This is a genomic window from Allobranchiibius huperziae (assembly GCF_013410455.1).
Classification (GTDB): Bacteria; Actinomycetota; Actinomycetes; order Actinomycetales; family Dermatophilaceae; genus Allobranchiibius; species Allobranchiibius huperziae.
Map to the genome: position 1 here is coordinate 1 of NZ_JACCFW010000003.1, position 56,738 is coordinate 56,738.

A 56,738-nucleotide genomic window follows, 5' to 3' on the forward strand; every position below is an offset into this window, starting at 1 on the left:
TCTCTGGCCACACCTGCGACGACTCTGGTGGTTGCAGCGGCCTCGATCGACTGGGGCTACCGCATGCTCAACGACCTCGAGGCCCGTTGTTCCAATCCCAGTCTCGACTGCCCTCCTGGACCTTCCTGCAGTGAGGATTGGCCGTTAGATCCTCTCTTCCGGTCATCGTGCCACTACGTATCCCTATTGAATCGTAAGAGTAGTAGTGCTACTACTATTCTATGTCGATGGACTCTCCGATCAGCCCAGCCGAGACCATGACCGGCCTCCTCGCCGGTTTCATGACCTCTCAAGCCCTCTATGCAGTAGCAAAACTGGACGTACTCACCTTCCTCGACGGTGGCGGGCTGACACTTGAAGAACTCGCCGAGCGGACCGGCGCGCATCAGGACACGTTGGGTCGCATCATTCGCACGCTGGCCCCCCTGGGGGTGTTCACCACCAACGGCGAACTCATCACTGCCACCGCGACGGGTGCGACGCTCTCGCGACACCACCCGGAGTCGGTCTATGAAATCGCCTGCTTCTGGATGGAGACCAGTTACCTGCCCTTCAGTGAGCTCACCCACACCTTGCGTACCGGCGAAACGGCGGCGACACGGTATTTGGGCGAACCGTATGTCGACTGGGTCACCTCGGACCCGGAGCGCGCAGGCCTCCTGAGTCGAGCGATGGCCGCATTGACCGCTGGACTGCGCCAAGGACTCTTCTCCGACTACGAGCTTCCACCCGGCGCTGTGATCGCCGACATCGGTGGGGCGGACGGCAGCATGTTGGTCGAGCTGTTGCAGCTGTTCCCGGACAGGCGCGGCATCGTTCTCGACCTTCCGACCGTTGCCCCGCTAGCGCTTCAGACTATGAAGCAGGCCGATCTGGAAGGACGGGTCGAGGTCGTAGCGGGTGATTTCTTCACCGAAGCCCCCATTGCCGACATCTACGTGCTCTCCTCAGTGCTGCACGACTGGGACGACACCGACAGCATCCGCATCTTGCGAACCCTCTCCGCGGTGGCCGCATCCGGTTCCCGGCTGCTGATCATCGAGAACGTCGTACCTGCTGGTGATGTCGCCGATATGAGTAAGACATCGGACCTGCTGATGATGGGCATCGCCGGCGGCCGCGAACGCAGCGTCGAGGAGTTCGCCACGCTGCTGTCCGAGGCCGAATTTCAGATCCTGGGCGTTGTTCCCTCGACCGGGCCCTACTCCGTCATCGAGGCGCAGCGGCAATGATCCTCGACCCTGGATAAGGTGCACACCATGCCGGACGGGGCCAAGCTGCCACCATCAGCCCGCACACCGAGACGGCATGGGGCCACCAGCACCCGGGCTGCCATCCTCGACGCCGCCGAGGCCCTCTTCGCCGAACGTGGTTACCCAGCATCGACAATTGCCGAGATCGCCCGGCGTGCCGGAGTGGGAACCAACACGGTCTACGTGGGTTTCGCCAACAAGGCCGGCATCGTCACCGCCCTCATCGAGCAAGCCGCCGACGCAGCCAGCGCACGGGCATCTCTCGAGGACATCTCTCTCGCTACTGACGGAGACCAGGTGATCGAGGCACTCGCACGGGGCACCCGGATGACCCATGAACGCTTCCACGACGTGGTCACCATCGCCTTCGACACCGCGAACGCCGACCCGCTGATAGGCCACGCCATGCAAGCCGCGATCGATGGCTACCGCGACCGCCTCCATGCGGCCGTCACCCGCATCCGCGAACTCGGCGCACTCACTGACGCATTGACCGTTCCAGAGGCCGTGGACCTACTCTGGTTTTACCTCGGCCTACCGCCGTGGCGGACGGTCATCGACATGGGCTGGACCTGGGATCGCGCCGAGCTCTTCCTAGCTACTGGAGCCAAGCGCGCCCTCCTTCGCTAATCATCGCGGCCGGACTGACACGTCAGGCCGACGTTCTCCCAAAATCCAGTCCGACGAACCACTCACCAACGAACTGCACGATCGAGACCTGCACATACCCCCCAGGCCATCACCCCACTCCCCAACCACGGTTCAGAAGTCACGTCTGCGACAGTTTCTGGACCACCCCATTTATGGACCAGCGTTCCGGACCGGTTCCAGGCAGCGCGTCAAGGGTGTGGCCAAGATGGTCCAGAAAAGATCGTTTCTGGACCGGCGTGTGGACTGCTAGAGACTGACCCGGTGGACAAGATAATTTTGCGGCCGCAGTGGGGGTGGGCCGCGACAGTAGTGGTCGCTGTGGGGTCCTTGTGCCTGCTGGCAGGCGTCGGCTTCGTTGTCGCCGTGCCTGTCACGGGCATGGCAGTGGACCTGCTCGCAGTGGTGCTGGCTCTAGGCTTATTCGGCTTCGGCGGGACAGCAGTGCCGCTGATGTTGATTGGCCGTACTGGACGTCTTCACCTGGACGCCGAGGGGCTGCGCATCGAGTACCCGGCGTTGCTGCGCCGCCCGTGGCAGGTTCCCGGCGACCACATCCGCTATGCCAGGTACGCCCCGCCCGGAGTGAGCGGATTTTGGACGATGGGCATGGCGCCGTCCCACGACACGATCGAGATTCGTTTCCAAGAACCGTTTCCGACCGTGCCGATCCGCTTCAGGTTCCTGATCTACTCAGGGGTCATGATGAGCGGTCCCCCAGCATCGTTGCCAGTACCCGGCGTTGGGATCGAGTCGCTTGCAATCCGCGTCGACCTGCACTCAAGCGACCGCAACTATCTGGACCGCCTGACCTTCTAGTCATAACCGCAGACCCCACCGCTGAATGACCCTGACGCCTGAGGCTGCTAGTCCGGAACGGGACCGTCAGTGGAGCACTCCCCCACCCTGTCGCGACCTGTGCTCGAAAGTCGCCACGATCCGACATTTCGAGCAGCGTCGGCACTGAGCAGGGCTTTCGAGCACCAGTCTTCGCGGATCTCGCCGCGCGGCGTGAGGGCCGCTCCGCTGCTCGAAATGGATCGTCACTGAGCAAGCCTCAAACGCGGGCTTTGCCGATGTTGTGCCAGTAGGTTCACCGCTATGAACAACTCGGATGCCAGCGCAGCGTTGATCGGCCGAAGTGGCGACCGCCGCCGTTAGCCAAGCGCGCCGTTGGCCACGGAAGGCCACTGTCGCGGTGGTCGGCGTGGTCCTCGTGGTGTGCGCCGCGGTCGCGCTACTTCTGGTCGCTCTCGACCACCGCTACGGCCCCCTCCAGGGCGGCAGCTTCAGTGGCCCGGTGTCCAACGACCTCGCCTTCATCGACGAGGACTCCTCGTACCGCCTCACCTCCGCCCCGGGAACCACGGGACAAGTGATCGGCTCCCTCTACAACCCCGGGTCGCACGCCGTGACGATCCGTTCCGCCAGCGCCGGGGACATGGCGCCCGCGATCGGTGTCCAGTGGTCGGTGTTCCACACAGTGCCCGACGGGTCGGTCTTTGGAGTCGACACACCCTGGCACTCATTCCCGGCCACGATCCCCGCGCAAGGAACCATCCGCTTGCTCCTCACGCTGCACCGGCCCACCACCTGCCCACCGAACGCCAGCTTCCGCACTGACAGCACCTTCGACGGTTCGCTGCTGCTGCGGTGGAAGTCCTTACTGCGAACCCACACGACGTTCGCCGACAACGTCACCCTGCCCATCAAAATCTGCTGACCCGCTCAGCACACGCGAAACGCGTTGCCAGCCGCAATCACCTGGTGGCGGACTGGATGCACGTCGGACAGATGTGTTCGAAAACCCTGACAGGGACCCCAGACGGGCACTTCTGAGCCGATCCAGCGATGTCGTTCTGGGGTGTACCCCAGAACGACAGATCTCGCAGTTGTGCGAACAACTCCCGCCCCGGCGTGTTTAAACCATCGCCACCAGCTTCACGTGATCGACGTCACGTTGCCGACCCGATGCCGACAGAGTGTTTTAAAATTCTTAATAGCTCCTACGGTGATAGCATCTCTGCACGTCCACAAGTCGAGGAGTCGAGCGATGCCGTTTGAAGAGTTTCAGAAGGGGAGCGCTCCGGTCTCCACCGTTCCTGCTATCACGATCCAGAAGCGCGGACTCTTCAGCGTCAACGATGCCGCTTACAAGATGCTGGGGGAGCCGATGATGGTGACCTTCTTGTGGGACGCCGAAGCGCGCCGAATCGCGATCTCCCCGTCGGACGAGTCCAACCTCAACGCCTACCCAGCTCGCCGTCAAAATCAGTCCAAGGGGACGGGACCCGTCCTTATCGCAGGAACGATGTTCGCCAAGTTCATAGGGATCGACACGACCAACGCTAAGCGATGGACTCCATCACTAGAGGACGGCATGTTGATCCTTGACTTGAACGTTGAGGGTTCCCTGGTGATCGCCAACCGGAATCGTCCGAAACAGGATGAGAGTGGCGATGCGGACTGATCTCACCGCATGGGGTGACGAGAGCATGCGCTCTGCGCACGTCAGTGTTCCCATCTACTCGATGGCTGCGGCTGTAGTGAAGGACGGCGATTGTGCTGACCTGCGTGGTCAGATGAGCGCTCTGTGGCCTCGACCAGGAAAACTGCACTGGCGAGACCAGACAGATCAAGAGCGAGACGCCAGCATCAAGGTCGTTGCCTCGCTGGAGCTGGCGCACGTGGCCGTGGTCTCAGGCCCACTCGATGGCAGGCGTCAGGAGCGCGCCCGGGCCAAGACGCTCGAGACCTTGGCGTGGGAGCTGAACCGGCGCTCCGTCACCTCATTGACGCTGGAGAAGCGCACCCCGTCCCAAGCTCGACGCGACGAGCTACTGGTCGCGCAGATGCGCGGTAGCAAAGTGATCACGACCGACCTGCGGGTGAGTTTCGCGCGCGGATCCGAAGAGCCCCTGCTGTGGATCGCCGACCAGGTCCTCGGTGCGATGGGGGAAGCCGCAGTGGGAAACCTGCGCTGGAGTGAACGCCTTGAAGGGTTCATCCAGCGAATCGACGTGGAACTCGACTAGCCGGGCAACGCAAAGGCCAGGTCCCGTCAGATGGCGGGGGTCCTGGCCTCACTTCCGGGTCGCCCTCAGGCGTCGGCATAACAAAACTTACACCGAAATATCTCCTGAGGCGATACGAGACCCGGTCAAACCAACCCGAGACCCACGAAGGAGGCGCGCGATTGCGCGCCGTCCGAGGCGTAACACCGCCAAATCGTGTGGTGTGTTCTAGCTGGTGGGGCCACGGGACGCAGGACCAGACACGCCGGCAGCGCGACTGGATCCAGAGAGCGCGGCAGCGGTCGCAGAAACGTTTGCAGGCCCTGCCCGCACCGAGCCGGCTGCTGATCCTGTCTCAGCTGCGCCAGGGGCCGGCCACCGTCGGTGAGCTCACGACGGCCCTAGGCCTGGAGCAGTCATCGGTGTTCCACCAGCTGCGCCTACTGCGCATGATGGGCCTGGTCACATCCACCCGCAACGGGCGCAACATCAACTACGCCCTGTTCGACCAGCACGTCGCCGCCCTGCTCGACGAAGCGGTCTATCACGTGGAACACCTGCGGCTTGGGGCGTCAGACGCACGAAATGGGTTGCGAGAGCAGCAATCTAGCCTAGTCTAGTAAATAACCGATAATTTATATTATGACAAGTTGCACCAGCAACGAGCCATGCCTTGCCCTGGCGCGCGTAGCAGCATCGACCGACACTGGCATCTATGAACGACACGGCTGACCTTGCTGAGCAACTGGTCCATCGCGCCCTCGCCAAGGGCCAGTGCGCGATGCGCTGTGACGACAGCATCGACGTGGAAGCACTGCGCAAAGCGGTACGCAAGCTTGCTCGTGAACGCGGAGTGCGTATCCGCACGGGGATGTTGGACCAGGCCCTTGTCGTCATTCGTGCGGATGCAGCGCTGTGGGATCAATCTGCTGCAGTCATGCGCGAAAAGTTGATCGCTCCCAGCGAACCCAACGTCGTCAGCTGAGCATGCTGGGTGCGCAGTCCTGCTGGGGCAGATCACGAAACGCCGAACGCCGTGGTCGCACAGATTTAGATCAGCGTGTCGATCTGGACTTCGATGCTGCTGTCCTCGCAGCGTCGAGCATGGACGACGTACTGGCCTGGATGCGCTGTCGAGAGCTCAGTCATGACTCGTTGTTCGAGGCGGCGCAGGGTCTCCGGCTGAAACGACCCGGCGCGTTTGCCGAAGGCGTTCAAGGTGCGGCGGTTGGTCACGCTGAGGGTGACCGTTCGCTCGCCACGATCGATCAAGGATGCGGCGTCGGCCGCGATCTTGGTGGCGGCCTGGCGTCTCTTGGCTCGGCTCATCCGCAGCCGCAGCACGTTGATGTCCCGCGTCACGGACGCGCTCCCATTGCTTGAAGATCCTTCTGTCGTACCAGTAACGCGGACGAGCACCCACAACCCCTCATTGGGGTAAAAGGTGCGCCGGAAAATACCAGCACATCCTGGGCGTATACCGAAGGCAGGGAACCCTCCCCCACCACCCGGTTCGGGTCGATGCCGGGCGGGTGCAAGACCTGATGAAACATCCTGAAGCAGCACTCCGGCTTTCGCCCTGCACGGCCGCGTGTTGCGCGAACATCTCACACACGCAACAGTCAATCCCCGTCCGCTGCCGTCGGCACCAGATGTTCTTGTCACATCGAACCCATAAGGGGTATTTCATGATCGGAACCATCATCGGCGCGATCGTCGTCGGCCTCATCGTCGGCGCGTTGGCCCGACTGGTGATGCCCGGCAAGCAGAACATCGGGTTGATCGCGACCATCATCCTGGGCATCATCGGATCCGCCCTAGGGTCCTGGATTGCCTACAAGCTGGGCTACCACAACTCCAACGGTGGGTTCCGGATCATCCCGTTCATCGTCGGGATCATCGTGGCCATCGTGCTGATCGCGGCCTACCTGAGCATTACGGGCCGGCGCCGGACGCGCTAGTCACCGCTCTTGAGCGCGATGTGGCGGCCCCAGCACCTTGCTGGGGCCGTCACATCGCTATCACTGCCTTAGTGGGCCTGGTGGTAGGCGTCCTGCAGTGCCTTCGACACGCGGCCGCGGTCGCTGACCTGGTGCCCGTTGGCCCGGCCCCACTCACGCATTTTGTTCAGCAGCTCCGGATCCGTCTTAGATCCCGCAGCGCTACCGCCGGGGCTGCGCTTGGACGCGGCGCCACGAACTTTCCGGGCCGCGCCCACCCAGCTGACGAACGCTTCCCGCAGCTGCGTCGCGTGCTGCTCGTTCACGTCGATCTCGTACGTGACCCCGTCCACGGCGAACTGCACCGTCTCAGCCGCGTCGCTGCCATCAATGTCGTCCTCAAGAATGATCTGGACCCGCTGTGCCACGAGCAACCCCTCCATCACAAATATTGCCGCTACTAATGGGCTCGGAGTATTTCCCGATGATGTGATCCTGCCACTAGAAACTGAACGCTTCACGACCGCGGGCGGGAATTAGGTGCGTGCGCGCCACCTTGACACGTCCACTCCCCCACATCAGCAAGTAGCTAGTTACCCAGGGACCACGTATGTGAGAAGACCCAGGGCTCCATCAGCCGCCCCAGCCCAGGTGATGTAGCGGCGTCAGGGCGCTAGCCGGGTCGCGAAGGCACGTGCCGCGATCAAGTCCGTCTCATCAGGATGGTCGGTGCTGACACCGCCGACCATCTTGAATGGACCCCAGGTCGCGGCCCCTCGGCACGCGAACATCCCGATAACGCGGAACTCCTTGTCCTCCAGAAGGTCGCGGAACCGGCGGAGATACTGACGGAACGGCGGCTCTGGCAGGGCACTGGTAGCGAAGACGAACGCGTCTTTACCCGGCATCGGCGGCAGCCGCTCGATCTGGTGGACCAAGTCCTGATCGAACCCCAGCCAGTAGATGCCTGAGCCGAAACCGATGCGGTCCGCACGGGCGAGGACGTCCCTAGTCGCCATCGCCGGTGAAATGACGTCAGCGTTCAGGTATGCCGCGATCGCGGACGCAACACGTCGTGTGTTGCCCTGAGCTGACCGGGAGGAACTGACCAAAATCGTGGCCATCACATCACCGCCTATGCAGGAAATGGGACCTCCCTCAGCGTAGGTTACTCAGCAGTAGATAGGAAGACGGTTTGGGTAGTAATTTCGTACATACCAGCCGCAAGGCATCGGTGGTTCGGCGATCGTCGATGGTGTCGCCCAATAGCCCAGCTGGGACCGTGGACGCCATGCTTCGACAACCCCAACCACAGGCGCGGATAGTCCCTACCGGACCACTCCCCCGGGTGCGTGCAGTTGCTGCTCGCCCATAATTGTCACTGACCAGGGTTTTCAGCTGGGGCAAGACGCCGGTCCGACGCCGCCCAGAACGTCCCGCAGATGGTTCATCAATGAGGAGATCAGTCGCGAGACCTGCATCTGAGAAATGCCTAGCCGCTCACCAATCTCCCGTTGCGTGAGGTCTTGGTCAAACCGCAGTTGCACGATCAATCGGTCTCGCGGTGGCAGTGTGGCAATGGCCTGGCCCAGCTGTAGGGCGGTCAACCGCGCCTCAATGCTGGGCACGGTGCCCAGGTTCAGCCCGTCACCTGCGACGTTGTCACCTTGGTCGACTACTAAGGCATTCAATGAGGTCGCGGTGTAGCTCGAGGCAATATGACGGGCCTCCTGCACCTGGGCGGTGGTGAGGCCCATCGACTGAGCGATCTGCTCAGTGCTGGGAGATCGACCCAGCTTCTGGGTCAGTTCGTGAACGATGCCGTTGATCTCGTTGTACCGGTCATGCAGCCTCCGTGGCGGTCGTACCGCCCACGCGTGATCGCGTAGGTAGCGTTTCAGCTCCCCGTGGATGGTGATGCTGGCGAATGGGGTGAACCGGGTCCCGTGCTGCGGGTCGAACCGGTCAATCGCCAAGACCAATGCCACTAGCCCCACTTGCCGCAAGTCGTCCAGCTCTACGCCGCGGTTCGTGTACCGCCGAGCAATCGAGGTGGCCAACGCAATGTTCAGCTCAATCGCGTCTGCGCGCAGCAGCTCGGCCGACGCGCTGTCTAAGGAAAGACGAGCCCGCTCCAGCAATGTGGCGGTGCGCGCATCTCGATCAGCGGACGCAGTCTGTCCTGCGCCGCCAAGTTTCGAGTCATGAATCACGTCTGCAGTATTGCGGTCGGCTCTGACATGCCCTGTCCCGCGCTTCCGCCCTTGGAGATGTATGACGCCCGTAGTCGAGTCCATCGGGCATGTAGCCGACGCGGCACCCAATCGACGGCGAACAGCCCCGATCAGAGTGCAAAAAACATGCGTCTATTGAGTGCTAGATGGTCAACATGTGCCAGCAGTGCAAGTTATGCAGGCGGGACACCAAGACGCGTGGCCGGTCCTGGCAGCCGGCCCTTCACCTCTGGCAGGTTGCCCCCGGCACGTTCGCGTGCGGTGGCGATGGCCGCGCGGATGGCACGGGTGATGAACTCACTGCGGGAGCGCACCTGGTTGTGCTCCAGGTCCACCCGCTGGGCACGGTGCATGGCTGCGACGTCGTCGGTGGGGATGTTGAACGGGCGCGCGAGGGTCTTGCCCTCCCCACCTGGGACTGGCTCGAGCGCGGCGCGCTCTCGGCCGTCGGTCGTCAGGTGGGCGTAATCGCGTACAGCTTGACCGATCCACCGGGCGAAACTGTCCGGGCTGCCGGGGACGCGCTGCAGGTCCGCCACATACGCGCCGCGCGCCAAGGGCAGCAGCTCGTGGTGCGGCCAATAGGTGGCGATGCGCTGCGTGCCCGCCGGCGCTGCCGATGAATGGGTGTTACTCCCCCGCGGCGACCGAGGCACTGCGGTCTGCTCCGCGGCGGCCTGGGTGCTGGCCGGTGTCGTCACAGTTGTTGCCTCACGGACTGCGGGCGCCGCTGGCGCCGGTGTGAAGTAGCTGGACCCGGCGAGACTGCTTTTGCGGGCGGGTGGCCTGGCCATCTCAGATCTCCTTGGTGATCGCGCGGAACAGCTGCTGGTACAAGTCGGCCAGGGGGTACCCGCCGGGCCACTGATCCAGGCCGTACCCGCTGTCGGTGGCATCTTGGATCGCGGCGCGTTGCGGGATGACGGGGTCCAGCACCGGAAGACCACTGGCCTCCAGCTCCGCCAACCGGTCACGATGGCCCACCCGGCGGGAGTCATACCCGTTGACCACCACTCCCCCGACCTTCAGCTGCGGGTTGTAGTAGCCGCGGATCTCCTCGATCGTGCCCAGCAACGTCGACAGTCCCTCACTGGCCAAAAAGGCCGGCGCGGTGACGACGACAGCGGACTGGGCGGCGACCAACGCGTTGTGCATCAACGTGTTCAGGTCGGGCGCACAGTCGACCAACACCAGGTCGTATCCCGGTACGCCGGCGACGGCGTCCGCCAGGCGGCGTTCACGCCCAAGGGGTGTCGTGATCAGCTCATCGCGTACAGCGGCCAGGGTGCGGTTGGTGGCCGGCGCGACCTGGATCCCCTCCCACAGTCCCGGGGTCAGCACGTCGACCAGGGCCACATCCTGCACGCGCGGGCTGAGCACATCGGCGATAGTCAGCTCGTCAGCCTGCACGGACCCGTTCTTGGCGAGGATGGCAGTCAAGCTGCCTTGCGGATCGAGGTCAATCGCGAGGACTCGTCGTCCTTCACGCGCCGCAGCGCGTGCCAGGTGGTAGCAGGTCGTGGTCTTACCAACGCCACCTTTCTGGTTGCAGACGGCGATCGTGGGGGTGCTCACGGGTGGTCCCCTCCTTTCTGTAGCGACGCGGGATAGGCCCATTGGGCCGAGCGCATGGCCCGGCCCCAAGGGATGAGTGCTTGTTCACCAGGGCGGCTCCGCTTCGGGGTCCTGGGACGGCGCACCTGCCGAAGCGGGCCGTTCCTGGATCGCACTCTTGCGCAGCTGGACGTCTTGACCCGGCAGCACTGCCCAGGTGTCGGCGTTCACCTCGTACGAGATCCCCCTGCTGCCGTCCTTGCGGGCGAAGTCGCGCACCGCGTAGCGGCCCGCGAACTGGATGGCGATGTTGCCGTTAGCCTCGGCGGCCCCCACCAGCTGTTCGGCCTGGCGTCCGAACATCCGCACCGTGTACGGGATGCTGCTGGTTTCGCTCCACTCCCCCGCTGTCCCCTGCTCGTAGTCGTTGTGGATCACGCGTGCTTCAGTCCAGGCCTTTCCGGCTTTCGACTGGCGCAGCTCCGGGGTCTGGGTGAGGTTTCCGGTCTGGATCAGGTAGCTCATGACGTTCCTTTCGGTCGATGGGTGGTTAGCCCGTTGTTGTGCTGACATATCCATTATCGCGTACGAGTGCTATATATGCAAGCATTCAGGCAATATGTGCAAGTACTTTGCACGCCCGTACCAAGCTTGTGCCCCGGCCTGCTTGGTAGAGTCGGACTGCTTTCGGCGGGTGGTTCCGCCGTTGTGCTGACACAGACCGCCCCGCCATCACGTATGGCGGGGCGGTCTTCTCGTCTCAGAAGTGGGTTGCGTCGGCCGCCGGCGGGGTCTGGCTGTAGCAGTCGTGGCGGTAGATCGCCGCTCCCCCAGCTGATCCGCAGACTGGACTCATCGCCCCGCAGTCCTCGCACCATGCGCGCCACCCGTGAGCGACCTGGGCCACGATCACCAGACCTCCGGCGTCCATGCGCGCGGCCAGCTCGCGTACGCGCTGCAGCTCGGCATGGAACGCCGCCTCGCGCTTCGCGTTGTGCGCCCTGATGGAGCGGGCTTCGTCGGTCTGCATCTTCTCGCGGGGATCCTTCGGGGGGCGCAACATGGCGTCCAGGCGTTGCCGGCGTACCAGCCGCTGCTCCAGCTCGGCATGTACCTGTTCGATTGCTGTCATCGCTGCGCGACTATCGAGAGTCACTGCCTCGTCCTTTCGGTGATGGGGTGGTTAGTCCCGTGTTGTGCTGACATATTCATTAGCGCGGACCAGTGCTATATATGCAAGTGAGGTAAGATGTGCTTTTAGTTGAAGTCAAGGCCGCTTGCGTCGACTACTTCCGCGCCGCATAGGTACCGCGGGGGAGTGATCCGTCCACGTCGCGAACCCCATCCCCTCGTCTTCAGCTCGCGCGGAGCGCGCTTCGTGCCCACCCACACCAGCTGCGCAATGCCCTCGATAAATAGCCGTGCCTACGGGTGCCAACCTGCGCCGGCTGCCGGGCGTAGGGGAGTAGGTCCGGGGGACCGGGCGAAGCACGGGCCCCCGGCCGCGACCCGAAGACCGGCAGCCGGCGCCCGATCTGGCACGGCACAGGCCGCAGGCCGTGACCGCTCTGCGCGCGGGCGGGGGATCTCGCACCTGGTGAGGGTGCGAGATCCCCAGGCGGTCACACCGCCGCGGTGGCCAGCCGCCAGGCGCGGGTTTTGATCGCGGTGGCTTCGGGGGAGACCACCGACCGCAGGGCGCGGGCTGTGGCCTTGTCGCCGCCTTTGGCGCGCACGGGCTGGAAGTGGTCGACGTACTCCGCGACGGCCTGGTAGCCGGCCCAGCGGGTGCCCCGGATGTCGGCTTGGGTGTCGGCGTCGTGCCACAGGTGGCCCAGCTGGCGGGTCCGGGTCGCGGTGGCCTTCTGCGTGCGGGTGGGTGCGTCCTTGTCGGGGATGCCGTAGATGCCCTCGACCAGCTCCCAGAACTGCCCGTCGGTCATCGCCTGATCGACCAGCGCGTCGGCTTCGGCCTGGAAAGCCTCCGCGTAGGCGAACGTGAGCCCAAGCGCGTCGCGCGCGGCCTGAACCTGGGCCCGGGCGTTTGCGGTGTGGCGGATGCTGACGGTGCCGGTCGCGTTGCGCAGCGCGGCCGCTTGGGTGTTCGCGCAGACGATCCGGGTCGGGGTCAGCAGTAGCCGGAAGGCGCTGGACCCGTCGTGACTGTTCAGGGCGGCAATGTTCAGCTGGACCTCATCGGACCCGCCGACCTTGATCGTTTCGGGCATCTGCAGCGTGATGAACGTCTGACGGCCCCCGCGCAGGGATCCGGCGGTGTCGAAGATCGCCCCGGACTCATCCACCAAGGTGTTCAGGAATTGGGCGTGATCCTCGTTCTGCAGGACGGCGTATCCCGCGCCGACGACCCCCAAGGCCTCCGGCCGCCCGGTGAACGGGCTGGTGCGTACGGTGGCGAAGTGCCCCGGTACCTCGAGCGTGCCGACACCGTCAGCGTCGATCACGGCGGTCTGTAGCGGGGACTTGCGCACATCCCAGCCGCCGAGCTTGCCGAGTGTCATTGCCTCTTCGGCAGTGAACGCGCGATCGCGCACCACGGTGCCCAGTCGGTGCCACGCGTCCTGTCGTGCGAAGACTGCTGCAGCCTGGGTTCCGTAGGTGTCAAGTTCGTGAGCCATGGTGAAGCCTTTCGGTAGTGGGGTGGTTAGTCCCGTGTTGTGCTGACATGTCTAGTATGTCGTATATGGGCAAGTAGTGCAAGCTTTTTCCGGTGCAATCTCAGTTTTCTTGCGCAGCTACCTCAGTAGTCGCCGCGCCAATCGTGCGCCCTGCGGGTGCCGTGGCAGCTGCTTGCCCCTCGTCGCGCGGCTGCTCGGACCGCCTCGGTTCCGCGGGGAAGTAATCCCTCCCTGCTGCGACCCCCACCCCCTCGTCTTCAGCTCGCGCGGAGCGCGTTTCGTGCCCACCCACATCAGCTGCGCGATGCCCTCGATGAATGGCCGTGCCTACGGGTGCCAACCTGCGCCGGCTGCCGGGCGTAGGGGAGTAGGTCCGGGGGACCGGGCGAAGCACGGGCCCCCGGCCGCGACCCGAAGACCGGCAGCCGGCGCCCGATCTGGCACGGCACAGGCCGCAGGCCGTGACCGCTCTGCGCCCCTACGGGGCGTTGGTGGCCCTCACCGAACGGTGAGGGCCACCAACCGCCTGTCAGGCGCTCTTAGCCGTGGTGGTGCGCTTCTTGGCGGCCTTGGGCATCAGCAGCCGCTCTACGGGGCCGGGGGTGTACCCCCAGGCGGTCATCGCGCCCATCATCCGGGCGTCGGTGGCGCTGGGGGAGCGCCAGGTCAGCCGGCTGGTGCCCTGGTCCCAGGCGGCCAGGATCAGCGCGGCCGCGTGCCGGGTCGCGGCCGGGGCGCTCATCCGCTCGATCCGGGCGGTCTCCTTGGTGTCCTGGTAGGTCCGGGCCGGGGTTTCACCCCGGGCAACCGCGTGGGCGATGAACCGTTCGACATCGACCAGCTTCCCGGTGCCTTTGGCGAACGACGCGAGCCATTCAGCGCGGACCTTCACCGCCGCATCCCAGGCCTTGTTGTTCTCGATCACGGCGCGCCGTTCTGCCTTCTGCTCCTCGCTCATCGGGCCGCTGACCGGCTGGGTGCGCCCGTACGGGTCGGCCACGGTGTGCCCGTTGCCTTTGGGGTCGGTGCACACGTAGATCGGGCTGTACGCGCTGTCGCCGCTGCGCATGTAGGACTTGGCCAGGTAGACCGCGTGCCCCGGGCAGGTCTCGTGCTCTTCTTCCCGGATCGGGCGCGTGGCTTCCCGGGTGCCCAGCAGCCGGGATACCTCGGTGATGGGGGAGCCGTAGGGCGGGCGGTCGATGACCGTCAGGCCCTTGTCCCGCAGGGACGCGGCGGTCACTTCGCGGGTGTTGCGGTCCGCGCGTTCGTCGCGGGCCTGTTGGATGACGTGGGCGGTGCTCTCACCCTCGATGGCGGCTTGAACGATCGAGGACACGACTTGCTCGTCGTCCTCAAACTCGGCGATCGCTGCCGCGTCCAGCAGCGAGAGGCTGTCCTGGTGCTGCGCCAGGGCCGCCGTCGCGGCCGGGGAGGCGCTAGCCGCTGTGGCGGCCTGCACTTCCTCCTTGGATCGGTGGGTGCGCTTGGCGATTTGCGCAGCGGTGAGGCCCAGGCCGCTTAGCTGCTCGTAGGCGACGCGCCGGTCAGCGTTGCTCAGGGCAGTGCGGTGGTCGTTCTCGGCCATCTGCGCCACGATCCGCAGCGCCTCGTCGTCGGCCACGTCGATCACCCGGGCCGGGATCGTGGCGAGTCCAGCCTCGATCGCGCCGAGGGTGCGGCGTTGGCCGTACCGGACGCGGACCTCGTCGCCGTCACTTACGACGGTGACCGGCTCCAAGACGCCCAGGTCACGCAGCGAGGCGACGAATGCGGCATCGAGCTGCACGTCGGCGCGGACATTCGCGGCGACGACCAGCGTGCGCGGGTCCAGCTCCTCGACCGTTCCAACGGTGGCTGTTTCGGCAGTAGTGCCCATTTGATGCTCTCTTTCGGTGATGGGGTGGTTAGTCCCGTGTTGTACTGACATGTCTATTATCGCTTATATGTGCAAGTAGTGCAAGCAATTCAGGGCGTGAGATGTGTCCTTTTGCGGGTATTTCAGTAGTCGCCTCGCGGGTCGTACGCACTGCGGGTGCCGTGGCAGGTGCTGGCTTTCGTCTCGCGCTCGGATCTGGCTGGGTGGTGGCGCGGGTTACGGGCGTTCGTTCGAGCGGGCCGGGCCCCCTCGTCGTGGCTGCTGTTGGGGTGCGCAGCGGATCCGCCGGCTGCACGTGGTGCGCCTGGCGGTGGAGTGGGTGTGCTCTCGTCTGGCGCACCACCCGGGGGGGATGAGTGGCGCACCAGACGAGAACTGCAGCGTGCCGGGAGCGTTTAGGGGCACTCGACCGGCACTGAGCTGCACGCTAAGCGCATCAGTAGGGGAAGCGCTAGGGGTGTCGCCCCACCTTGAGACACGTGGGGCGACACCTCGCCGCGTCAGCGGCGAGGTCGGGGTTGGCCGTGAGCTCTGGCCCGGTGCTGAGCTCCCGGGGGAGGTGCGCATCGGGCCAGAGGGCGGCAGCACCGGGAGAAAAGGTGGGGCCTGCTCGACCGGTGCTGCCTGGTCTCACGGTAGACGCGGCGGGGCAGGGTGGGGTCCCTCGCCCGGCGCAGTTGAAGGGGAAAGCAATGCGCCGAGCGAGGGACTGTGCAGCGCCGACGGGTCCGGGGAAGCCGGTTGGCGCTGTCGGTGACGGTATGGGCTGGATTATCGGCATGTGTTCAGATTGCGGTATTACGACGGTCGTACGTCTGAGGCGCTTTTGGGTGGGCTGGGCCATAGGTTTCGCGTGGATGGGTGCCGCCCTGCCTTCCCGGGGGGAGGAGGGCGGCACCTTGACCGCGTTAGCGGTCGGTGCGCTGCTGGCGGTGGATCTGCGCCAGGAGCAGCAGCGTCAGCAGCTGCGTTGCGGGTCATGAGCACGGGTGTTCTCCCATCCGGTTGTCGGTGATGCTGGCTAGGGTGTGCTGAGCGGGGCCCGGACCGGCTCTTACCGACCCGGACCCCTGACTCAGCTAGCGGTCAGCAGACCGCCTACGACGTCGCCGAGCTGTCACTCGGCGGCGTCGCTCGCTTTCGCGGCGGCGGTTACTGGCTGCCGTGCCGAGCGTCGCCACTGCACCTGCAAGCAAGACCACTTGCGTGATCCAGCCGCAGGATCGTTTCGACGATCGACATACCGGCATCTCCTCCTCCCTCAACTGGACCCACCGACCGCGGCGGACCTGCCGCGGCCGGGCCCGCATGGGGCGACCCCTGGACGCCCGCGGTGAGGGTGGGCCGTCCAGGCCGAAGAGTCCCGGCGGGTGGCCGCGAAATAAGCGCAGCGAGGAACGAGCGCAACGCGTGGCCGCCCGGTGGGGCGTGCCTTGACGGGTCGGGCCCCCGGCGTGCTGGGCTGGGTGAGCCCTGTGCGTGCCAAACCCGACCACCTACGGACCCCGACCGGCCCGTAGGGCCGCAACGAGCACGGGCCGGCACAGCCGGCGCCGCCAAGGGGTCTGCGACCTGGTGCACGCGGTCACGGGGCAGGTGGGGGGTCCAAGGGGTCTGCGACCTGGTGCACGCGGTCACGGGGCAGGTGGGGGGTCCAGGCGGCCGCAGGCCCCGCGTAGCGGCGCGTCAGCGGCCTGGAGGCCCACCAGTGCCGTGACACACCCCACAGCTGGCAGCGTGAACGCAGCCATGCACTGCAGGGGACCGGGCCGGCGCGGGGTTGGCCGGCCGATCACAGTGCCGCAGCGCAGCGAAGGCCCCGCACCCTCGCCCCTGGTGGGGCATGATGCGTCGAATGCGCCAGAAGGAATTCCGGGCCGCGGCGCTGCCCGGCGTCATCCTCGGGGGGTTTTGCGGCTTAGTCGCGGTGTGGGCGGTCTTCCCAGGAATGAACGCACTCGGCTTTCACGCGTTTTGGCAGCACATCCTTGGCGCCGTCGTCGCAGGTTTGATCATCGGGCTCGGCGTAGGGCTCATCCGGCGACGCGTAGCGGCGCGGAACGTCACGCGTCAGTAGCTGCTTAGACGGCGCAGGTTTTCATCTGGCGAGGTGCACAAGCAGCTGGTGAGGAGGGAGGGGGTCGGTGGTGTGAGGAGACGGGCACGCCCCAGCGGTCACCGAGATCTGGAGAAGGGTTCACAGGCGGCTGGTCGACGCCCGTAGCACGTGCCAGGTGATGGGCACAGGTCACCTGGTCGCGTTGTGTCGAACGCGTGTTCGAATACGCTGGGCGGGGTGGGGCAGTCCAGGTCCGAGCGCACGTGGCCGCGGCCACGGACGACCCGGCACGTATGGGTCAGATCCAAAGACCTGCACCCGCACCAGCCACCGGATCAGGGCCTGGTCGTTGCCTGGAGGCGCCGCTCGTGGGTGTGGGAGGCGCTGGTGGTGATCGTGCGGCTACGACCGGGGGAGGAGCCAGTCGTCGTGCAACGGTGGGTGCCGGCCAAGGATCTGCGGCCGGTGCCAGCCGATCCGAACCGGGCGTTTGGTCTGCACTGACACAGGGTCAGCTGCTTGCAACGTCCTCACGCCCGCGGGTGTGGGGCGGGGCGGATGAAGTAGGCGCCCAATCGGGTCATGCCGTCGTGGTTGATCGCCCAGGTCGCGGGTTTCGGACCGCGATGCTCGTGCAGGGCGACGAGGCCAATGTCGCGCAGCTGGGTCAGCCGGTCCCGGGTCACCGTGGGCTCGAGCTGGGCCAGCTCCTGGACCTGATGGCGGGTGCAAGGGCCGCGCTGGGCCAGCACGCCGAGCACGGTGATGGCGCCGGCCCGGCCAAGCACCCGCATCTTGTGCTGCACCACGGCCGAGTCCGGGCCGGAGAGCCAATCCTGCACCGCACCCGGCGGCCACGTGGCGCTCTCGGCGTCCGAAGACGGTGGCGTGTTGGTGCTCACGAGGTGCAGTCTGGCTGCGACAAGGCGGCTTAGAACGGTGATTCGTCGACATCCCACCCGCCGACGTCGACCAGCTCGTGCAACTGTGCGCGGCGGTGGGCCGGGTCAGGACAGGGCCTGGCCCCGTCGAGCTGGCCCTGTGCGTCGCGGATCTCGATCCACCCCTCGCACTCATCCCGGTCGCACCGGCCCGTTGGCGCCGGGGCAGGCGTGGTGAACGCCGCGCCGGGGTGGTCGGCTTGTTCGTCGAGCTCGCGCAGCATCGCTGCGAACAGCACTGCGGGGCGGGTGCGCACGGCCCGGTCGGCAAGCGGGGAGCGTCGGCCTTGCCGCAGCGCGGCGTCGGCCAGGGCGTGCACCAAATCGTCCGCGGTCCAGGCGGGCGTGCACATGGTGAACCGTGTCAGAGCCGGGGAGAGGCGTCTGGGGCCCTCGGAGGCCAGCCAGGGCAGGGTCTGGGCCATTTGCACGGCCAGTCGACGGACCGCTGAGCGGTCGGACCCTCTTGGTCGAGGCTGTCGCGGCGAAGCCGCGGCCGCTTTCTGGCCGCTCGCGGCCTGTTTCGGTTTGACGGAAGGGTTCTCACAGTCCGGTTGGGCTGGAAGTGGGGTACCTCTGGTAGGGGTATCTATCCACAGTTCACGCGGGATCGCAGTGGGGCAGGTGAAGGCCACTTCTGTGGATAACCCTCGCTGGCGAGAGCCGCGGCGGCGTGCGGCGGTGCACTCGGTGACGTTGAGCATGCGCCCGGTCTGGATGACGACCTCCAGGCCAATCTCTCGTGCCACTCGTTGGCACACCTTGACCGCGTTCACGCCCACCTGGAGCACGCTGGCGACAGTGTCGGGGCGCACGATGCACCGCCTACCGGTACCGACCAGGGCATACCCAGACCGGACGGTCAGGTAGCGACGCATCAGGTTCGGCGAGACGCGTCGATGCAGTTTGTCGGCGTGCACGGCTAAGGCGACGGGCACCACGGTGGTCAGCCAGTGCTCGCGGCTGACCCACACCGGCACCCGGGCGTACGCCCCGTCGGGGGCGTACTGGTGATGGCCCCGTGTGGCGTTGGTGGGGCCGCGGTCGTCTTGGTGCCACCGGGGCAGCACCGAGGGGCGCTGGCGGCAGGCCAGCTCGACGTACGGCGCGTCGATCGGAGCGCAGGCACGGTGGGTGAAGACACGCCCTAAATCTGGGTGCGCAGGATTGTGGCGTGTCAGGGCAGCATGAGTTATCTTGGGCAGCACGAAGCCACCTATCTGGGCGATACGGATTCGTAGCCGGCTGGTAACCGGCGCAGAACTTAAGAGCTAGACGACAGGCCGCCGCTGGTAACGGCGGCCTTTGTCGTATCGGGGCGCTGCCCCGATCGGCTATCCGGTCATGGGAAGCCGATCTTGTTGAAGGTCGTGATGGGGAGCCTGATCAGGCATACCCAAGTGATCGGCTAGGACCGTCACCATGTAGTCGCTGATGCTCATCCCAGCGTCGGCCGCGGCATCCCGTACCGCCTTGTCGAGGGGCTGTGGGGCTCTGCAGCCGAGTAGCGCGCGTGCGCCCTTGCTCGGTCGTCCCATGGGGCGAGTGTGGCCTAGAGGAATAACGGTTACAACCATCTGAGAAGGTGTGTCGCGCGTGGGGCAAGAGTTGCGCGTGAGACTCGACTGCGGCGCTGTTGTGGTTTATCAACCTGCTTTGGTGGCTCAGACGTGAGCCTGCGCTGCAGGTCCATCGTGTGCATCTCGGGCGTGCGTCGAACAGCACGTGTGCGCGGCTACTGTTCTGTGGCCTCGGTGTTGCGCCTGGGGCTAAGTCAGCCGGTAGGAGAATCCGGCAGCCCAACGCTGCTGCGCGCGTAGGTGTCTTGGGGATGATGCGCCGAAGGTGCGTACGAGTTAGTCGAGCGTGACCGGTAGCGCTGAAGTGTGTGTATAGACGGACTGCCCACAGGGCGCCTGGACACGATTATGGTGTGGGCGAGGGGAAGCGGGCCGGGGCCGTTTGGCTATCCAAAATCTGGGGTCTGTGCTGCGGCTTGCCTAAGACCATCAACAGGGAGAAGTGATCTACATATGAAGCGTCGCACACTGGCTGCTGTCACAGCAGTCGTTACGGCTGCTGCTGTTGCACCCGCGGCAGGTGCTTATGCCGCGGGTACCGGTAGCAGCAAGACCACCCTCGCCAATTCCGGTGTGGCCGGGCTGATTGGCGGCAGTAGCCGGGTGTCCTATTCGGCCCCACTCGAAGCCGATCAGAGCCTGAGCCTGGCTCTTCAGCTGCCACAGCGCAATACGGGTTTGGCGAACGCCTTGCTCGCGAAGGGCACCGTCGTGTCTACAGCGACGTACGCCAAGATGTTTGGCGCCTCCCCGGCTCAGCTCAAAGCCGCCACCGCCTGGGCAAGATCCCAGGGCCTGACGGTGACCTCGGTCAGCGCCGCATCTGGTCAGGTGCAGGTCACTGGATCAACCACCCGGGTGAACAAGGCTTTCGGTGTCACGATGCGGGCCGCGACCTTGGGTTCGACCCGCGGGTACGCCGCTCAGGGCACGCCTGCCGTACCGAGTGCGCTGGGCATCACGGGGGTGTCGGGCCTGACCTCGCTGCACAAGATGGTGCCGATGAACACGGCAAACCTGGCCACCAAGCGCACTTCGCTGACAACCCGCGCTGTGGCGCCTCACGCCAATGGCGCCACGGACGGTTCGACCGCGTGTGCCCCGTACTGGGGTGACCATCTTTACCCCGCGGCGAAGAAGTACTCCGTGGAGTCCAACTACCTGTGCGGGTACCTGCCCCAGGACCTGGCGGTGATGTACAAGAACTCCGCCGCGTCGAAAGCAGCCCCCACTCTCGGGATCCTGTTGTGGCATGACGACCCGCAGGTTCAGAGCCTGACCAACACGTACATGGCGGCCGCGAAGTACGCGCCACTGACCAAGTACAGCAAGACGGTGGCGGCCGCGAACGCCAACGACGCGAAGTGTGACAACTCGCCCGGTGAGCAGGACCTGGATGTGCAGTCCTCTCACTCGATCGCACCGGATGCTGCCATTCACTACTACGGCGCCGCGAGTTGCTTCGACGCGGACCTGACGAAGCAGTTGCAGCTGGCCGTTGACCAGCACGTTGTTTCCACCATCAGCATGTCGTTCGGCAGCCCTAGCGACGCGGGCATGTCGGCAGCGGAGAAGGCTGCATGGGATCGCCCCTTGCGGCAGGCTGCGCTGACCGGGATCAGCGCGTTCGCCTCCACCGGTGATGCGGGAGACAACTCCTTCACCGAGGGTCACCCGACGGTGAGCTACCCGGCCGCGAACGCTTACCTCACCGCTGTTGGCGGCACAACGGTCGGGATGCGCAAGGACGGATCGTTTGCCACCGTGACCGGCTGGGAGTCTCGTTTCTTCACCCAGGCCAACACCAACGTCGCCTCCTTCGTCGACGTCACCAGCAGTACAGCCGCCCAGCAGGGCAACTACAGCGGTGGCGGCGGCGGGTTGAGCTCCACGTGGGCCCAGCCCACCTGGCAGCACGGTGTCATCAAGAGCTCGTCCACGCGGCGTGCGGTGCCGGACATCTCGGCCATCGCAGACCCGTACACCGGATTCACGATCCGCACGACCGAGCAAGGCCAAACCGGGTACATCGCGTTCGGCGGGACCAGCCTGGCCAGCCCGGTCACTGCAGCCCTGGTCGGCATCGCTAAGGCCACCAACAAGGCGGTCATCGGCAACGTGGCACAGAAGCTGTACTCCATCGGTTCGGCCATCTCAGATGTAAACGCACCGTCGAAGTCGGGCGAGTTCCTCAAGACATCCGCGGGGCAGAACATTGTCGTAGGCAACGACGCCAAGCCCCAGAGCCTGGTCTCTGCCAAGGGATGGGACAGCGCGACCGGTTTGGGCACACCCAACGGTGCAGCCTTCCTGTCGGCAATCAAGTAACCGCTCGCGGATCGGTGGCCGGGAATCAACAGGTTCCCGGCCACCGGCCACACGGTTCGTACTCCCGCCAGGTCATGGCTACGGGACGAACACCCACATCAGGTAGCACCCATTCACTCACATGAGAACCGCCCGCGTTGTCCGCGCGGCCACGGATGCTACTGATCCTTATCCGTAATACTGAGAGGAAAAATTCGATGAAGCGCAACACCGCGCTCTTTGGCGCATCAGCCGCCGTCGGCATCACGGCCGCGGCGGGTCTCATCATCACCAGCGCGAACAGCTCCGCTGCCGTGTCTTCACCGGCGTTGGGAATCGCGTACAGCACAACCACCGGGTCCAGTGGCTTCCGAACGGGGCACGTAGCGGATCCGGACGGAACCTTTTCCGCCAACGCAGCGGTGTCGGGCCACACCGCCACCATCACTGGGTATGCGATGCCGCTGTTGAACGTCAGCGGCATCAGCGTCACTACCTCCTGCGTGGGCACCAATGCTCGCACCGTTGTCACCGGGGGTGGAGCGGCTGGCACGTACACCGCGCGAACGACCGTGTCGGCAGCGAAGTTCACCGGTAACGCCAATGCGGTGGGAACGGTGACGTTCTTGCCGAGGTTTGGTGTGAACACGGTGGGTGCCTATTACGACTTGACCGCGGCGGGTCTGGGTAAGTACATCGAGCTTGGTGCTGTGAACTGCGCGGCTGCGTCGACGACCACGTCGACGAGCACCCGTACATCGACTAGCACCACGTCCCCGACGTCTACTCGTACGTCGACCAGCACCTCAACCGGCACCTCTACGTCCACCTCAACGCCGACCAGTACCTCCACCTCGACGGGCACGCAGCCGCCAACCCCGACGGCTACCACCACCACGCTGCCCGTTACTGGCTGACGTAAGCCTTACAGTCCTCGTGGTGAGAAAAACCCCCGCACGCATCTGCGTGCGGGGGTTTTCTCATTCGCTTACACCCAGGTGGGTCGCACAGCCTGGATCAGGCTTGCTCATTACGCCAGGACTAGCTCAGACGCCGCCACTGACGTAGAGCGTCTGTCCGGTTACGTAGGTCATGCCGGCGTAGTCGATGATCGCGGAAGCGATCTCGTCCTCGTGCGCGATGCGGTGCATGGGGATGCCGTCTTTCATTCGCTCGATGACCGCTGGTGGCGCCGCGTTGAGCATGTCGGTGTCGGTCGCGCCCGGCGCTAGGGCGTTGATGCGGATACCGCGTGCAGCTCCTTCACGGGCGGCCGACCGCACGAAGCCTTCAAGCCCGGCCTTGCTGGCGGTGTAGTTGCTTTGCGCGGTCTGGCCCACCTTGGCGCCGGTGGAGGAGAGCAGGACGATCGAGCCCTTACGGGCACGCCACATGCCCTTCCAAGCGTTTCGGACAACGTTGATCGGTCCGATGAGGTTGGTCTCGATGACCTCGCGGACTTCTTCGTCGGACATCCGGATGAGGAAGTTGTCACGCGTGATGCCCGCGGTGACGACTAGGACGTCCAACGGGCCGTGTGCCTCGACGGCGGCGGCGAGAGCCGCTTGAACACTGGCGTTGTCAGTGACATCGGCTTCGAGGCCTAGCACCCCTTCGGGGACGGTGCCACCTGCGCGTCGAGTGCCCGCGACGTGGTGGCCAGCCTCCTGGTATTTGCGCGCTGTGGCGCGTCCGATGCCCCGACTGGCGCCGAACACGAGGACTGAAAGCGATTCACCCATGGCCGCCACACTAGAGCGCTAGATCGGCTCATACGATCGAGGTTTGGTGGGGAAACGAGGGGTGAGCAGGTAGTGCCAGCAAAGGTGGACGTCGAGAACGAGTGGGTCCTTATCGACCCGACAGGTTCACTGCTTGCGGTGGGGGATACCCCCTACAAGGCGGTGAGCCCGCAGGGAATTCTGGCTCCCCAGGGTCGCCGGCTGCTGCTGCCAGCTATCGAGGAGGTCATTGCCTCGGGCAACCCGGTAGAGCACCTGACCGACGGTGTTGTTGTGCGAGCCCTGCCGATCGTGACGGCCAAAACTGGGTCGCTGACAGCAGTGCATGCGATTTATCGCGCCCAGCACGAAGCTGAGCGCGACCGGCCCATCGTGGGCTGCTGGGAGTGGGAACTGGAGAACGTCCACGCCGAGCGGGCGATCCACATCTACTGGGACGACGCCATGTTCAAGCTCTACGAGCTGGACCGCACAGACCCCGAATTTGCTGACCTGACCAGCGGCGCAACTCCGATGCCGGCATGGTTGAACAACCTCATCGCGTTCGAGCATCGCGCCGAGATGTACACCTACCTCGACCAGTGGATCCATAGCCCCGGCAACAAGGTGCCGATTTTTCGGTACCACATCATGACCGGCCGGGGTGAAGCCCAGCCGTCGACAAAGCAGCTGCGGTTTGCTGGCGACGGAGAGCGAGTGGGGGACACCCTGTGGCTGCGTGGGATCACTCATGAAGCTCCCGAGGGTGACGGACACGTTATCCCCGACTTCATCGAAGTGCGATCCGAAGATCTGTTACGCGCCGCCTTCGACCTCACCGACGCCGCTCTCGCCGCGATCGACACCCGAACGTGGTCGCTGTACATGTGGTCAAAGGCCCAATGGGTAAAGGCACGGCTTACTGCCCCCGGAAACGGTTCATTGCTGAACCTGTTGAAGCTCGACGACCTGGGCGCGGTCCAGTCGTACCTTGCCGCGGCCGCGAAGACGCCCGCTGTCGCGGAGACCCCGATCGTGGCGCGTTTTCAAACCGAGGCGGGTGATTACGAACCGTTCCTCATCCGGGCGAGCGGCGTCGACGCGGGAACGGTCAAAGGGCGGTTCGTGCTGTGCCGCATCACCCCCGGTTGAGCAAGTTCGTGACCCGGGCCTGTCCGTCGTGCGTGCTAGCGTTGAGATCGACTTGAACCCCTCATACCGGTCGGTGTAGGCGGTGTCACTGAGCAGCTGTCCAGCTCTTCACTCACACCCCTAGCCAAGGAAGCCCGGTATGACGTCTGACTGGCAGATCACCGAAGTCGCCACTGGCATTCACTTCGTCGAAGGTCCGGCCTCGAATTGGGTCATCCTGATCGACGGTGACGCAACCGCTCTCATCGACTGTGGGTACCCGGGTGACTGGACTGCGCTGACGGCCTCGCTTGCCGCGGCGGGCAAGCACCCGGACGACGTAGACCAGCTGCTCGTCACCCACGCCCACGCCGACCACATCGGCTCGGCGGAGCGCCTGCGCCGGGATCACGGAACCGAAGTGATCGCGTGCGGTCCGGAGGCGCAACACGCACGCCGGACGGTCCTTCACCAGGTCACCAAGGCCGAAGTTGAAGCGCAGGCGGCTGACCCCCTCGTGCGGGTCTGGATGGACCACGCGATCGCGGCCGGCGGCCTCGGAGATGTCGCTGTTGCCAAGGTAACGGAAGTGCCGCCAGGAGCAGCGATTGCCGCGGCCCACAGGCCAATCCCTCACCTGCTGCCCGGGCACACGCCGGGACACACGGTGTACGAGCTGCCGGAGGCGCAGGTGGTCGTGGTGGGGGACGGACTCGTCAGCGGTCACGCCATCAGCAAGCATCAGGGGCCGCAGATGCTGCACCCGATGTTCCACACCGACCCCCTGATGGCGGAGCGAAGCCTGGAGCGGCTGTCCGCGCTACCGGGCGAGGTCGTGCTTCCCGGGCACGGCCCGGCGATGCAATGCAGCCCAGCGGCGGCGGTGGCGGCCGTCCGCGGAACGCGGACGCTGACGGGGGCGCCCGGTCGACACTCGAGCCCGACGCCAGACGGGCAGCAAACCGCGCAGAGCGCGCCCGCGCGCTCCGTGGGGAGCTCGACGACCGATGAAGTTGCCGAGGTGCTGCGTGAATGGCTCAGCTCGGCAGGTGTCCCATGTGAGGCACGCGGTCGTGTACTGCAGGAGATTGCTTGCCGTCAGGCCAGTGGTTCGCGCTGGTCGTCCGCGTCGTAGGTGATCGCCTCGATGACAGCTTCCTGCTCTTGGTGCGTCATAGAACGGAACTGTGTGACTGCCTGAACGACGCGGTCGTTTGCGGTTGAAGGGGTGTCCAGAGCGCGGCGTATCGCCTGGCGCACAGCAGGATCGGTGAAGTACAGCAGCGGCTTGCCTAAGACCTCGGCAAGGTTCGCCATGAGCATCGTGGTCGGTGCTGCGTTGCGGCCATTACACAGCTGACGAAAGTGAACCGACGACAACGGAGTTCCGAGGTTCGTGACCTCGACGGCGATCCGATCGTTGGTCCAGTTACCTTCTGGATGAGCCCTGCGCAGATCATCGGTGGCTTCCTTGAGCGCATCGCTGAGCCCAGGGATGTCACGCGACACCACAATCGCCCTCCGTCGACGTCTCAACACGACGAGCGGAGCCAGGTCCGTCGTCTCGGCCAGGTCCCAACCGTAGGGGGTGACCTCATCACTCGCCATGCCAGGTGCGCCTCTCGCCATCATTCAACAAGCATCGTGCCAAAACAGAGTGTTTGCGCTGTGCCTACTTAATGATATTTAATCATCGCAGCGTCGCAGATGCGACTAACTGGCAGCTATACGGGGCGGGGTCAGAGCGATGGGGAAGACGTTTGATCCATCGGTGGTGCCGGTCTACCCCAAGGTGCGGCTGAGTCTGGTCCGTGGCCAGGTCACGGTGGATGACGAACCGGTGACGGTCCCGCCGGGGATGACGCCGCAAGAGGCCGGGGTGCAGGTCGTTGCGGCTCGTGCCGCGGCACGGGAGGGGGCCATCCAGGCAATACAGGCGGTCGCTTCAGACGAAGCCGGAAACACGTGGCGCATGGTCATCGACGCCGACGGGCGGGTGTGGCCGCTCACCGAGTCAGGGGCCTCTGCATCAACGGATGGGTCGACGTCTCGGAACGGTCAGAAGCGGACCGGGGTGCGCGTTGCGGTGCTGGGCACGGCGGTGGTCCTGGTCGGCGGCGGAATCGCTGGCATCGTGGTCGCGCACCACGGTGAAGCCCCAGCTCCGCATGCCGCGGTGACGCGCACGGTGACGCCGTCGGCGACGCCGACGGAGCTGCCGGTGGCCGCTCCGGTGGGCTGGTCTCCGCAGGCCGCCTGGTCCTCTGCGGCCGTGGCCTCGGTCGATGCCTCCCAGCAGACAGCCTCACCGGTGGCGGTGGGCGGCCGGTCGATCTACGCCGTAACCACCCACGGCAACGGTGACCTGGCCCTCAGCGCGTTGAGCGCACGGACCGGCGCCCCGGTGTGGAGCAAGGACCTTGCGGGGTCCTCGGTCACGACCGGCCCGACCCTGGGCCGTGTTGCGGGGGTTTCGGTGGTGATGGTCGCCACCGACACAGACGTGAGCGCCTGGTCGATGACCGGACAGCGGTTGGGGGACTGGCCCGTCCCCGCGTCAGGCACCGACACGACGGTGCTGCTGACGCCTGCGGGACCGATCATTCCCCGGTCACAGACCACCGTCTCCATCGTGGGCCTGGGCGGGAAGCTGGTCACGCGTGCGCTGCCCCCGGGTGGGCATGCGGTCGCGATTTTGCCCAAGGACACGCTGCTGGCCACCGACACCGGCGGGCACGCGTGGAAGGTCACCTCGCCGACAGTGGCAGGTAACCCGATCACGTTGCCGGCCCCGAAGGGCTGGACCGGCGGGACGACAGTCGCAGTTACTGAGACGACGTTGATCCAGCAGTGGACGCCCGCGAAGGCCACCAGTACCGGGACGGTGGTGCTGCGCGCGACTGCTCTGAATGGGTTGCGCGCAGGGTGGACGACGGGGTCGATCGACACCCAGAACGCGGCCTCGCCGCTGCTGATGTCGCCGTCGGGGACGGTCGGGGTGCTGGGGTCTTCGGTGGTCGATTTGCGCACCGGTGGGTTGCACTCATTACCCGCGGGCTGGACTACGCAGTTGGCCGGCGATCAAGTCATCTGGTGCACCAACGCTGACCAGCAGACCGTTGCCGCCACGACAACGGGTGTGCCTCTGGGCGGTGCCAGCACCGGCACGACGTCAAACCTGAACAACGCGAACGGTTCCACGGATCCGGTGATCCCGGCCGGTGTCGTGGGCACCTCGGCGCTGGTCATCGGGTCGGCTGACGACACGCCCCGCCTGTACTTGCTGCCGAGCACCACCGCGACGGGATCTGCGACGGCCTCGACGCCGTCGAGCGTGCCGTCGACAACCGTGGCGCCCGCCCCGAGCACACCGGCGAAGAAACTGACCACAAAGACGACCAAGAAGCCCGCGTCGTCGAAGAAGACATCGGCGAAGACCTCCACTGCGGGTGGGAAATAGCCGTGGGCGGCAAGGGCATCGGGGGAGCGGTGCTGGGTGTGGCCGCGATTCCGGTGATGGTTGTCGTCGCCGTCTCCGGCGCTGCACCGACGCCCCCCACAGCTCCAGGCGGCGGGCTCAACAGTGCTGGAATCCCGGCCGACCTGGTTCCGCTGATCCAGGCTGCCGGGACGGTCTGTGCGGGCATCACCGCACCGGACATTGCCGCTCAGCTGAAAGCGGAATCCAACTTCAACCCCAACGCCACCAGCTCGGTCGGTGCGCAGGGGATCGCGCAGTTCATGCCCGGCACGTGGAAGACGTGGGGGCAGGACTACAACCACAACGGCACCAACTCACCCCTGGACCCCGGGGACGCGATCCCGGCGCAGGCGCACTTCATGTGCGCGCTCTACGCCCAGGTCAGCTCGCTGCTCAAAGCGGGCGCGGTGAAGGGTGACCCGAACGATCTGGCGTGGGCGGCGTACAACGCCGGCCTGGGCGCGGTGCAGGCCGCCGGCGGTGTCCCACAGAACGGGCAGACCCCGGCCTACATCGCGAACATTCGCAAGTTCCTGGCTCAATTCACCCTGCCCGGTGGTGGGTTGGCCGCCGGTGCGTCCCTGGCGCAGACGGTGCTGGCGTACGCGTGGCACACCAACCAGGGCCAGGACCACCTCGCGCAGATGCCGCAGTACGCCGCCGCGGTCAAGGCCGCAGAGACCAGCGGTCACTTCTACGCCCACCAGATCGGGGAAGTCCCGATCGGCCGCCCGGAAGGGGATCACTGCTCCGCGACCGTGTCGCTGATCGCGACGACCGCGGTTGACCCGACCTACAACGACAGCGGTCTGCTCGCCCAGGGCGCGGGGTTCGTCCCGGTCCAGGAGGCCTGGCTGGCCGCGCACTGGCAAGCCCTCGGCTCCGCGTCGTCCCTCAGCCTGTCCCAGCTGCGCCCTGGTGACATCGGGATCAGCAACGGCGGGGGCCTGACCCACGTGTGGATGTACGTCGGGTCCATTCCGGGGTTCACAGGCAACTTCGTTGAGGGCTCCTACGGCTACGGCTCCCACGTGGGGTTCGCGCCCCAGGCTCGCCAGTCCTCCACCGTGCTCTACGCCGGTCACCCGAACGCCGTCTACTACCGGAAGAAGTGACGATGACCAGCTCGCGCACCTCTGTAGCGATCGCCATCGCGATCGGCGCCTTCGCACTGTCTGGGTGTGCCAACAAGGGCGCCAAGACCCCGGTGACGGTCACCGTCACCCCGTCACACGCCGTGACCTCGTCGACGAGCAGCTCGTCGACGCCGACCATCCCGACCACGACCCTTCCCGCCGGGCGGGCAGGTACTCCGCGCGGGGGAGCGCCGAATCTCGGCGGGGTGAACCAGCAGGACGCGTCGGCGGTCGCGGCGGCAGTGATGCAGGTGTTTGCCACCCAGGACACCGCGATCGACACCACCACGTTGGACGCGGAGCGCCGCGCGTCCGCCCTGTTGGGTTCGCCGCTGCTGCAGGCCGTACGAGCCCCGTTGTCCGGCAACGGGGGCGGGGGAGCGGCCTGGACCGTCCTGACGGCGCACCACGGGTTCACCACCGCCAGCGCCAAGACCGTCCCGATGAGCGACGTTCCGGATCAGACCGGCGACAGCCCCACCCTCGCCGTCCGCCAGGTCGACGTCACCACCACCGGGCACGGCACCGCCGGCTGGACCAGCAAGCCCACCGCGGCGGTGTGGATCGTGACCTGCCGCCGCGCAGCCGCAACCGGGCCGTGGCGGGTCACCCAGGTCTACGACCAGACCCCTTAACCAGCCCGGCTCACTCACAGACCAGCAGGACCACGACGGGAGAGGCACATGACACAGAACACCCAGCACACCTCGAGCGAGGCCACCGGCACGCCTCGGATGCTGATCATTGGGGAGGGTCAGTTCATCCTCGACGGGCAGGTCGTCCCCGTCGCTGGCGGCAGTAGTGTCCACCAGGCCGCGATCACGCACATCGCCTCTCAGACGAGCGGTGTGGTGCAGGTGACCGCCGTCGATGACGGGGGCACCCAACAGCTGCAGGTCGGTCCCGACGGAACCGTCACGTCCGTTGGGACCGCACCTGTCCTGCCAGCCGCCAGGACGCAGGCGGGGCCTGCGGTTGCCCCCCAAGTGCCGCCGCAGGCCCCTGGCGGGACTGTATCGGCCACCTCGGCTGGGGCCGAATCGGCATCGGGGGCAACGCAGGAAGCGCCGCGGACGGGCGCGGCGCGTACACCGTACACAGAGCCGGTCGGACAGTCGGTCGCCGCAGTGTCAGCACCGGAGGTCCCACAGTCGCGTGCGGAGCGACGCGCGTCGGTGACGTTCCTGCCGGGCGCGGATGAGGCGTTTTCTGGGATGACGACGCCGACCAAGGTCGGCGGCTGGCACGGGTTTCTGCAGAGCATCGGCCTGAAGAAACGAGTCGAGGGACCGACCCCGGAGCAGATCACCGAGCGGGCGGAGCTACGGGCGATCTCCCAGCACTGGGCCGGGCCGCGGACGATCGGAATCGTCAACCCCAAGGGCGGTGCGTGCAAGACCCCGACGACGGTGCTGCTGGCGGCCATGTTCGCCCGCTGGGGCGGCGCGGGGTGCTTGGCATGGGACAACAACGAGACCCGCGGAACGATGGGTTGGCGCACCGAAGAAGGGCCCCACGAGGCCCACGTGCGCGACCTCCTCGGCGCAGCCGACGAGCTGATGCGCCCCGAGGCCCGTGCAGCGGACCTGGCGGCGTACGTGCATCACCAGACCGAGGACAAGTTCGACGTGCTGCGGTCCAACCCGCACTCCATCGCACCCGAAGAACGTCTGACCACCGCGGACTTCGATGCACTGCACCGGGTCGCCTCGCGGTACTACCGGCTGGTCTTCATCGACTCCGGCAACGACGAGTCCGCGGCGAACTGGTTGCGGATGATCGAGCACACCGACCAACTGGTCGTGGCCACCACCACCCGTCCCGATCACGCCGAGGCCGCCCGGCTGGTGCTGGACGACCTGCGCAAGCAGAACGACGCCGCTGCGCAGCTAGCCGACGACGCGGTCGTAGTGGTCGCCCACGCCGACCAGGAAGAGGCGCCCAGCGCGGAGTACCTGGCCCGCTTCGAGGCGTTGGCCCGTGCCGCGGCACCGATCCCGTACGACCCAGGGATGCGTGCAGCGCACCTGCGCCTGGACGGGCTACGCCCCGACACCCAGGTCGCGTGGCGGCACGCCGCCGCGTTGGTCGCCGACGGGCTGGGTCGCCGGTGAGCGCCCCATCGCTATCGCGCGGCCGCAAAGACCCGGCCCCGGTCAACCCGTTCCTGCCCGCGGCACCACCGCCCGAGCCGGTGCAGGAGGCCATGCCGGTCGATGAGCTGCTGGGGGAGGACCTGGCGGCTACCGGCCCGGCTCGCCCATTGGGGATTCAGGCACCCGTGGGGGCCTCGTTGCCGCGCACGTTCGCCGGCCCCGAGGCCCGCACGTACATGGTGGGTCTGCACGGCGGCGCCGGTGTCACCACCCTCACGCAGCTGCTCGGGGAGCAGGTCGCGGTCGATGCCGGAACGAAGGTCCCGCTCGGTGGCACCCCGAAGGTGCTGCTCGTCGCGCGCACCCACGCCGCCGGCCTTGCCGCGGTGCAACGCGCCGGACAGGTCTGGGCCGCAGGGCAGCTCTCTGATGTCGAGCTGCTGGGCCTGGTCCTGGTCGACGACGGACCCCGCATCGGCAAAGCCCAGCTGTCCGCGTGCCGTCAGGTGATGCAGATCCTTCCCCGGACCTGGCGGATCGGGTGGGTCGAATCCTGGCGCACCCAGACCACCCCGGAGATCTCGGCCGCCCCGTTGCGGGTGCGCCGCACCGTTAACCAGCTGCGCGCGATCGGCGCACCTCGAACCGTCAACAGCACCACCAACGAAGGGAACCCGTCATGAACACCACCGTCTCCACCCGCGTCGCCGCGCACCTATCGAGCCGCCTGTCGGCCTCCGGCATCCAGAAGCCCCCCGGCGTCGACGGCCTGACCAAGGTCGTCGGCTGGTCCATGTGGGCCGTCGCGCTGCTGTGCGTCCTGGGTTTCATCGGCGGCATCGCCTACCTGGTCATCGGAATGATCGAAGGCCGGGAGATCCACGGCGTGAAGATCATCGGCATCTCCCTCGTGGGCGCCGTCGTCGTCGGCTCAGCGACCACCTTCATTGCAACGTTGACCGGCGTCAGCATCGTCTGACCGACTGGTCACCACATTCGCCGATCCTCAACCTCTAGGAGGCGGGCATGGCTCGCGACGACAACAACGAAAACGACGACACCGCCGGTGGCGGCATCGCCAGCTCCCCCGTGTGGTGGGCAGCCGGTGGCGTAATCGTGCTGGTCATCGCCGGCCTGCTGTGGATCCTGCTCAGCAGAGGCGGGTCCGGGTCGACCGCTACACCGACCCGGACTGTCACCGCCTCACCCACCGTCAGCACAACAGGCACCGGCAGCCTGTCCGGGACCAGTACGGCGACCTCGAGTACCGCGTCGGGGGTTGGTGGATGCAATGTTCCGGGCGGCAACGGACTCGTGCCCACGTCGGCGATCCCGGCGACGTGGCAGACGGTCGGCGCGGTTGCAGTACCTGTGTCATCGACAGCTGGACCTAAGACGATCACCGGCCCCGAAGGCAGTTTGCGGTCGTGTTACCAACACTCGCCGACAGGCGCCGTGATCGCGGCGATGAACATTGCGTTGGCGAGCAGTTCCTCCAATGGCCATGCCGTGATCGAGCAGGGGTACACACCCGGCCCTGGCAAGACGGAGGCTGAACAACTCCCAGCCGATCCCTCGAACGCGGCGATAGCGGGATTCAAAACGGAGGCCTGCACGCAGAGCTCGTGCCTAGTGCGGATTGCCATCACGGTGCAGGGCCAGAACATCGAGGGGACGATGCCGATGGTCTGGTCTGGTGGCGACTGGAAGGTGAATGGGCAGGTCACCGGTGTCGCCCAGGCCGTCGTTATCACCAGCTTGGCCACCTACGTTCCGATGTCACCGTCAGCTGGCGGAGGAACGTCGTGATCGCGGGAGCGGGCCGGCCGGTTGCGGTTGGGGGTTGTCTCGACCCCACCAAGGCGATCGGATGCGTTGTTGGGTCAGCTACCAAGAGTGGCTTTGAGGAGGTCGTCAAGGCCTTCGGTGATGGTGCGCAGTCGATGTTGAAGACGGTCGCCACGTTTTGGGTGAAGGTCCCGGATCCTCAGCTCGGTGCGTCAACGTCCTCAGGGGGTCAGATCGCGTCGTTGGTAGGAGATGAGTCGTACATCATCGCGGTGCTGGCGACGTTCGGGTTCATCCTGGCGGTGGGCCGGTTGGTGTGGACCAGCAAGGCGGCTCAGTCCTCCCGGGAAATCGTGCGCGGGCTGATAGTGCTCACTGTCGCGTCGGCGTTGACCACGGCCGTGTTCTCGATCTTCCTGGAGGCCGGCAACGGCTACTCCGACTGGATTCTGGAGCAGGCGACCGGCAAGAACACGGCTGGGGACGCGTTCACCGCGATCATCACCGAGTCGATCACCGCTGGTGGGGGCGGGGAGATCAACAACGCCCTGGGCGCGTGGTTCCTGCTGTTCCTGCTGCTGATCTTGGCCTCGCTGACGCAGATCGTTTTCATGGTCGTGCGCGGCGCGGTGCTCTACGTCCTGGCGGTCTTCATCCCGGTCTTTGCGGCCGATTCGTACTCCGAAGAGGGCTGGGCACGGTTCAAGCGGGCGCTGATGCTGATGTTCGCGTTCACGATCTACAAGCCTGTCGCGGCGACGATCTACGCGACCGGGTTCAAGCTGCTGCACTCACCCGGCGATCCGAACAAGACCACCGCCAGCCTGATGAACGGCATCTACGGCATCACCATCCTGGTGCTGGCGTCATTGGCGTTGCCGTCGCTGATCAAGTTCCTGGTCCCGATGGCTGCGATGGGTTCTTCCGGGGCGTTCTCCGGCGGGGCAGCACTGGGTGCCGTAGCGACCGGGGCGGTCGCGATCGGCACCATGGGCGCCTCCGCGGGGGCCTCCGGTGCGGGCGCAGCCGCCGGCGGCGGTGGGGCGTCGATGGCCGGCACTGGTGGCGGTGGAGGTGGCCTCACCGGTGGCGGCATGACCGGCGGTGGTGAGGGTGCCAGCCCGAAGGGCGGCGGCGGTTCGTCCGGTGAGAACTCCTCCGATGGGGGCATGCCCGGTGGTGGCGCCTTACCCGGCGGAGCGGGTGGTGGCGACTCAGGTGGCTCGGACGACGGCAGCGGGATCGTCCCGTCTGACGACGCGAGTAGCGCGCCGAGTGGGGGCAGCACCGGCGCTGGGTCCTCCGGTGGCGGTGCATCCACCGGGGGCGGCGGGTCTGGTTCGGGTTCCTCGGCCGGTGTCTCGTCGACGGGGGGACAGGAGTCCTCTGGCGGCGCAGGGCCGAGCGGTTCGGGGGCAATGCCCGTGGGTGCTCCCACCGGCGGTGGCGGCAGCTCCAGCGGGGGTTCTTCTGCTGGTGGCACCGCGGCACAGCTGGGCGGGCAAGCCGTGCAGCAGCTCAATGACATGGCGCAGGGCGCCGTTCCTGACGGAGCAGAAGAGGTGGGGCATGAGTGACATCAGTGCAACCGAGGGTTTGGGCCCGAAGCGGGTCACGTACGGCAACCTGCGTCAACCGAAGGTCCCCGGATTGTTCGGGTTGCCGCCGGTGTTCCTGGCCGGGGTGGGCCTGGCCGCGCTGGTGCTGATCGGGGTCAGCATCAGCGGCCACCTCCTGCTGGGCCTGGGTCTGATCCTGGTCACCCTCGCGGTGTCGGGGGTGATGCTGATCCCGCACCCGTCAGGGCTCAACCCGTACGTGCGGACCGCCCGGTGGGCACGGCACCGTCGCGCGGAAAAGGCCGGCCTGACGATGCTGCGCCAGGGTCCGGTCGGGCACACCCCTGACGGAAAGGTCCGCCTGCCCGGTCTCGCGGCTGCGAGTGAGCTCACGCAGTGGCGTGACTCGTTGGGCCAACCGTTCGGGTTGATCAGCATCCCGTCGACGCATCACCACACGGTGGTGATCGAGTGTCACGCCGCCGGGACCGGGGGAGTGGACCAGCACGTCATCGACTCCCAGGTCGCGCACTGGGGCGCCTGGCTGGCCGGGTTGGGCCAGACCGGGGACATCGTTGCCGCGGCCGCCGTCGTCGAGACCGCACCCGATACCGGGCACCGACTGCGGCGGGCCGCGTTCGCGGATCTGGACGCCAGCTCGCCGGCGTTCTCTCAGAAGGTGCTGACCGACTCGGTTGCGGGAGCAGCAGGGTCGGCGGTCATCACCACCCGCCTGACGGTCACCTTCACCGGCAAACCCTCCATTGAGGGTGCCCGGGGTAAGGCGATCACGACGGCGCAGATGGCTGAAGAGATCGGCACCCGTCTCCCGTCGCTGTTGGACGGGTTGAAAGCCACCGGCGCGGGCACCGGGTGCCGTCCGTGCACCGCGCAGGAACTGGTCGACACCGTCCGGGTCGCCTACGACCCCAGTGTTGCTGCGGACGTGGAGGAAGCGCGCACCAAGGACGGCACAGGGCTGTCCTGGGACCAGGCAGGACCCGTCGCCGCGCACGCTGGATACGACCACTACGAGCACGAGTCGGCGGTGTCGTGTTCCTGGCAGATGACCGCACCCCCGCGCGGAGTGTTCTACGACTCCACGCTGGCGGGGCTGTTGGCCCCGCACCGGGACCTGACCCGTAAACGGGTCGCGATCCTCTACCGGCCACAGACCCCGGAGCAGTCCGCCGACGCGGTGGACCGAGACGTGAAGAACACCACCTGGGCCGCCTCGGAGGGCCGAAGGGTGACCGCCCGTAAAAGTCAGGACAAGAAGGCGGCTGAGAAGACCGAGCAGGAGGAGGCCGCCGGCGCGTCGCTCGTGCGGTTCGGGATCGTCGTGACCGCAACGGTCCTCGACCCGGAGCTGCTGCCGCTGGCCCGTAAGACCGTCGCGTCCTCGCTGGCGGCGCCGGCCCGGTTGCGGCTGCGGTCAGCCAAGGGATCCCAGGACGTCGCGTTCGCCGCATCCCTGCCCATCGGACTGGTGCTGCCCGAGCACATGACGTTGCCCACCAGCATCCGAGAGGCCATGTAATGACCACCAACGTGGACCCGACTCGCACTGACGCCGAGACGTCCAACCCGTTCGCGGACCATTCGTCCACTACTGAACAGTTTCAGCCAGATGATGATCTGAGGCGTACCCGGCGAGCTGGCGGGTACACCAAAGCCAGGACACGATCCGCGGCCAAGAAGTCCGGCCTGCTCGGCAAGATCCGGGCGCGGCGTGCGGCGAACATCGCTGCTCGGCCCGTCGCACCTGGCAAACGGGGCTGGCCGGGTAAGGGGGGCGGAGCAGCGGTCATCGTGGATACCCCGCCGGAGTGGCGCGGGTCCTCAGTCCAGGTATGTGGCCTGTGGCCGTTCTCAGCCGGATCCGGCACCCCCGTCGTCGGCGTCCCGCTCGGGCGGCACCTGCTCACCCGGGGCACGGTCTGCGCGGACCCAGTCACCTGGTTCCTGAAGCGACTGATCAACAACCCCTCCGGGTTCGTCCTCGGCCGCCCCGGTCTCGGGAAGTCGTCCCTGGTCCGGAAGATGGCCGCGGTCCTGCCCGCCTACGGGGTGCTACCCATCGTGCTGTCGGATCTGCGCCCGGACTACACCGACCTGATCCGCGCCCTCGACGGGCAGGTCATCAAGGTCGGACGCGGGGAGGGCAACGTCAATCCATTGGACGTGGGGCCGTTGACGACACGCATCGGCGAGCTGCCCGAGCAGCTGCGCCGCAAAGCCCACGCCGACCTGGAAGGCCGGCGCCTGAACGTCGTCCGGGGCCTGTGCGAACTGTCCGGGTCCGAGCTGCTGGACCACGAAGTCAACGTCCTGTCGACCGCGCTGCGGCTGGTCGACCCCGACCTGACCGGTCAGGCGGTCATCGCTGACTTGCAGGCCAAGATCGAAGAACGGCCCGAGGCGTTGCGCGCGATTGTGCAGGACCGCGGCGAGGAAGGTCGCTACGCGGACCGCACCCAACGTCTCGTCGACGCGCTGCTCACGTTGGGGGAGGACGGGCCCTACGGGGACACCTTCGCCCGCCGCACCAGTGAACCGATGCGACTGGACCGGGCGGTGTCCTTCGACATGTCCGCGGTCGAGGACGACGACCAGGTCCTGCAGGCCGGGCTGCAGCTCGTGTGCTGGTCGTACGGCTCCGCCGGCGTCAGCGCGGCGAAGTACCTGGCCGATGCCGGCCTGGCCGAACGACGCGTGTACCTGCTGGTGATGGACGAGCTGTGGCTCGCGTTGAACGCGGCGACCTTCATGGTCGACCGCGTCAACGCCATCACCCGCCTGAACCGGGCACGGATGATCGGCCAGTTGCTGATCACCCACACCATGGACGACCTCGTCCTGGCCACTGAGGCCGCCACGAAGAAGGCCTGGGGGTTCGTCGAACGCTCCGAAATGGTCTTCCTCGGCGGCCTGGCCGAGGGGGAGATGGGCAACCTGTCCAAGGTGTTCGGGATGTCCCGCCGGGAGCGGGAAATGATCACCGACTGGTCCATGGAAGGCACCGTCAACCCTGAGACGGGGCACGCCGAAGCCGCCCCCGGACAGGGCAACTTCTTACTGAAAACGGGCAAGAAGCCCGGCATCCCCTTCCACGTCGAGCTCACCGCAGCAGAGCTGGCGATCGGCAACACCAACGCCGCCTGGCAGAACTTGCAAGAGACCTGGTCCTCCCGCGAGACCACCGACACCGAGGTGGGCGCATGAGCATCCAGCCCGGCCACCGATCACTACCCGTCGAGCACCACCCCACGCTCGTGGAGCGGGTCCTGGACCGCCTCGGGGCCCTCGTCGTGGCACTCGTCCCGCATCGACGCACCCGCCGCGACAGGAGGCCCCGCCGATGAGCCACCGACCGAACAAACGACCCGACCCCGGCCAGTCCGAGACCGGCTGGATCATCCTCATCTGTCTGATCCTCGGCGCGGGCGTGCTTGTAGGGCCCGCATACGCCGGGTGGCGTCTCGGCGGCCGCACCTGGTCGACGACGGCGATCGCGATCGCCGCCGTTTTGTATGCGGTCCTGGTGGGTCTGTTGGTCCTGGTGCTGCTGTTGGTGCGCAACTACCGCCGTGGGCGGGAGTGGACCGATGACCGTGCCCGGTCGATGTCCTCCCGGCGCGACATCGCTCCGTTGACCCAGCGGGAGGTTGCCAAGGACACCGCCCGGCTGGGTCCGCAGACGTCTCGGGCTGGGATCGGGGTGCGGATAGGGACCGCGATCGCCACCAAGCAACCGTTGTACGGGCCGTGGGAGTTCACCCAGCTGTGGTTCATGGGACCGCGGATGGGCAAGACGACGTCGCAGTGCATTCCGCACATCGTGGCCACCGGGGGCCCGGTGCTGTCGACGGCGAACAAACCGGACCTGTTGAACGCCACCCGTGGCCCGCGCAGCGAGATCGGGCGGGTGTGGGTCAGTGACCCCCAACAGCTCGCAGGGGAGCCGGCCACCTGGTGGTGGGACCCGTTGTCGTACATCACCGCCGGGTTCGGCGCGGTCTCTCGCGCGGAGAAGCTGGCCGGGATCTTCCAGGCCGCCGCGGTCAAGACCGACGCCCGCGAGGACGCCTACTTCGGCCCCGGTGGTGAATCGTTGCTCGCAGACCTGCTGCTCGCGGCCGCGGTGGCCCGCGAGCCCATCACCCGCGTGTATGACTGGCTCACGTTCCCCGACGGTGAAGCCGGGTTGCCTAACCCCGTGCAGCTGCTACGCGATCACAGGATGGCCGCCTCAGCGACGTCGCTGACCGGCCACATTCGCAAGACCTCCAAACAGCGCGATGGTCTGTACGGCACCGCCCAGGGGATCATGCGGTTTCTGCGCGAACCGGAGTTCCTGCCCTGGATCACCCCCACCGGCCCGGACGACGCTCGGCGCCAGTTCGACCCGGTCCACTTCGTGACCTCCCGCGAGACGCTGTACCTGCTGTCGCAGGAAGGCCCTGGATCGGCCCGGGCGATCACCGCAGCGCTGGTCAATGCCGTGTTCGCGGCGGCGGAGGAGAAAGCCAACGCCAGCCCCGGGGGTCGACTGCCGGTGCCGTTGCTATGCGAGCTGGACGAGGCCGCGAACATCTGCCGGCTACCTCAGCTGCCGGACGTCTACTCCCACTTCGGATCCAAGGGGATCATCCTGGTCACGATCCTGCAGTCCCGCGAGCAGGGCGTCCGGGCGTGGGGTGAGAGCGGCCTGGAGAGCATGGTCTCCGCCGCCTCGATCCTCGGTGTTGGCGGCGGTATCCGCGACGAAAGCCACCTGCGGGGCCTGAGTCAGCTGATCGGGCAACGGCAGGTCATGCGCCGCTCCTCCAGCAGTGGCACCGGCGGGCACCGTTCCTCCTCGCGCGACGTCCGCGAAGAGGAGATTTTCCCCGTGGAGGACCTGGCCGCGTTCCCCCGCGGCCGCGGCGTGGTGTTCATCGCCGGCACCCGCCCGACCTTGATCAGCCTGGACCCCTGGTACACCCAGGACCCGGCGGCCGCAGCGAAGATCACCGCCAGCATCCAGTGCTACAGCCCCACTGACGAAGCCGACGAACTACTCGCAGGGGCACGCAAATGAACCGCGTTGATGGCCCCAAGGGCGCCGGCCGGACGGCCGGATCTGGTGTAGTCACCCCTCTGCACCGTGACGAGCCTGAGGTCTCCGAGCACGTGGTCGTCACCGACAAACAGCAGGGACCGCCGCCACGGCAATTTGCCGGTGTGGACGAGTTCGTTGACAGGTTCGTGCTCCCGCAGTGGCGCTACCGCCTCGACACCGAGGACGTGCGCTGGTGCGCCCGATGGTGGGAGCACACCGCCGCAATGGGTCGCCTGGAGGCCCTGTGGGAGGCATTCGAGGTCATGCGCCTCGACGACGCTCCCAGCATGTCGATCTGGTACCGCGACCACTTCGACGTGCACATGAGCGTGCTGACCCAACGCGACGGGGTCTTCCACCGTTGCTCCGCCGAACGCGGCATCCACGAACAACCCCGGCTCTGGCCCCACGAACAAGTACCACCGGGGCTGCTGAGCACCGACACCACAGGAGGAAACGATGAGTGATCACCTCGACGAGCTCGGCGGCGAACTGGACCGGGTGCTGCGCTCGGCCACGATGGCTGCCTCCCAGCTCGGGGAGAACGTCGCGCGGCGGATAGCCAACCGCCGGCAGAACGTTGCCTCCCAAGCCCGTCAGGTGTTCATCGAGCGGCGTGACCAGGCGCGGTCGCTCTATCTGCCGCTGATGTACGGCAACGCCGCCGACCGGGCCACCCCCGAGCAGCTGCAGCAAGCCACGCAGGCAGCGAACGCCTGGGCCGGCCGCGACCCGGAAGCGGCCCGTGCCGCCGCCCACTTCCAGGACCGCATCCCTACTCCGGTCACAGGTGCGTCGACCGGGGCCCAACCCTCGCCGGCCCTCAACACTGCGCCGGTGTCGGTGATGTCGCTCGAGCAGGCGGTCGACCTGGCGCAGCAGCACGCGCCGGACTACTACACCCAGCATGAGTCGCACCGGCGCGAACAGAACGTCGAGCAGCTGGTGGCCGACTGGACGCACTGGCAGGCCGAAGGCCAGCTGCCGCAGGAGTCAGTACGTGATGAATGGGCTCGGTTCATTGGCCGTCACGACGAAGTCGAGCAGGCCAGCATCGCCGGCGGCCCCAAGGGCCGGCGCGATGCCCTGGAGCGTGTCTGGGCCATGAGCGGCACGCTGACCGAAGAGGAAGCCATCACGCTGGCCAGCGAGCACGCTCCGGCGTACTACTCCCGCCACGAGGCGGACGCTCTGGCCGTCGATGTCGACACCGAGCAGCTGCGCGCCGACTGGACGCACTGGCGCGAACACGGGGAGCTGCCGCTCGTCTCCCGTCAGGAGGAGTGGGCCGCTTACGCCGGCCGGCAGCGGGAGTTCAACACCGACCAGTGGGACAACGACGCGGACCGAGCAGCAGCCCTGCAGCAGGTTTGGGATGAGGGCCGCGACGAGCGGGGCCTCCTGGAGATCGTCGACCATCTGGACCGTATGGATGACGCTGGGATGCACGATGTCGCCGCGAAGCTGGACAGCGAGCTGGCCGGGAACGTCGATCAGCTCCGGAGCCTGACGGACGACATCGACCAATTCCACCTGGACCGCGCTGCTGCGCGCGACACCTACGCACCTCTGCTGGACCCGGCAGCGTTCAATGCTGCCGACCAGGCCACTGTCCTTGCCGCCTGGCAGCAGGCCGCCGGGTGGGCCGGGCAGGACCCGGCTGCGCAGGCCGCGGCCGAACAGCTGGACCAGCAGTTCCGCACCCGCTGGGGAGCCTCCCCCATGGACTACCTGCTGGACAACCTCGGCGACCAGGCCGCCAACCTCACCGAGGACCGCCGGGCAGCACAGGCCGCGGATGTGGCCGCCGATCGCGCCGAAGCCGACGAGCTGCGCGGCACCGCCGAGGAGATCCTCGGGACCCCGCACACCGCCGCCGAACACGAGGACGCAGACCAGCGCCTCGAGCGCGCAGACGACCTCGACAGCGCCGCGGCAGCGGCGCAGAACGCAGCGCCCTACAACCGCGCCGACGAGGCCGACCTGTACGCGCCCGGTGTCACCGACCAGGCCCGCCAGGCACGCATCGAATCCGCGGCCGGGTTCTCCCGCTCCACCGACGACATGCTCGCTAGGCACGCGAACGACGGCGCGCAGCGCGCCCACTCAGCGCCGGCGAAGGCCACCATGAACCGAGGCCGCAGCACTGAGCATGATCTGGGCCGGTGAGACCCACACCTGCCCTTTTCGTTTGTTTCGTTTTGTCTTAACCTGGGTGGATGCCTGCCACCCGCTTCAGTCCCAGCGACCTCTCCGCGCAAGATGCTGAGAAACTCGCCGCGGTCGTCGACGACGCGTCCGTCGTGACGATCGGAACTGTCTCTGTCGAGGTCAGCTCCCACGGACGTGCCGTCATGAAGGAGGTGCTGGAGCTGCTGGCCGCGGGCCAGCGCGTGGACGTGGTGCCGGTAGCTGAGTTCCTCAGCACCCAAGAGGCCGCAAACCTGCTCCACGTCAGCCGCCCTACCTTGGTCAAGCTGCTTGAGGAGGGTGCGCTGGAGTACGACCAACCAGGGGTGCACCGCCGCGTGGCGAGGACCGAGATCGATAGGTTCATCGCCGAACGACACCAACGGCGCTCAGACGGGCTTAAGGCGCTGGCAGCAACGGGTGACGGCTCGGTCGATCAGATTGTGTCTACCCGTTGAGCGAGATCGTTGTTCTCGACGCGTGCGTACTGGCCCCCTACAACCTCTGCAACCTCCTGCTCTGGCTCGCTGAGGCCGACCTCTTCCAGGCCCGGTGGTCAGAGCACCTCCTCAACGAGACACAGCGCACCATGACCGGCAAGCTGGGTGTCATACCGGCGAAGGCCGAGAAGCGTCTTCAAGCTATGCGCGCGGGCTTCCCCGAGGCCACCGTCCACGGGTTTGAGTGGCTCGAGCCGGGGCTCACGAACCACCCCAAAGACCGGCATGTCCTCGCTGCCGCGATTGCGGCGGGAGCATCCACCATCGTGACCGCCAACTTGCCCGATTTTCCAGACGAGGCCTGCGCCCCACACGACATTGTCGCCCTGCCCCCCGAGATCTTTCTTTCCGACCTCCTCCACCTGAACCCCGCGCTGGTGGTCAGTGCCATCGAGCAAAACGCTCAACGGTTCACCAACCCTGCGATGACGTCCGCACAGGTATTGGCAACCATCACCGCTACGGCCCCCACCTTCGCAAACAGCGCGAACCAGTACATCCTCGATGACTCTCCCGCCGTGTCCCCAGTGCCGGCCTACGTGGCCGCCAGCCCGGAAGACACCCCCCTGCAGGGCTTCAGCGAACAGCCCGATCTCACCGATCCGCTGCACGTTGCGTTCGCGTGGTGGGCCGCACTTCTACGCGACGATCCCGACAGGCACGACCTCCTCGCTGCCGTGACGCATAACCCAGCCGCGTTCGGCGATTACGGCTGGGCCGTCGACGAGCTCCAGCACCGATCGATCGCCTCGAAGGTCTACTACGCCGTCGACGCCCCCGACGATCTGGCGTTCGTCCGATTCGTTCCCGAGGTGGCTCAGACATCCCAGGTGTTCGCCGCCTTCACTGTCACAGGTGCAAGGTTTGTGACCCTCATCCGTTACCCAGACCACACGTGGCGCGTATGGGGGTTGGGCCCAGTGATGGTGAGCGCCCAGACGGTCTTCGGCCACTAGCGCATCAGTTCTTGCCGTGCCCCACGGCTTCTCCGGGCAGGCGTCTACATTCCCAGGTCGTCGTCGCGACTCGGAGAGCCCGGCCCAGGTCGCTGGGGACGCTCTACTTCCTTGGACCAGCTCTTCGAGCCGCGGCGCAACTGCTCATCCACCCGCGCAGCACGGGCCCGGGCCTGCGCCGCGGCTGCGCGAGCATCGGCAGGCATCTCCTGGATGCGGGCTGCGTCCTTGAACCGAGTCGTCAGGTGCTCCAACGCTGGCGGTGCTTCCGCAAGTGTCCGGGTTGCCGCCACCATCTCCCGGCGTGCGGCGTGCGCGTCCTGGATCGCTTTGCTGGTTCGTGACATCTGCTGCATCACCGCCATCCATCCCCGCGCTGAATCGGATCCGCCGGCGCGCAGCGCGAGGTTGATGTGCCGGGCGGCGAGCTCCGGCTCACTCAATCCCGGGCCGGCCACAGGCATCCTGGGTGCGTCACCGCCAGGCGCGGGCCGCTGCTCGGGCAGCGTCAACGACACCTGCGCGAACCGGTCCGCCGCTTTACCCAGCTGCAGCCCGTCACGATCTCCCAGCCCGGTGGCCACCACGCTCATGGTCCCGGCGGCGTGCGCGGTCTCCCGCTTCCACGCAGCGCAGTCCTGCACGTCGATCCCCGCCAACCGGTCGTTCCACGCCGTTAGGTGCGCTGCGGCCTCGGCCAAGTGCTCGCGCCCGTCTTCGGCGATCGGCACCGGTGCATCTTCACCGCGCCACATTGCCAGCGCAGCATCTCTGCTCTCGGCCGTCTCGTTCTGCTCCCAACGGGACCGCAGACGCGGGAGCGTCAGGTCCGGCGCGAGCTTCTTCCCACCGAACCGAACCTGTGCATCCGCTCCTGCTTCAGACACCTGCAGGGAGGCCGGCACCTGCACCGAGTAGCCCACCACCTGCTCGCGGCCGCCTGCAGACCATCGCGGTTCGATATCGACGTCGCGCTCCAGCATCGCGTGCAGAAACTCCACCTCGGTCGAGGATGCCGCCGCGGCTGCCCGCACCGCCCGTTGCAGGAACACCCGGTCCGGCTCGACCGGGCCCGACCCTGCCGCGGCCCGGTTCTGAGCACGTCGTGCCTCCCCGGGGGTGTAGCCCGCCGTCGTCGCGCCACGCCCCTTTTCGATGTCGCGGGTCACCCGCAGGAAGTCATACCGCCGCTCCAACGAGTCGCTGATCCGTTGTGCTGCGGCGTAGTCGTTGCGGGTGTTGCACAGTCGCCCGTCCTGACGCACCAACTCCACCACCAGGTGCACGTGGTCGCCGCCGTTCGCGGTCAGCCCGTGACGAACGGCGGCCCACTTCGCGCCGACCCCGGGGCCGCCCTCGTCGAAACCCATCTCCGACACGTAGTCCGAGGCGACCTGGGCCCACTGCTCGTCGGTCAACGCCTCGTCGTCTGGGGACAGGCCCATAGCCACGTGATACACGTGGCGGGACTCCCCGCCCTTGGTCGCGGTGGCACCGGTCAGGTTCGCCCGGGAGACGCCCCCGTTCCCGGCGCCAGCGACAGCAAGCTGGTCGGCGAACTGGTGCCGCCACGGTGCCTCCACCAGGCGGCCCAGCTGGCTGGCCTCGTGCGGGGACAATGTCCCGCCCCACTCCATCAGTAGCCCTTCGGACCCGGCGACCATGTGCTGGTTGGTGTGCTCATCGGCCTTGCCCTTGCCGTACAGGTACCGCATCAACCCACCGGCGTCAGTGCCCCGCTCGCACACGCTGATCCTCATGACACCTCACCCCCGGGCAGTTGCGCCAGCAGCACGTTGATCCGCTCCACCTGGCGGCCCACCATCGCGACCGCGGCCCGAAACTCAGTCTCCTGGATCTCGCCCGTGCTGTTCGCGACCCGCGCGATCTGGTTGATGTTCGACGCCGCGTTGCCCAGTAACCGGCGCACCCCCGCCAGTTCCAAGTGGATCTCCGCGACCCGTGAAGCGGTCTGCACATCACCAGCCCACACCGCCCGCTCATACAACCGCGGAACGCTGACCCCTTGCAGCTGCGCCAGCGCCTGCACCCGTGCCCACTCCTCATCGGAGTGCACGATCACTGCCCGGTGAGACCGCGGGCCACCAGGTGCGTTCGCGCGACGTCGGCCACGGAACAACCGCGGCCGACCGGGAGCCGGCTGCGTGTCGTCGTCAGACACCGCAGCCACCTCCTCCCCATCGCCGGCCGAACGGCCACAACAACCGCCCTTCGCATCACCAGTCTGCCCATGATTCCCGCCAGGCGCCAGCCCCAGGGGTCCTTTAATGCACATAAGTCATAACTTGCTCTCGCCGTACAGCTACTACCCTGTTCTGCACGGGTCGTTGATTCCTGGAACTGCGGCTGGGGATGAGGGGGGGTACGACTTGGATTAGTGGGCGAGCACGCCCCAGCGGTCACCTTCCAGCATCGTTCCCATCACAAACGGCCAGTGGGGCTGAGGGCCTGGTTGCGGTGCGTATGCCTCCCAGGCGGCGACACCGGACAACGTGGACACCTTCACCGACAACAGACCAAGACAGAGATTTATCGTGAGTCCCATGACTGAGATCACCGACAGGGCACAAGAACTACTGGCCGGCCGAATCGACGCCGTCCGCAAACTCAGCGAACGGCAGCGTGCAGCAACACAGGCGCGTGAGTCGGCTGACGCCGCCGAGCGCGACGCCGCCACTGCGTGGACCGAGGCCACCCAGGCAGGGTGGACCTCCGCCGAGCTGCGCAAGCTCGGACTGGCCCAGCCCACCAACCGGCGCGGTGGCCGACCCAAAAACACCCGCATCACCAGGCGCTCCGACACGTCAGCTGCCAGCACCACGGATGCCTGACAAACCCGTCACACTCTTCTGGGGAGTCGGCCTCGACACCGACATCACCACAGCCTTAGACACTGCTCTCAGCCAGGTCGGTGCCGCGGCAGGAGACCAAGGACGACTAGTCACCCAGGTCTCCCACACCGCGACGTTCCTACGCGGCGATCAGCCCGCGGTAAAAGCCGCAGCCGCCGCGCTCGGCGTGCGCTTTAAGCCACAGAAAAATCAGGAGTATGCCGTGGTCACCGTCACCGCGACGACCATCTCAACACCCTGACACCGGCCCGCCCACCGCGTTACCGTCGACAGCCAGAGACTTGCTTCACTGCAAGCTCGACGGCCGTACGGCTAGCCCAGGCCACCCAGGGACCCTCGTAGGGCTGAGTACAGAGGGGCCCGGGCAACCCCCACGCTGAAGCGTCGTGGGGGTTTTTCTTATGCGTCACCATGGACGTCATCGGCTAGCAGTGCCAGGTGGCGCCGCGCAAGCCAGCGCAATCGGCCCACGGCAACCGCCATAACTCCACAACTAACCAAGGCGCCGACCATGGCGGCAAGGCTCTGCGGCCAGAACAGCATTAGGAAACCTTCCACCACAACCGAAGCCAGCAACGCCGACCACACCACCAGCGTCGGCCGATCCAGGATGTCGCTTAAGCCCATCTCTTCAGGCCGCTCGGCAACACCATCCTCGGTGGCGCGGCTCTCGCGCATCCGAAGACGAAGACCGTCCAGCACCCCGGCAGTCAGCACATCGAGGACCCACCGAGGTCGCTCTTTGACGGGAACCGTGGCGTAGTCAGCTAGCAGCTCCCTCCGCCGCGGGTCATGCCGCGGATAACAGGCCAGCGCGAGGCGTAGCAGCAGCTGGGGCGCGACGCCATGCACGAGGACCAGGAGCAGGACCCCGGTGAGCCAGGTCCACGGGTGCGAGAACAACAGGTGCACGTTCATGCGGTCCCCCCTAGCGGTCGCAGCCCGGCTCGGCCGGTACTGGCGTGGATCCTCGCGCCGGCAACAAAGCCGCCCATCTCGGCGCGGCCACGGTCGGTCAGCTCGTAGTACCTGCGCGGTGGACGACCCCCGGTGGCTGCAGGGTCCTCCCAACCGTCGGTGATCCACTCGGCGTCCAAGAACCTCGTCAGGATCGGGTACAACGAACCAGACCGGATCCCGGTGGCCTTCGACGTCTCATACCCCCAATGCTTGTCACCAGGCCGGGACAAGAACTCATCGGCAACGCGTAGTGCTGTCTCGGTACGCCTCATACCCAAGACGATATAGCACTAAAACTACCTATGTCGATTAAGGCACGCCCCGGCGGACCGGGACGTCTGACCATCCATGCCACGCCAGCAGATCAGTTGCTGGCGCAACGTGATCGGTGCCGCACAGCTGATGCTGACCGTGTGGCTGGTCCCTTCCCATCTGCCGACCCTGGCTGCGGTCGCCGTAGAGCTGGCGGTCGCGGGATGGGCGTTGTGGTTCACCTCCCACTGGCGTTTCGCCCGCCGCAGCCGGTGGTGGCTCTCCCCGGTCGCGGGACGCGTCTATTGGCGGGTGCGGCACCATCGCGCGGCGCCGAGCGCAGTGTGAACAGCGAAGTCGGTTTCCACGTGTCACCTTTGGAGTCGTCCCATGTGGTTTCGATGGAGCCGCAGTAGGCAAAAACGCGCGTTCAGAGTAATGTTTGTCGTGGTAGCAGGGACGAAAGAGGTCTCAGAGCGCCGTTCGAGAAGCCCACGCGAAAGCGTGGGTTTCTTCGTTACGGGAGCATCTACGCTGGCGGATGTGCTGCTGGCGTACCTCGATGAGATCGGACAACCGGGTCCGTTCATCGCGCCCGACCACCCCCGGTTCAACACAAGCCCGGCGTTCGGGTACGCCGGGTTCGTCATCCCCGAGGCCGCCGCACAGCAGTTCGGGGCGCGTTTCGCCCGTGAGAAGGCGACCTTTTTCGGACAACAAGCTGAGGAAGCTGAGCACCCTGGCCGGTTCGAGGTCAAGGGCGCCAGCTTGCTGCGCGCGGGCACGGCGGAGGGGTTTCCACAGAACATCCGTTTGATGAACGCGCTGGTTGGTGCCCTGCGGTCGCTGGGCGGCGAGCTGTTCTACTACGCCGACGAGAAGGCGCGCGGGACCGCTCGCGAGACGGGCGCGGACCCAGCCGCACTGGAGAGAGGCGCCATCAACGAGACCCTCAACCGGTTAGCGCGTCATGCCCAGCGGTGCGACTCCAACATGATGATCATGATGGATCAGATCAATGAGAAGGCGCGCGCCGGGCGGCTGCCCGGCATGTACAGCCACATCTTTGGCCGTGTCGGCACGCACCCAGAGATGCGCCGTGTGCTCGAGCCTCCGATGCACATCGACAGCAAGCTCAGCTCCAACATCCAGTTTGCTGACTGGGTTGCTGCGTGCGTGGGCCGGGCCATCGACTACCAGCTCGTGGAGACCTCCCCGCACGAGTGGGTATGCGAGGCGTTCTCTTCACTCCCGGGCGCCTTCACGTACGAATCAAAGGTCCACCTGCAGCACCGTCCCGGCGGCACGGACCTGGTGCACTCCCAAATACTCAATCGCCAGCGTCCGCTGTATCCCGTGACCGGCCGCAAGATCGGGGATGAGGTAGCGGCAGCGACCATGGCTCAGATCATGGCCGCCGCCCAGCAGCGTGGGACCGCGCCGACCACCGTCTGACGGTCGGCTGCGACGGCACATGGGACTCTCAGGAGAGGCCAGTGGTAGCGGCTGGTGTTCCCCCGAGGGGGTCGGGGGCGGCCAGGTTAAGGGCGTCCGGGCCTTGACGATGATTCCAATGGAATCACCTTTGAGGATGAAGGCGACGGAAGATGTTACGGAGCAGCAGTGCGAGATCTACTGACGGTGACCGCACGTAGTCTCCCGAGATGCGATTGAACCGGCGGCGCCGGGAGACCCAGTCCTTCGACGAGACTTTCTACGACACAGTTGCCGAAGGTCTTCATGGCCTCGTCAACGATGGGATGCACGTTGACGAGGCCATGGCGCTGGCGACGAGGGCGATTGACCCGGTGCTCGACGAAGCCGCGCCGGTTCTGAAGCGGACGCTCATCCGCAATGCTCCGAAGATGCTGCGTGAGCGGCGCCGGTTGCACCGCGCTTTTCGTAAGCAGCTCCGCAAACACTGGGGACCTGCCCTCGACCTGTTCTATGTACTCACGGTCTGCGCCGAGGAGGCGGGTGCAGATTTCTATTCAGGGAGGGTCGCCGGTCGAGACTCTGACCTTCGCGCCCTCCACGAGGCCCTGACTGGTCTGCATGCGCGTGCTTGCCGGACAGCCCTTGAAGTTCACGAGCTCCTGTCCAGTGGGCTTGCGTCTGGTGCGTTGGCAAGGGCTCGCACCATGCACGAACTAGCCGTGACGGCTCTGATATTGCAGAAGTACAGCCGGCTCGACGGGCACGCTGACCTTGCCGAACGGTTTTTGGCGCACGACGACGTGCAGAATTGGTCCGACGCGCAGACGTACCAGAGCGATGCAGGTGTCCTCTCCGTCGAGCCCTTCACCGATGCGGAAATGGCCGACATGAAAACTCGTCACGAGGCCGCCGTTGCGAAGTTCGGCCAAGCCTTCACCGGCCGAAACGGCTGGGCTGCTGGTCTCAACGGAATGAAGCAGCCCACGTTCCGTGATCTGGAACGCATTGCCAAACTCAGCCATCTCCGGGGGTACTACCGCTGGGCAAGTCACGAGGTCCACTCTGGCTCTAAGGGTTCCCGCCTAAACGTCCACCACCGGGGAGGACGGTCCGTAAAGAGCAGCGGATACACAAACGCTGGCCTAGCAGCCCCGGGTCAGATGGCCCTTATCTCTCTCCACCAGACCACCGTTGCGGTTCTGCTCAGCGCCGACCCCATCTCCCCGCAGGACCTGCTCGTCCTAAAAGCGATGCAGAGCACGCTCGATGATTCCTGCAAGGCATTCGTTGCTGGCGCCAGGTCGGTCCAACGAGCGGAAGAACGGTATCAAGACGCCGCAACGGATCGGTCATGGTCAAGACGACTCCGAGGGGGGCGGGCCGCCGCTGCGTCCGGCCCGTCAGACGATGAATGAACTCCGGTCGGTGGCACCTCTAGTTGGCCCAGTGCAGGTCCCTTAGGCGAGGGTGCTCGGTGGGCGCCGGCGCCAGAGGCTGGTCGTCACCGAACTGCAACCGGAACCCGCACCGCACTGACACCCACCCGAGCAGTCTTCCTGGCGTCGGCCTGCCGAGTGACCCCGGTCATTCCGTCATACGTGGTGTACACGATCAACGGGGGCCCTACTCATACGACCCGAACTACAGTAAATATTGCACGGGATAATGCACGGAATCCCATGTGTTATACGGTATCGTGGTTACTATGACCGACCACGGTGATCGCACGAGCGTGACCCGTCATCACGACCAGACCAACGCCGTCGAGCTGCTGGATGAGGTGCCGCTGAGCGAGGCAGAGGCGGAGTATGTCGAAGCGGCTCGGGCGGCGAACACGTTGCGGGGGTACCGCTCGGACTGGGCCGAGTTCACCGGCTGGTGCACCAGTCATGGTGACCTGCACGTGTTGCCGGCGGCCGCGTCGACGATCACCGGGTACCTCAGCGACCTGGCTAAGGCCGGCGCGAAGGTCGGAACCATGAGCCGGCGCCTGTCGGCGATCAAGTTCGTCCATCAACTGCAGGACCTGCCCGACCCGACCGCCAACGCTCGGGTGGTCGCGGTGTGGGAGGGAATCCGCCGCACCCACGGGGCACCCCCAAACCAATCCGCACCCCTCATGCCACCGGAACTGTTCGACGTCCTAGCCGCGTGCCCCACCACCAAGATGTGGAAGACCAAAGGCCGTGCACCTGAGCCGGACCTGGCCGGGCACCGGGACAAAGCCCTCCTTTTGGTCGGGTTCGTCGCCGCCCTACGTCGCAGCGAACTCGCCGCCCTACGCATCGAGGACATCGCCGACCATCCCAACGGCCTGGTCCTGGCCCTCCCCCGGTCCAAAACCAACCAGACCGGCGAACACATCGAACTCGTCGTGCTCCCGCGCGCTGGCAACGCCGACCGGTGCCCCGTTACCGCCCTGCACCGATGGTTGGAGGTGGCCGGTGCGCCCACCGACGGACCGGCGTTCCGACCCGTCGGCAAGAGCAACACTGCACTCCCCCGCGCACTGCACCCCGAGTCCATCAACACCCTTATTCAACGCGCGGTCGCCCGGGCCGGCATCGACCCCACCCACTACAGCGCCCACTCCCTACGCGCCGGATTCATCACCTACGCCCACCTGCGCGGTGCCACCGACCGGGCCATCGCCCACCAAACCCGCCACCAATCCCTAGCCACCCTCGGCGGCTACGTCCGCATCCACAACGCCTGGACCGACAACGCCGCCACAACGTTGGGGTTGTAAAGGATTCAACCCTTCCTCATGTCTGTCCGATCCGAGTTTTTCGAATAGCACTGGAGCCATAATGCGGGTGGGACGTTGGGCTCGTTGACGTGCTCAGCGGCCGCCGGCGAGGTCCGTCACGGTAGTGGCGGGAGCAGGAGCGAACGGCCACATGACACGAGTTCGGTGTGAACTAGCTGAGGGCGAACCCCATGGACGATATTGATAGATCCATCATTGCAGCGCTCGAGGAAGACGGGCGAGTGCCTTTCACGCAACTGGGCCGTGACCTAGGGATTTCTGAGTCGGCTGTGCGCCAGCGCGTCGTCAAGCTCCAGGAAAACGGTCAGGTCCGCATCGTGGCTCTGTGCAACCCGTTGAGTTTGGGTCACCAACCTGTGCGGCTGTTAGTCAAGGTTCATGACCTGAGTCCCCGCGTGGTGGCCAAGTCGTTGTGCGCAGTTCGAGCCATCAACCATGTGGCTCTCACTGCTGGGGGTCACGACATCTATGTGGAGGCCACCTGCCGAGACCAGGCGCAGTTGCTGGAGATACTCGACCATGTTCGCATGATGACGGGCGTGGCGGATGTGCGGACTTTGCTGCTGCTGGAGCTGACGAAGGACTATTCGTGGACCGGTCTGGTGAACGCGGTTGGCCGCAACCTCACTCCTGAGGCCTGAGCACGCGCTCGTCCGCACCGGGTGGTGGGTTGCGGAACTCTGCCCACAGGTAGGTGTCCTTCATAACATCTAACACGACCAGCGTGTCTGCGCCCTCTACCCCAGTAACTCGCCGGACCCGCTCGGTCACCAGGTCGGCCAGGTGCCTGAGGTCTTTGCACCGTACGTCGGCCATGATCTCGTAGTCGCCAAGCGAGAGCGCTACAAGGCGCACTTCGGGGATCCTGCTCAGCTCCTTGGCCACCAGGGACACCGGAAGGTGCTTCACATGGATGCCGAGGTGCGCCTCCACCTCGCCCACCTGGACCGCGTTCGACATGCCAACGACCTGGATGATCCCTTGGCGGTTCAGTCTTCCGAATCTGGTGCGCACGGTTGACTCGCTGACTCCAACGGCCTTGCCGACGTCGGCGAAGGACATCCGCCCATCAGTCCTGAGCTGGTCGATGATGTTGCGATCGATGGTGTCCAGATGCGGCTGTTCTGTCGCCATATCAGACCCACTCCCTGCCCGCAGCTGCGATATGCACAGTTTTTTCCAGTGATCGCGACGGATATCGCAGTGAACGAAGCAGCTGTGCTGCGTCAGGATCGTACCCACCTACTCGATGGGAGGTCACGTGGCGTCAACTCTCGAAACCACCACGGAACCACCGCATAAAGAGCCCCGAACGGCGGCGCCACGGCGTACCGCACCCCGCAACACCCGGCGACTGCTCACCCAAGTGATTCTGCTGGCACCAGCAGTCACCATCGTGGCCCTGCTCGTCCTGGCTCCCCTGGTCCTGGTCGTCCGCAACAGCTTCGCTACAGCCGATGAATACGGAGCGGTCCAAGGCGGGTTCACCTGGGCAAACTATGCGGCCCTGAACGATCCGGCGTACTTCAAGGTCCTGGGCTACAGCCTGGAGGTAGCGGCCCTCAACACCCTGATCTGCATCACTGCCGGTTACGTCATCTCCATCTACGTCACCTCCAGGCCGCCCACCCGCCAGCTCCTCGTCCTGCTGCTGCTCGTTATCCCGTTCTGGACAGACTTCCTCGTCCGCACCTTCGCACTGATCAACGTCCTTGCCCCCGGCGGCCCGCTGAACACCCTCACGAACGCCATCGGGATAACCCATGGACCCACAAGCTGGGTCCCCAGCACCGGCGCAACCTTCATCGGACTGGTCTACGCGTTCCTACCTACCGCCGTCTTTCCCATCTACGCATCCCTGCGGGGCATCGACCCCAACCTGAGTGAAGCCGCAGCGGACCTCGGATGCGGATGGTGGAAAACCCACTTCCGGGTCCTCATCCCGATGGCCCGGCAAGGAATCCTCGCGTCCATCCTGCTGGTGTTCATCCCCACCTTGGGCGTCTACGTCATCCCCGTCCTCCTCGGAGGTGGGAAACGACAGATCGTCGGCAACGTCATCGTCACGCTGTACACCGAGTTCCGCAACGCGCCGCTGGGCGCCGCTGCCTCCGTCGTACTCCTGCTGCTCATGATGGCCAGCGTCCTTGTCATTGGACTGCTTTCCCGTCGACTGCGGAGATCCTTATGACAACCACCACGCGATTCCAAAAGCTTGCCGGTCGCCGAGACAAGCCCCCGGTCAGGTTCATGGACCGGTTGGTTTCCCTCCTGGCCCGTCTCATCATCGCGTTCCTGTACATCCCCATCGTGGCGGTCATCATTCTTTCCTTCAACGGATCGAGTGTGACGTCAACGTGGACCGGCTTCAGCCTCCATTGGTTCGATGTTCTTCTGCATGATGATGACCTGCACGCAGCATTGCGGGTCACCCTAACCGTCGCCGTGGTCGCCGCCTCCGCGTCCACAGTAATCGGACTCATGGCAGCCAGCGCATTCACCCGGTACAAATTCAAAGGCCGCCAGCTTCTACTCGGCAGTTTGTTCGTACCTCTCATCGTTCCCGAGATCGTCCTGGGCGTAGCGCTACTCTCAGTCTTTTCAGCCCTGGGCATACCGTTGAACACCCTCACGCTGATACTTGGCCACATCGTCATCACCCTCCCCTACTCCGTGCTCATTCTCGTAGGGGCTTATGCCGGTCTAGACCCATCGCTGGAAGAAGCCGCGACCGATCTGGGCTGCAACCAATGGACCACCTTTACTAGGGTCACACTGCCGCTGATGCGGCAAGCCCTAGTCGCTAGCTGGCTCCTGTGTTTCGTGCTGTCCTTCGGTGACATTGTCATGTCGACGTTCACCAACGGGGTTGGATCAACGACGCTGCCTCTGCTGGTTTTCTCTCGACTCAAGACCGGCATCACACCGGAGATTAACGCCCTCGGCACCCTGCTCATTTTGCTGACTTTCGTGGTCATCTTGGGAGTAGGGATCCGGCAGATGCGTCAGGTCCTAACGCAGAACACCAAATTGTAGATCAATACACCCCGCCCGACCCCCGTGCTCAACCAGCAAAGGAATCCTCATGCGTACGTCCCCCGCGATTAAGGCCGCTACCCTGACCGCTTCTGCAGTTCTGGCTCTTGCCATTACAGGATGTGGCAGCAGTAGCTCGAAGACGTCATCAGCTGGTGCGGCTGCCACCGGCGGTAGCAAGTCGCTGCACATCTACGCGTGGGCTGGTGAGATTCCCGACGCCATCGTCAAATCGTTTGAGAAGTCGACGGGCATCTCCGTCACCGTCGACACGTTCGACAGCAACGAGACCATGACCACCAAACTGAGCGCAGGCGGCGCGGGCTATGACCTGGTGGAGCCGAGCCAGTACACGGTCCAGCAGCTGTCCGGGCAGAAGCTGATCCGCCCGCTCGATCATTCCGCGATCAAGGGCCTGTCCAACCTCTCGCCGAAGTTCCTCAACCCCAGCTTCGACCCCAACAACAAGTACAGCGTTCCGCTGGTATGGGGAACCACTGGGATGGCATACAACGACAAATGCACCGGTGGGGCGAAACTCACGAGTTGGTCCGCGTTGTTCGACCCGAAGTTCAAGGGCAAGATCTACATGCTGGACAACGAGCTGTCGGCCTACATTCCCGCTCTGCAGATCAACGGGTACCACGCGACCTCAACGTCCAAGGACGAGATCGCCAAGGCCACTGAGACCCTCCGGAAGCAGAAGCCGCTGCTGGCCGGGTACAACTCGACCAACTACGCCACTCTGCTGTCCAGCGGTCAGGCGTGTGTCGCCGAGGCGTACAACGGTTCGGCGATCGCCGCGGTCACCAAGGCCAACCCCCACGTTCACTTCGTGCAACCCTCAGAGGGTGGAACGGTGTTCACCGACGGCCTGGCCATCCCCAGCGGCGCCAAGAATCTGACCTCTGCCTACGCGTTCATCAACTACACCCTGCAGCCCAAGATCGCCGCCATGGAGACCAACGTGGGAGGCAACGCAACCACCAACGAGGCCGCGAAGGCCTACATCACCGACAAGAGTCTTCTGACCAACCCGGCAGTGTTCGCATCCAACGCCTCCGTAGCCAAGGCTGACTTCATCCTCAACCCCGGCAAGGCGCTGGCGTACTTCAACGCGGGATGGACCAAGGTGCGCGCCTCGTGACCGCCGCCCCCGCGCAGGCCGCCAAAGACGCGGTGGACCTCATCGACGTGACCAAGCAGTTTGGCAGCGCCACAGCTGTGGACCATGTGTCCCTGCATATTCGCAGGAACGAGTTCTTCTCGATTCTGGGACCATCCGGATGCGGGAAAACGACCCTCATGAGGATGATCACAGGGTTTGAACGCCCCACCTCGGGTCAGATCCACCTCAACGGGCGCGACGTCAAGAACGAGCCGGCCAACAAGCGCGACCTGAACATGCTGTTCCAGAGCTACGCACTGTTTCCGCACCTGAACGTGTTCGACAACGTCGCCTTCGAACTGAAAGTCCGCAAGCACGAACGGTCGACCATTAGGGCGCGGGTGACCGAGGCGTTGAACCTGGTGCGGCTGGTTGGCTATGACGACCGCAAACCCAGCGAACTGTCGGGTGGTCAGAAACAACGCGTGGCACTGGCTCGGGCCATTGTCTCGCGGCCCTCGGTAATCATGCTCGATGAACCACTTGGAGCATTGGACCAGCGACTACGCCAGGACATGCAGCTGGAACTAAAACG

61 protein-coding genes (1 of these 61 running past the window's edge) are annotated in these 56,738 nt (G+C 65.9%); 40 read left to right on the top strand and 21 right to left on the bottom strand.

The annotated features are described in order from the left end of the window. Positions 1-227: 227 nt before the first annotated feature. From HNR15_RS17405 to HNR15_RS17440, 8 genes are all read left to right on the top strand, one after another. A complete protein-coding gene (locus HNR15_RS17405) occupies positions 228-1,232 on the top strand; it encodes a methyltransferase (RefSeq protein ID WP_179483893.1) in 1,005 nt (334 codons plus the stop codon). A gap of 27 nt (positions 1,233-1,259) precedes the next feature. After that, positions 1,260-1,883 (top strand): TetR/AcrR family transcriptional regulator, encoded by a 624-nt coding sequence (locus HNR15_RS17410; protein ID WP_179483894.1) that lies wholly within the window; start codon positions 1,260-1,262, stop codon positions 1,881-1,883. A 282-nt stretch (positions 1,884-2,165) separates the two neighbouring features. Continuing rightward, the gene (locus HNR15_RS17415; RefSeq protein WP_179483895.1) at positions 2,166-2,720 is read left to right on the top strand and encodes a hypothetical protein; all 555 of its coding nucleotides are present in this window, start codon (positions 2,166-2,168) and stop codon (positions 2,718-2,720) included. Between the two features lie 379 nt (positions 2,721-3,099). Next, positions 3,100-3,624, top strand: a complete 525-nt coding sequence (locus HNR15_RS17420; RefSeq protein ID WP_179483896.1) for a hypothetical protein — start codon at positions 3,100-3,102, stop codon at positions 3,622-3,624. Positions 3,625-3,954: 330 nt separating this feature from the next. After that, entirely contained in the window at positions 3,955-4,371 is a 417-nt protein-coding gene (locus tag HNR15_RS17425; RefSeq protein WP_179483897.1) for a hypothetical protein, read from the top strand. Further along, a complete protein-coding gene (locus HNR15_RS17430; protein ID WP_179483898.1) occupies positions 4,361-4,936 on the top strand; it encodes a hypothetical protein in 576 nt (191 codons plus the stop codon). Before HNR15_RS17425 ends, HNR15_RS17430 begins: the two co-directional genes overlap by 11 nt. Positions 4,937-5,229: 293 nt before the next feature. Then, entirely contained in the window at positions 5,230-5,535 is a 306-nt protein-coding gene (locus HNR15_RS17435; RefSeq protein ID WP_179483899.1) for an ArsR/SmtB family transcription factor, read from the top strand. Positions 5,536-5,630: 95 nt separating this feature from the next. Then, positions 5,631-5,900, top strand: a complete 270-nt coding sequence (locus HNR15_RS17440; RefSeq protein WP_179483900.1) for a hypothetical protein — start codon at positions 5,631-5,633, stop codon at positions 5,898-5,900. Positions 5,901-5,965: 65 nt separating this feature from the next. On the opposite strand, the gene HNR15_RS17445 is transcribed toward HNR15_RS17440, so the two are convergent. Further along, on the bottom strand, positions 5,966-6,277 hold the full coding sequence (locus HNR15_RS17445; RefSeq protein WP_179483901.1) for a hypothetical protein: 312 nt from the start codon (positions 6,275-6,277) through the stop codon (positions 5,966-5,968). Between the two features lie 326 nt (positions 6,278-6,603). Here HNR15_RS17445 and HNR15_RS17450 point away from each other — a divergent pair, with 326 nt between their 5' ends. Further along, entirely contained in the window at positions 6,604-6,876 is a 273-nt protein-coding gene (locus HNR15_RS17450; protein ID WP_179483902.1) for a GlsB/YeaQ/YmgE family stress response membrane protein, read from the top strand. Between the two features lie 68 nt (positions 6,877-6,944). Here the strand turns inward: HNR15_RS17450 and HNR15_RS17455 are convergent, their stop codons facing one another. From HNR15_RS17455 to HNR15_RS17495, 9 genes are all read right to left on the bottom strand, one after another. Further along, complete coding sequence (locus HNR15_RS17455; RefSeq protein WP_179483903.1) at positions 6,945-7,283, bottom strand: Lsr2 dimerization domain-containing protein; 339 nt, start codon at positions 7,281-7,283, stop codon at positions 6,945-6,947. Between the two features lie 237 nt (positions 7,284-7,520). Continuing rightward, positions 7,521-7,979: an NADPH-dependent FMN reductase family protein gene (locus tag HNR15_RS17460; RefSeq protein WP_179483904.1), complete on the bottom strand. Its 459-nt coding sequence runs from the start codon at positions 7,977-7,979 to the stop codon at positions 7,521-7,523. Between the two features lie 270 nt (positions 7,980-8,249). Next, positions 8,250-9,068, bottom strand: a complete 819-nt coding sequence (locus HNR15_RS17465) for a sigma-70 family RNA polymerase sigma factor (protein ID WP_179483905.1) — start codon at positions 9,066-9,068, stop codon at positions 8,250-8,252. A 194-nt stretch (positions 9,069-9,262) separates the two neighbouring features. Beyond that, on the bottom strand, positions 9,263-9,790 hold the full coding sequence (locus HNR15_RS17470) for a hypothetical protein (RefSeq protein WP_179483906.1): 528 nt from the start codon (positions 9,788-9,790) through the stop codon (positions 9,263-9,265). Between the two features lie 94 nt (positions 9,791-9,884). Further along, entirely contained in the window at positions 9,885-10,664 is a 780-nt protein-coding gene (locus HNR15_RS17475; protein WP_179483907.1) for an AAA family ATPase, read from the bottom strand. An 84-nt stretch (positions 10,665-10,748) separates the two neighbouring features. Beyond that, the gene (locus HNR15_RS17480; protein WP_179483908.1) at positions 10,749-11,168 is read right to left on the bottom strand and encodes a single-stranded DNA-binding protein; all 420 of its coding nucleotides are present in this window, start codon (positions 11,166-11,168) and stop codon (positions 10,749-10,751) included. 235 nt (positions 11,169-11,403) lie between these two features. Then, positions 11,404-11,775, bottom strand: coding sequence for a hypothetical protein (locus tag HNR15_RS17485; RefSeq protein ID WP_179483909.1), 372 nt, complete (start codon positions 11,773-11,775; stop codon positions 11,404-11,406). 490 nt (positions 11,776-12,265) lie between these two features. Beyond that, complete coding sequence (locus HNR15_RS17490; protein ID WP_179483910.1) at positions 12,266-13,279, bottom strand: DUF932 domain-containing protein; 1,014 nt, start codon at positions 13,277-13,279, stop codon at positions 12,266-12,268. A gap of 529 nt (positions 13,280-13,808) precedes the next feature. After that, the gene (locus tag HNR15_RS17495) at positions 13,809-15,158 is read right to left on the bottom strand and encodes a ParB/RepB/Spo0J family partition protein (RefSeq protein ID WP_179483911.1); all 1,350 of its coding nucleotides are present in this window, start codon (positions 15,156-15,158) and stop codon (positions 13,809-13,811) included. Positions 15,159-17,013: 1,855 nt separating this feature from the next. Here HNR15_RS17495 and HNR15_RS17500 point away from each other — a divergent pair. Continuing rightward, positions 17,014-17,235, top strand: coding sequence for a hypothetical protein (locus HNR15_RS17500; RefSeq protein WP_179483912.1), 222 nt, complete (start codon positions 17,014-17,016; stop codon positions 17,233-17,235). Between the two features lie 512 nt (positions 17,236-17,747). Here the strand turns inward: HNR15_RS17500 and HNR15_RS17505 are convergent. Then, positions 17,748-18,119 carry a hypothetical protein gene (locus HNR15_RS17505; RefSeq protein WP_179483913.1) on the bottom strand — a complete coding sequence of 124 codons (372 nt, stop codon included), beginning with the start codon at positions 18,117-18,119 and terminating at the stop codon, positions 17,748-17,750. A gap of 29 nt (positions 18,120-18,148) precedes the next feature. Next, entirely contained in the window at positions 18,149-18,583 is a 435-nt protein-coding gene (locus HNR15_RS17510; protein ID WP_179483914.1) for a hypothetical protein, read from the bottom strand. 1,608 nt (positions 18,584-20,191) lie between these two features. Between HNR15_RS17510 and HNR15_RS17515 the strand changes: the two genes are divergently transcribed. Then, entirely contained in the window at positions 20,192-22,066 is a 1,875-nt protein-coding gene (locus tag HNR15_RS17515) for a S53 family peptidase (RefSeq protein ID WP_179483915.1), read from the top strand. A 25-nt stretch (positions 22,067-22,091) separates the two neighbouring features. On the opposite strand, the gene HNR15_RS17520 is transcribed toward HNR15_RS17515, so the two are convergent. The 3 genes from HNR15_RS17520 to HNR15_RS17530 all read right to left on the bottom strand — a co-directional run bounded on the left by HNR15_RS17520 (position 22,092) and on the right by HNR15_RS17530 (position 23,787). Beyond that, positions 22,092-22,694, bottom strand: a complete 603-nt coding sequence (locus HNR15_RS17520) for a hypothetical protein (RefSeq protein WP_179483916.1) — start codon at positions 22,692-22,694, stop codon at positions 22,092-22,094. Positions 22,695-22,706: 12 nt separating this feature from the next. Further along, positions 22,707-22,943, bottom strand: coding sequence for a hypothetical protein (locus tag HNR15_RS17525; protein ID WP_179483917.1), 237 nt, complete (start codon positions 22,941-22,943; stop codon positions 22,707-22,709). A gap of 148 nt (positions 22,944-23,091) precedes the next feature. Continuing rightward, complete coding sequence (locus HNR15_RS17530; RefSeq protein WP_179483918.1) at positions 23,092-23,787, bottom strand: SDR family oxidoreductase; 696 nt, start codon at positions 23,785-23,787, stop codon at positions 23,092-23,094. An 84-nt stretch (positions 23,788-23,871) separates the two neighbouring features. On the opposite strand from HNR15_RS17530, the gene HNR15_RS17535 reads away from it, so the two are divergent. Continuing rightward, on the top strand, positions 23,872-24,918 hold the full coding sequence (locus HNR15_RS17535) for a hypothetical protein (protein WP_179483919.1): 1,047 nt from the start codon (positions 23,872-23,874) through the stop codon (positions 24,916-24,918). Positions 24,919-25,057: 139 nt separating this feature from the next. Then, on the top strand, positions 25,058-26,032 hold the full coding sequence (locus HNR15_RS17540) for an MBL fold metallo-hydrolase (RefSeq protein WP_179483920.1): 975 nt from the start codon (positions 25,058-25,060) through the stop codon (positions 26,030-26,032). Here HNR15_RS17540 and HNR15_RS17545 read toward each other — a convergent pair. Further along, positions 25,996-26,505 (bottom strand): hypothetical protein, encoded by a 510-nt coding sequence (locus HNR15_RS17545; protein WP_179483921.1) that lies wholly within the window; start codon positions 26,503-26,505, stop codon positions 25,996-25,998. The genes HNR15_RS17540 and HNR15_RS17545 overlap by 37 nt on opposite strands. Positions 26,506-26,644: 139 nt before the next feature. On the opposite strand from HNR15_RS17545, the gene HNR15_RS17550 reads away from it, so the two are divergent. From HNR15_RS17550 to HNR15_RS17625, 16 genes are all read left to right on the top strand, one after another. Further along, positions 26,645-28,357, top strand: a complete 1,713-nt coding sequence (locus HNR15_RS17550; protein WP_179483922.1) for a hypothetical protein — start codon at positions 26,645-26,647, stop codon at positions 28,355-28,357. A 2-nt stretch (positions 28,358-28,359) separates the two neighbouring features. Continuing rightward, positions 28,360-29,493 carry a transglycosylase SLT domain-containing protein gene (locus HNR15_RS17555; RefSeq protein WP_179483923.1) on the top strand — a complete coding sequence of 378 codons (1,134 nt, stop codon included), beginning with the start codon at positions 28,360-28,362 and terminating at the stop codon, positions 29,491-29,493. Between the two features lie 2 nt (positions 29,494-29,495). Beyond that, complete coding sequence (locus HNR15_RS17560; RefSeq protein WP_179483924.1) at positions 29,496-30,149, top strand: hypothetical protein; 654 nt, start codon at positions 29,496-29,498, stop codon at positions 30,147-30,149. A gap of 579 nt (positions 30,150-30,728) precedes the next feature. After that, complete coding sequence (locus tag HNR15_RS17565; protein WP_179483925.1) at positions 30,729-31,628, top strand: P-loop NTPase family protein; 900 nt, start codon at positions 30,729-30,731, stop codon at positions 31,626-31,628. Further along, complete coding sequence (locus HNR15_RS17570) at positions 31,625-32,293, top strand: DUF6668 family protein (protein WP_179483926.1); 669 nt, start codon at positions 31,625-31,627, stop codon at positions 32,291-32,293. The genes HNR15_RS17565 and HNR15_RS17570 overlap by 4 nt, the downstream gene beginning before the upstream one ends. Then, the gene (locus HNR15_RS17575) at positions 32,290-32,589 is read left to right on the top strand and encodes a hypothetical protein (RefSeq protein ID WP_179483927.1); all 300 of its coding nucleotides are present in this window, start codon (positions 32,290-32,292) and stop codon (positions 32,587-32,589) included. The genes HNR15_RS17570 and HNR15_RS17575 overlap by 4 nt, the downstream gene beginning before the upstream one ends. A 47-nt stretch (positions 32,590-32,636) precedes the next feature. Further along, positions 32,637-33,419 carry a DUF8175 domain-containg protein gene (locus HNR15_RS17580; protein WP_179483928.1) on the top strand — a complete coding sequence of 261 codons (783 nt, stop codon included), beginning with the start codon at positions 32,637-32,639 and terminating at the stop codon, positions 33,417-33,419. Then, positions 33,416-34,975, top strand: coding sequence for a TrbL/VirB6 family protein (locus HNR15_RS18695; protein ID WP_484477006.1), 1,560 nt, complete (start codon positions 33,416-33,418; stop codon positions 34,973-34,975). The genes HNR15_RS17580 and HNR15_RS18695 overlap by 4 nt, the downstream gene beginning before the upstream one ends. Beyond that, on the top strand, positions 34,968-36,497 hold the full coding sequence (locus HNR15_RS17590; RefSeq protein WP_179483930.1) for an SCO6880 family protein: 1,530 nt from the start codon (positions 34,968-34,970) through the stop codon (positions 36,495-36,497). The genes HNR15_RS18695 and HNR15_RS17590 overlap by 8 nt, the downstream gene beginning before the upstream one ends. A 272-nt stretch (positions 36,498-36,769) precedes the next feature. Continuing rightward, complete coding sequence (locus HNR15_RS17595; RefSeq protein WP_179483931.1) at positions 36,770-38,182, top strand: hypothetical protein; 1,413 nt, start codon at positions 36,770-36,772, stop codon at positions 38,180-38,182. After that, positions 38,179-38,322, top strand: coding sequence for a hypothetical protein (locus HNR15_RS17600; protein ID WP_179483932.1), 144 nt, complete (start codon positions 38,179-38,181; stop codon positions 38,320-38,322). The genes HNR15_RS17595 and HNR15_RS17600 overlap by 4 nt, the downstream gene beginning before the upstream one ends. Further along, a complete protein-coding gene (locus tag HNR15_RS17605; RefSeq protein WP_179483933.1) occupies positions 38,319-40,040 on the top strand; it encodes a type IV secretory system conjugative DNA transfer family protein in 1,722 nt (573 codons plus the stop codon). Before HNR15_RS17600 ends, HNR15_RS17605 begins: the two co-directional genes overlap by 4 nt. Then, a complete protein-coding gene (locus tag HNR15_RS17610) occupies positions 40,037-40,528 on the top strand; it encodes a DUF4913 domain-containing protein (RefSeq protein WP_179483934.1) in 492 nt (163 codons plus the stop codon). The genes HNR15_RS17605 and HNR15_RS17610 overlap by 4 nt, the downstream gene beginning before the upstream one ends. Next, positions 40,521-42,230 (top strand): hypothetical protein, encoded by a 1,710-nt coding sequence (locus HNR15_RS17615; RefSeq protein WP_179483935.1) that lies wholly within the window; start codon positions 40,521-40,523, stop codon positions 42,228-42,230. Before HNR15_RS17610 ends, HNR15_RS17615 begins: the two co-directional genes overlap by 8 nt. A gap of 50 nt (positions 42,231-42,280) precedes the next feature. After that, positions 42,281-42,709: an excisionase family DNA-binding protein gene (locus tag HNR15_RS17620; RefSeq protein WP_179483936.1), complete on the top strand. Its 429-nt coding sequence runs from the start codon at positions 42,281-42,283 to the stop codon at positions 42,707-42,709. Next, the gene (locus HNR15_RS17625; RefSeq protein WP_179483937.1) at positions 42,706-43,707 is read left to right on the top strand and encodes a VapC50 family PIN domain-containing toxin; all 1,002 of its coding nucleotides are present in this window, start codon (positions 42,706-42,708) and stop codon (positions 43,705-43,707) included. Before HNR15_RS17620 ends, HNR15_RS17625 begins: the two co-directional genes overlap by 4 nt. 44 nt (positions 43,708-43,751) lie before the next feature. Here HNR15_RS17625 and HNR15_RS17630 read toward each other — a convergent pair whose 3' ends face one another. After that, positions 43,752-45,467 (bottom strand): relaxase/mobilization nuclease domain-containing protein, encoded by a 1,716-nt coding sequence (locus tag HNR15_RS17630; protein ID WP_179483938.1) that lies wholly within the window; start codon positions 45,465-45,467, stop codon positions 43,752-43,754. Further along, positions 45,464-45,757 (bottom strand): plasmid mobilization relaxosome protein MobC, encoded by a 294-nt coding sequence (gene mobC / locus HNR15_RS17635; protein ID WP_179483939.1) that lies wholly within the window; start codon positions 45,755-45,757, stop codon positions 45,464-45,466. Before mobC ends, HNR15_RS17630 begins: the two co-directional genes overlap by 4 nt. Positions 45,758-46,271: 514 nt before the next feature. Here mobC and HNR15_RS17640 point away from each other — a divergent pair. Beyond that, positions 46,272-46,559: a hypothetical protein gene (locus tag HNR15_RS17640; RefSeq protein WP_179483940.1), complete on the top strand. Its 288-nt coding sequence runs from the start codon at positions 46,272-46,274 to the stop codon at positions 46,557-46,559. Beyond that, complete coding sequence (locus HNR15_RS17645) at positions 46,552-46,821, top strand: hypothetical protein (RefSeq protein WP_179483941.1); 270 nt, start codon at positions 46,552-46,554, stop codon at positions 46,819-46,821. The genes HNR15_RS17640 and HNR15_RS17645 overlap by 8 nt, the downstream gene beginning before the upstream one ends. Positions 46,822-46,979: 158 nt before the next feature. On the opposite strand, the gene HNR15_RS17650 is transcribed toward HNR15_RS17645, so the two are convergent. Both HNR15_RS17650 and HNR15_RS19005 read right to left on the bottom strand, forming a co-directional pair. Then, entirely contained in the window at positions 46,980-47,498 is a 519-nt protein-coding gene (locus HNR15_RS17650) for a hypothetical protein (protein WP_179483942.1), read from the bottom strand. After that, positions 47,495-47,812 carry a PadR family transcriptional regulator gene (locus tag HNR15_RS19005; protein WP_179483943.1) on the bottom strand — a complete coding sequence of 106 codons (318 nt, stop codon included), beginning with the start codon at positions 47,810-47,812 and terminating at the stop codon, positions 47,495-47,497. The genes HNR15_RS17650 and HNR15_RS19005 overlap by 4 nt, the downstream gene beginning before the upstream one ends. Positions 47,813-47,888: 76 nt before the next feature. On the opposite strand from HNR15_RS19005, the gene HNR15_RS17660 reads away from it, so the two are divergent. From HNR15_RS17660 to HNR15_RS17680, 5 genes are all read left to right on the top strand, one after another. Beyond that, a complete protein-coding gene (locus tag HNR15_RS17660; RefSeq protein ID WP_179483944.1) occupies positions 47,889-48,140 on the top strand; it encodes a hypothetical protein in 252 nt (83 codons plus the stop codon). 195 nt (positions 48,141-48,335) lie between these two features. After that, complete coding sequence (locus tag HNR15_RS17665) at positions 48,336-49,247, top strand: DUF3800 domain-containing protein (protein WP_343048632.1); 912 nt, start codon at positions 48,336-48,338, stop codon at positions 49,245-49,247. Positions 49,248-49,456: 209 nt separating this feature from the next. Further along, entirely contained in the window at positions 49,457-50,644 is a 1,188-nt protein-coding gene (locus tag HNR15_RS17670; protein ID WP_179483945.1) for a DUF5677 domain-containing protein, read from the top strand. Between the two features lie 290 nt (positions 50,645-50,934). Next, positions 50,935-51,978: a site-specific integrase gene (locus HNR15_RS17675; protein WP_179483946.1), complete on the top strand. Its 1,044-nt coding sequence runs from the start codon at positions 50,935-50,937 to the stop codon at positions 51,976-51,978. Between the two features lie 191 nt (positions 51,979-52,169). After that, complete coding sequence (locus HNR15_RS17680) at positions 52,170-52,640, top strand: Lrp/AsnC family transcriptional regulator (protein WP_179483947.1); 471 nt, start codon at positions 52,170-52,172, stop codon at positions 52,638-52,640. On the opposite strand, the gene HNR15_RS17685 is transcribed toward HNR15_RS17680, so the two are convergent. After that, positions 52,624-53,241 carry an AsnC family transcriptional regulator gene (locus tag HNR15_RS17685; protein WP_218884451.1) on the bottom strand — a complete coding sequence of 206 codons (618 nt, stop codon included), beginning with the start codon at positions 53,239-53,241 and terminating at the stop codon, positions 52,624-52,626. The two genes, HNR15_RS17680 and HNR15_RS17685, sit on opposite strands and share 17 nt — an antisense overlap. Before the next feature lie 124 nt (positions 53,242-53,365). Between HNR15_RS17685 and HNR15_RS17690 the strand changes: the two genes are divergently transcribed. The 4 genes in view from HNR15_RS17690 to HNR15_RS17705 are tightly spaced (at most 49 nt apart) and all read left to right on the top strand, a layout consistent with a single transcriptional unit that may run on beyond the window. Beyond that, positions 53,366-54,190, top strand: a complete 825-nt coding sequence (locus HNR15_RS17690; RefSeq protein WP_343048633.1) for an ABC transporter permease — start codon at positions 53,366-53,368, stop codon at positions 54,188-54,190. After that, positions 54,187-55,035, top strand: a complete 849-nt coding sequence (locus HNR15_RS17695) for an ABC transporter permease (protein WP_246306398.1) — start codon at positions 54,187-54,189, stop codon at positions 55,033-55,035. Before HNR15_RS17690 ends, HNR15_RS17695 begins: the two co-directional genes overlap by 4 nt. A gap of 49 nt (positions 55,036-55,084) precedes the next feature. Continuing rightward, entirely contained in the window at positions 55,085-56,182 is a 1,098-nt protein-coding gene (locus HNR15_RS17700; RefSeq protein ID WP_179483949.1) for an ABC transporter substrate-binding protein, read from the top strand. Then, positions 56,179-56,738, top strand: the beginning of a protein-coding gene (locus HNR15_RS17705; RefSeq protein ID WP_218884452.1) for a polyamine ABC transporter ATP-binding protein. Its footprint extends 565 nt past the window's final position; 560 of the gene's 1,125 nt are visible here — the first part of the coding sequence; the start codon lies at positions 56,179-56,181; the stop codon falls past the right edge of the window. Before HNR15_RS17700 ends, HNR15_RS17705 begins: the two co-directional genes overlap by 4 nt.

Coding starts and splice junctions, on each gene's coding strand:
- HNR15_RS17495 (WP_179483911.1), bottom strand. CDS start 15,158: ATGGGCACTACTGCCGAAACAGCCACCGTTGGAACGGTCGAGGAGCTG.
- HNR15_RS17580 (WP_179483928.1), top strand. CDS start 32,637: ATGGCTCGCGACGACAACAACGAAAACGACGACACCGCCGGTGGCGGC.
- HNR15_RS17590 (WP_179483930.1), top strand. CDS start 34,968: ATGAGTGACATCAGTGCAACCGAGGGTTTGGGCCCGAAGCGGGTCACG.
- HNR15_RS17575 (WP_179483927.1), top strand. CDS start 32,290: ATGAACACCACCGTCTCCACCCGCGTCGCCGCGCACCTATCGAGCCGC.
- HNR15_RS17700 (WP_179483949.1), top strand. CDS start 55,085: ATGCGTACGTCCCCCGCGATTAAGGCCGCTACCCTGACCGCTTCTGCA.
- HNR15_RS17540 (WP_179483920.1), top strand. CDS start 25,058: ATGACGTCTGACTGGCAGATCACCGAAGTCGCCACTGGCATTCACTTC.
- HNR15_RS17600 (WP_179483932.1), top strand. CDS start 38,179: ATGAGCATCCAGCCCGGCCACCGATCACTACCCGTCGAGCACCACCCC.
- HNR15_RS17480 (WP_179483908.1), bottom strand. CDS start 11,168: ATGAGCTACCTGATCCAGACCGGAAACCTCACCCAGACCCCGGAGCTG.
- HNR15_RS17545 (WP_179483921.1), bottom strand. CDS start 26,505: ATGGCGAGTGATGAGGTCACCCCCTACGGTTGGGACCTGGCCGAGACG.
- HNR15_RS17660 (WP_179483944.1), top strand. CDS start 47,889: ATGCCACGCCAGCAGATCAGTTGCTGGCGCAACGTGATCGGTGCCGCA.
- HNR15_RS17500 (WP_179483912.1), top strand. CDS start 17,014: ATGCGCCAGAAGGAATTCCGGGCCGCGGCGCTGCCCGGCGTCATCCTC.
- HNR15_RS17430 (WP_179483898.1), top strand. CDS start 4,361: ATGCGGACTGATCTCACCGCATGGGGTGACGAGAGCATGCGCTCTGCG.
- HNR15_RS17405 (WP_179483893.1), top strand. CDS start 228: ATGGACTCTCCGATCAGCCCAGCCGAGACCATGACCGGCCTCCTCGCC.
- HNR15_RS17605 (WP_179483933.1), top strand. CDS start 38,319: ATGAGCCACCGACCGAACAAACGACCCGACCCCGGCCAGTCCGAGACC.
- HNR15_RS17645 (WP_179483941.1), top strand. CDS start 46,552: ATGCCTGACAAACCCGTCACACTCTTCTGGGGAGTCGGCCTCGACACC.
- HNR15_RS17675 (WP_179483946.1), top strand. CDS start 50,935: ATGACCGACCACGGTGATCGCACGAGCGTGACCCGTCATCACGACCAG.
- HNR15_RS17650 (WP_179483942.1), bottom strand. CDS start 47,498: ATGAACGTGCACCTGTTGTTCTCGCACCCGTGGACCTGGCTCACCGGG.
- HNR15_RS17560 (WP_179483924.1), top strand. CDS start 29,496: ATGACCAGCTCGCGCACCTCTGTAGCGATCGCCATCGCGATCGGCGCC.
- HNR15_RS17695 (WP_246306398.1), top strand. CDS start 54,187: ATGACAACCACCACGCGATTCCAAAAGCTTGCCGGTCGCCGAGACAAG.
- HNR15_RS17670 (WP_179483945.1), top strand. CDS start 49,457: ATGCGATTGAACCGGCGGCGCCGGGAGACCCAGTCCTTCGACGAGACT.
- HNR15_RS17565 (WP_179483925.1), top strand. CDS start 30,729: ATGACGACGCCGACCAAGGTCGGCGGCTGGCACGGGTTTCTGCAGAGC.
- HNR15_RS17680 (WP_179483947.1), top strand. CDS start 52,170: ATGGACGATATTGATAGATCCATCATTGCAGCGCTCGAGGAAGACGGG.
- HNR15_RS17440 (WP_179483900.1), top strand. CDS start 5,631: ATGAACGACACGGCTGACCTTGCTGAGCAACTGGTCCATCGCGCCCTC.
- HNR15_RS17510 (WP_179483914.1), bottom strand. CDS start 18,583: ATGGCCCAGACCCTGCCCTGGCTGGCCTCCGAGGGCCCCAGACGCCTC.
- HNR15_RS17410 (WP_179483894.1), top strand. CDS start 1,260: ATGCCGGACGGGGCCAAGCTGCCACCATCAGCCCGCACACCGAGACGG.
- HNR15_RS17490 (WP_179483910.1), bottom strand. CDS start 13,279: ATGGCTCACGAACTTGACACCTACGGAACCCAGGCTGCAGCAGTCTTC.
- HNR15_RS17550 (WP_179483922.1), top strand. CDS start 26,645: ATGGGGAAGACGTTTGATCCATCGGTGGTGCCGGTCTACCCCAAGGTG.
- HNR15_RS17450 (WP_179483902.1), top strand. CDS start 6,604: ATGATCGGAACCATCATCGGCGCGATCGTCGTCGGCCTCATCGTCGGC.
- HNR15_RS19005 (WP_179483943.1), bottom strand. CDS start 47,812: ATGAGGCGTACCGAGACAGCACTACGCGTTGCCGATGAGTTCTTGTCC.
- HNR15_RS17620 (WP_179483936.1), top strand. CDS start 42,281: ATGCCTGCCACCCGCTTCAGTCCCAGCGACCTCTCCGCGCAAGATGCT.
- HNR15_RS17640 (WP_179483940.1), top strand. CDS start 46,272: ATGACTGAGATCACCGACAGGGCACAAGAACTACTGGCCGGCCGAATC.
- HNR15_RS17515 (WP_179483915.1), top strand. CDS start 20,192: ATGAAGCGTCGCACACTGGCTGCTGTCACAGCAGTCGTTACGGCTGCT.
- HNR15_RS17425 (WP_179483897.1), top strand. CDS start 3,955: ATGCCGTTTGAAGAGTTTCAGAAGGGGAGCGCTCCGGTCTCCACCGTT.
- HNR15_RS17610 (WP_179483934.1), top strand. CDS start 40,037: ATGAACCGCGTTGATGGCCCCAAGGGCGCCGGCCGGACGGCCGGATCT.
- HNR15_RS17630 (WP_179483938.1), bottom strand. CDS start 45,467: ATGAGGATCAGCGTGTGCGAGCGGGGCACTGACGCCGGTGGGTTGATG.
- HNR15_RS17530 (WP_179483918.1), bottom strand. CDS start 23,787: ATGGGTGAATCGCTTTCAGTCCTCGTGTTCGGCGCCAGTCGGGGCATC.
- HNR15_RS17485 (WP_179483909.1), bottom strand. CDS start 11,775: ATGACAGCAATCGAACAGGTACATGCCGAGCTGGAGCAGCGGCTGGTA.
- HNR15_RS17615 (WP_179483935.1), top strand. CDS start 40,521: ATGAGTGATCACCTCGACGAGCTCGGCGGCGAACTGGACCGGGTGCTG.
- HNR15_RS17460 (WP_179483904.1), bottom strand. CDS start 7,979: ATGGCCACGATTTTGGTCAGTTCCTCCCGGTCAGCTCAGGGCAACACA.